Below are 57,671 nucleotides of genomic sequence, written 5' to 3'. Positions count from 1 at the left end.
AGGCTTGCAGTCATAATTAAAACAAAAAATAGCTGTAGAAACATGAATATCCTATGAGTAACGATATCTTGGCCAAAACGATTATTAAAGAGAGTCTGTCCTACCCACGCCCACCAGATTGGAATGAAGATTAAAACAAATTTGGTTAAGTATTCAATGGAAATAGTCCCATGATCGGCATGCAGCAAGACGTGGTTCGCTTTTGATACTGCTGCTACAAAAAGTAGATCGTAAAAAAGCTCCAACCAGGTTACTTTTTTCTCAACCATCATTTCACCTCCCTTTATTTGACTTCAGGTTCACTAAATAATAAGAGAAAGGACTATCATCAATGTTCGATAGCCCCACTTGTATAAAAAATTATATTTTCAATTTATTAGCAATTTCACTTATTTACTAGATAAGCCGCAACTTCAGCTAACCGTGAAGCGTAACCCCATTCATTATCGTACCATGTCGCGACAGATAGAAGTTCTCCCTGTATTTGAGTCAATGGAAGGTCAATGATAGAGGAATGGGAATCGCCTACGATACGAGAAGAGGCCCATTCGCCTTCTAAAATATCCAAAACTCCCTTCAGCTGACCATCTGTAGCGGCACTACGGAAAATATCGTTTACCTGTTGTGCCGTACACGGCTTTTCCGTAACAAGGTTTAATTCAGCAATACTTCCGGTACGAGTTGGAATTCGGTATGCCTTACCTGTAATCTGTAAATCGTTCCATATGAATTTAAGGGCTCTTGCAGCTCCAGATGAAGAAGGGATGATATTTTCCGCAGCGGCCCACGAATCCCTTCGATCCTTCATAGGCTGATCCGTAAGCGATTGCGTGTTTGTATAGGAATGGACGGTCGAGAATAGACCCACGCAAATAGAACGTGTATCTCTTAGAAAAGAAATACACGTCCTTCGTAGAAGCGGCACAGACTGTAGGATTCACTCCCTGTTCTTTTAGGCTTTGCTTAATTGTCTATACACGGCGGGCTTGTCGGACACACGTTTTTCAAACTCTTTGAGGAAATGATGATAGTTAGCGTATCCGATCTGCTCCGCGATCACGCGAATCGTTTCATCCGATTCATACAACTTTCGCTTCGCCTCATGAATGCGCAGGTCATGAATATACTCAATTATGCCTACGCCGCACCTCTTCATGAACGCTTGGCCTAAGTAAACCGGGTTCATAAAGAACCGTTCTCCGATATCTCTAATCGTTAGCGTTTCCCGATAATGTTCTTGGATATAACGCTCAATAACCCGAAGGGGATGGCCCGAGAATTTGTCTTTATGCTGCTTCAACTGGCTCAAATACTGCTGTATATATACCTGCAGGGATTCCTCCACTTCTTTTAAGGAACGATGCTCCCTTCTCAAAAAATCGCGAACACGAGGCAGTGCCTCTGAATCGATGCCCATTTCCCGCATGACGGCAGCGCTCTTCAGAACAATGCGGATGACCAACAAATGAACGACTTCCCGAGCCGTTTTGTTAGCAGACAGCATCAAAAACATTTGTTTAATCAGCTCCCCAACCCGTTTCTCCTGAAGCGCCTCGATCGCAATGTGAATGTCGTCTACGATAGGAACCGCATTGAGATCATAGCTAATTTGCTTGTGATGAATCGTTTCGTAATCGAGTGGACCCCCTGATACATGAAAGAAATGATGCACGGATGCCTCTAGAGCACCTGTATACGAATCTGCAATATGACGGAGGGAGTCCACCCGTGGTCCTATCGAAAGACAGCATTCGATACCCCGCTGACGAAGATCTTCATATACATGTTGAGCCCACTCCTTGATATCAGGGATTGACGGCATGACAAGCCCCTCCTGATTCCCAAACAAATCGATAGGATGAGCTTGTTGCGAAAGGAAGTAACGCGCATCCAGTTCCTGTTCTGTGCCAACAAGCCATTCGAAATGGATATACCTCCAGCCCTGATCTCCTAGTTTCAAAGGATCCAAAATCTCTCCTACGTTCTCGTCCGTTGCCGAAATTTCTCCCCGAAGTATCTGAGCAAGCATAGTCGGTACAAGACGATTAGCAACAAGATCATTTCGTACCTTTTGCTGCTCTCGGTGCTGCAGCTCCTGAATTACAAGTTGAATGATAGCATCCCATTCCCTATCTAAAGCCGGCTTAAGCAAATAATGCTTAACCCCGTACCTCAGGGCAGATCGAGCGTATTCGAAATCGTTGTACCCGCTTACAATAATGAATACCGGATCACTGCCTGCTTTTTGCACTCTTTCAATCAATTCTAAACCGTCAATCACCGGCATCCGAATATCTGTTACCACGAGATCGGGCTTGCAGGCTTCAATCCAGGCCAATGCTTCTTCGCCATTCTCGCACATTCCCACAATTTCAAAGCCAAGATCTTCCCACTCCATCATGAGCCTTATCCCTTCCAAGGCAAAAGGCTCGTCATCAGCAAAAATAACTTTATACATGTCCAATAGCCTCCTCCTGGTTCTTGATGAGACTCAAAGGGATTTGAATCGTAACGCTTGTCTTTTCGAAGGGGATACTTTCAATATGGAAGAGAGAACGTTCTGCGTAAAACAGATTTAAGCGGCGGTACACGTTGCGAAGTCCGATGTTCTTGCCGTTGTCTTCTCCCTTAAATAGACTCTGAACAATCTCATCCAGCTTCGCACTGTTCATACCTATTCCGTTATCTTCGACCTTCATGAGCAAGTTCATTCCTGCTCTCTCTACAGATATTCGAATCCTGCGATTCCCTTTAACCGATTGAAGACCATGTTTGCAAGAGTTCTCTACGAGCGATTGAATACTCATCTTTGGGATCCGATACGCGAGAACAGATTCGTCAACGGACAATTCATAGTGAAACCGATCTTGGAATCGGAATTTTTCGATCTGGAGGTACATTTCGATAAAGCTTAACTCTTCTTCTACGGTTACCAAGTCCTCTTTCCAGCTTAGCAGCCTTCTCAGAATTTGGGACAAGTTTTGTATGATTTCCGTCACATGCTCATAGCGATATTTCTTACAGACTACGAGAATCGCGTTTAACGTATTGAACAGGAAATGAGGATCTACCTGACTTTGCAAATATTTCAGCTCTGCCTGCACGCGTTCGAGCTCCAAATCTTTTTTTTGAATTTCGAGTTTGTATACGTCATTGATTAAATTGCGTATTTTCCCTGTCATCAGATTAAAGCTGCGAAGAAGATTGCCGATCTCATCTTTCCCTTCATACATCGTGATGGGTTCAAACCTCTCGTTTTTCACCAATTGCATATGTTTGGAGAGCTTTCTTACCCGGAAATTAAAGGAATGCATAATGACATAAATCAATATCGTCGGAATAATCGTAGAGATGAGTGTCAGCCATATAAAAAAGTGGATAACCCCTTTCCTCTCCTCCGCGATTCGACTTCCCTCCGGAATCCCGATCAGCCGCCAGTTAAGCACGTAACTGGCGGTACTGAGAGGACTGACGAAGCTATTCCCAGGTAAGCCTGCCAGCTGATTATCGCCAGATACAGGCAGGATCTGCAACAGAGGGTCAACACCTTTAAACGTACCTGCTGATTCCAGAACAAGCTGATTTTCCTCATCCACAAGCTTGATTTGCAAGTAATTGTGTTCTTTATCAAACAGCTCCAGCAGCTTATCCATCCGAATATCGATGCGCAGATATTTGGAGAATGCCATAAGGTCATGGAAATTGTCCAGCTTCCGACAAATGCTGACATATACCAATTTCTCCTCGGGATTCATGGGATTCGTATCCAAATAAGCGGTCACTGTCACCTTATCTTTCTTTTCGTTCATCTTCTGGTACCATTTACTCTGCAGATCACTGGGCTTAAGCATAAAGTAACTTCCACCATTGGATAGCGTTGGGTTAGAGGTATACACGCCAATCCAAGATATGTATGGGTAAATATTCGGATACTGACCCAATTTATCTCGGAGGTAACGATCGTATTCTTCGTAATAGGCGACATTATCAGAGTACGTATATTCAAGCATTTCATTAAAGACACGGTCAGCGGCAACGGCGTTGCCAATCACGACACCTTCGTTCACCATTTGCATGATTTCATTTCCGACCCGATCCAGAGAAATTCGCAAGTTGTCCATCTCTCTACGTTCCGTGTTTTTGCTATCCTGCATGTAAAATAAACCGTTTATACACAAAATGGGAAGCAGCACACACATCAAGTAAATGATCAGAAACTTGAATTTCAGCGGAATATCATTAACTATACTTAACAGCTTCCATCTCCGGCTCATATGCGATCTCCTTGTCAGTTGTAGGTCATCCCTTTTTGTAGGCAGAGGGTAACAGGCCGGTAAGTGCCTTGAACTTGGTTACGAACTGTTCAGAATCTGAGTAGCCGACACGATTAGCGACATCGGATATTTTTAGTTCTTCACGACGAAGTAATTTTTTGGCCTCGTCAATTCGTACGACATGTAAATATTCATTGAAGGTGAGGCCAACTTGTTTCTTGAACCTTTGGCCAAAGTAGGCCGGATTCAGCCGAAAATGCTCTGCGACATGCTGGAGTTGCAGCTTTTCACTGTAATGCGATTTGACGTAGTCTTCCGCTGCGGATATGACCGCATCTTGCCCTATGCCTTTCTTCTGGCCAATCCACTCTGCAGCTTGCAGGAATTCCTGCATGACCTTGCGTTCCAAGAGGCCAAGATCTGTTGGCACGTATGATGCAAACCAATTCGGCGCCAACACATGCTCACCTCCGGATTGGGTAACAACCTTAAGAATTTCAAGCTTAATGTTGCCTAAATAAGCGCTCACCCAAGATCCGGAGACGGACTGCCTCGAAAGAGCAATGAATAAGTGGTGCACGTGGGCTCGCACCGTTTCTGGACACCCACTCCCGACGGCAGCTAGGATGGATTCCGTCATTCCAGCAAAGGCAGGCAGCGTCTCTGCTGACCACTCTCCTTGATAGATGTAAATCCCTTCAGTTCCAGAAGGGAACTTGCACATTTCGGCCAAAAGTCCCTCACGGAATGCTTCTTTTAACGCATGTGGTCCCTTGTGTTCGCCGCTTACCGAAAACGAGAGCGCTTTGCCCCAGTTATTTCGTACACTGGCAATTAGATCTGTAATCATTGCGGGAGAAAGATCGCGCTCCTCTGGCCCCGAGACCAGCAAGAATCCATGTCGTTCTTTGCCTACTCCAAATGGAAGTAAATTCGCTTGAGGAAGCTTGATCCTATCCACAATAACCTGTATCAGGTCCGATTGGACATGAGCCTGAACGTCAGGTTCAAGTAAGATGCAGCGAAAGCTTGAACATTCATGAAGATCTAACAAGGCATTCGCTTGCTCAATCCATTTCTGCCTGATTTCTCCCTGCAATAACCTTGAAATCGTTTCCAATCGTAAGCAACCCAAGGCAGCGCTTTCGTACTGACTGTGAGCTTCACGCTCCTGGATCGTGTTCGCCACCGCTTCCACCGCAGCTATAAGCTCCGCTTCAATTAAAGGCTTCATCAAATAATTGGCCACACCATGTCGCATAGCTCTTTTGGCATATTCGAAATCCGCGTATCCGCTCAAAATAATAAATTTCATTTCAGGATACAGGCAGGAAGCTTGTTCAATCAATTCCAAACCATCTATGACAGGCATTCGAACATCCGTCAGCACCAAATGAGGCAGGGTCGACGCCATCATGGCTAATGCGTCTTCGCCATCCGACGCTTCCCCGCATATTTCAAAACCTAGCTTATTCCAATCCATCATTGACCGTAATCCCTCTAGCATGTAGGGCTCGTCATCGGCAAACATGACCCTTAACATGGGAAACACCTCATTTCAGGGAATAGATATGTCTATTATAAAGGAAGATCGACCTAAATAAAGCAAAAACCGTCCCAGCTCCGAGCTGAAACGGGAAATGATTATCATCATGGTTTATTATTTCTTACTCTTTGACGCTTCCAAGGTTCATGCCGACGATAAAATATTTTTGCAGGAAAGGATACACGAATAGAATCGGAACCGCCGCCACAATCGTGATCGCCGAACGTATGGAAGAAGGCGTAACCATGGCCTTCGTTTGATTTGTGTTTGCCCCTGCCATCAGACCGGGATCGTTGTTGCTGCTCATCGTTGATCCAAGCAGCTTCATCATTTCGTACTGAAGTGTACTCAGCTTCAAATCAGACGAAGCATACAGGAACGTATCGAACCAGGAATTCCAAGAGCCAACTGCAATAAACAAGGCGATGGTCGCTAGTACAGGCGTACACAGCGGGAATATGATGCGTATAAATATGGTGAAATCACCGGCTCCGTCCATTTTCGCAGACTCAACCAAGCCTGATGGAAGCGTTCGAATATACGTCCGAATGACAATGAGATTAAACGCATTCACCATTCCTGGGAGCACATACACCCAGAAGTTATTCAGAAGTCCCAGGCTTTTGATCAGAAAGTAGTTAGGAATAAGTCCTGCATTAAAATACATCGTCAACACAAAAATTAAACCGATGATTTTACGAAAAATATAGTGGGGCTGTGCTAGTGTATACGCTAACATGGTGGTAAGGAATACACCTATCACCGTCATGGTAATCGTACGAGCGACTGAAATCCACGCCGCATGGTAAATCGTACCGGAAAGGAAAATCGCCTTGTAATTTTGCAATGACCATGAACGAGGCCATATATAGATGCCTCCCCGAAGCGCATCATTGCCCTCATTGAATGAAATCGTTAGTGTATGAAGGAACGGATATAATGTTACTATAACAAGAACGAGCATGAAGATGCCGTTAATCGTATGGAACAGAATCGGCTCCATCCGAATTCTGCGCGCAGTCGTTGTTCCCATCGTCATCTCTCCTTTATATCAACCGCTCTTCACCAAGGCGCTTGGCGGTAGAATTTGCAATTAGAATAAGGATTATGCTTACAACTGTTTTGAAAATACCTGCCGCAGTGGCCAGCGAATAGTTGCCTTGAGCAATCCCGTACTTTAGAACGAAAATATCAATCGTTTGCGACCAGTCGACGACCAATCCATTGCCGAGCAGGTACTGAATTTCAAAGCCTGCATCCAGAATATGTCCGATGTTCATGATTAATAGAATGATAAATGTCGACTTGATCCCAGGCAGTGTGACGTAAAGGATCTTCTGGTAACGGTTCGCACCGTCGATCCCAGCGGACTCATACAGCGACGGATCAATCGAGGTGATAGCTGCAAGGTAAATGATGGTATTCCATCCCACCTCTTTCCACACATTAGACAAGCCCACAATCCCCCAAAAATATTTACCCTGACTAAGCCACATCACAGGTTCATTAATGAGGTGCAGCTTCATCAACAACTGATTAATGATACCATCGTCGACGGATAGCGAAGTCGATACAATACCCGCAGCAATGATCCATGACAGAAAATGAGGCAGATAAGAAATCGTTTGGATGGACCGTTTCCAGAAACGAACTTTAATTTCATTCAGTAATAGAGCTAAAATAATGGCTGTTGCAAAGCTAAGAACCAAATTGATCATACTCATAGCAAGCGTGTTGCGAAGCACGGTCAAGAACGTATCATCTTGAAAGAGAAATTTAAACTGCTTCAACCCCACCCACTGCTGTTTGGAAAATTTCAAAGCCGGACGATAATTCTGGAACGCCATCAACCAGCCCCAAATCGGTACATAATTGAAAATCAGAATATAAATCACGATGGGAAACGACATCAGCATTAACTGCTTCTGATTTTTGAGCGTCTTCCAACTTAAACCGACGCCGATTTCCGGATCAATTTTTTGCTTTTTCGTTGGTCTTTTGGTCAGTATGGTCTCGGCCATCGACATTCCCTCCTAGGAAGTAAAGCGGAGAAGACCCTGAGTCTCCCCCACTCTACTACATGTTCTATTTTCTTATTTGCTGCTCCAATTCTGAATACGCCAGTTAATTTGTTCATTGATACGATCTTCGTAGGCTTTGAAATTGCTTTTGGAAATCTGATCCACATATTCCTTCCATACACCTTCAAAATCATCCGGTTTGGCCATAATAGCTTTCGGCAAATATTTTATGGCAAGGTCGTTCAGCTTCGTATTGGCCACTTTGGCTGGTGAACCATCCACCAGATCAATGCTCCATGCTGGGTAGTATATGAAATTTTCCACAGGTGATTTGAAGAACTCTGCCCATGTCTTATGGTTGTATGCCTTCAGCACTTCCTGATCCTGCGGCTTCAAGCTGTCGAAGAATTCCTGTGGCTGTGATCCCGGATCTGTTGCATTTCCGTCACTATACGACCCTTGCATCTTAGGCAGGCCACCCAAGAACGCTTCCGCTTTATTCGCTAGCTTCCATGTATTATCGTCTGCTTTCGCGCGCTGTTCAGGCGTACGGTAGAACTTGCCATCCTTCACCTCATAATCCTCGCCTTGAATACCCCATTGGAGTGTCTTCTGCCAATCTTCGGTCATTAGTGTGTCAAGGAATTTGATGATTTGAACCGGATCCTTGGCTTTCGTCGAAATCCCGAATCCGCGGTTGATGTTCAAAACTGGACGGTCACGGTAGTGCTCTGTGGCGCCTGGATATAAGAGCGGGAACCCTACGTATGTGCTGCCGAATTTACCTTGTGATCTCAAAGAATTTTCTCCATCATTAAAGTTCCATTGCTGGTCGAACATCCCAATGACGCGGCCACTGGCAATTTTAGCTAAATACTGATCGTAGTTCTGTACCAGTGCTTCCCTATCCATCAAGCCTTGCGCATTGATCTCATTCAGCTTCTTGTAATAGGTCTTGGCAATATCCTTGTCCGCAAAAATTTGCGCTTTCCCGTTATCGACGATAACACCACCGTCATTTGGGTAACCAGCTAAATGCTCTGGCGGATTAAGCAGCGGGAAGTTTCTCCAGTCGAAGCTCAACGTCTCGAATCCGATCATATCCGGATGTTTCGCTTTGTATTTCGCAATGATATCGAAATAATCGTCCAACGTTTTAGGAGTTGGATAACCCATTTCCTTCAGGACATCCTTTTGCAGGTAAAAGCCTGGTCCTCCATACGCAGTATCGTTAACTTGACCACTGAACACGCCGTAAGCCGGCAGAGCATAAAGGTGACCGCTTGCAGGATCCTTGGCCTGATTCCACACGGAGGCATAGTGCTTCTTCAAATTCGGTGCGTACTTCTCAATCAGGTCCTCGAGGGGAATAAAAGCACCGGCCGCAATTAGTTTATCATCCCCGGACATAATATCCGCATAATCACCGCCGGCAATCATAACGCCCATCTTCTGCTGCAGGTCACCGACCAGAAACTCCATTTTTAGGCTAACGCCAGTTTTATCTTTAATCATCTTGTAGATCTTGTTGTCAGGAGTCGGCTGTTGACCAGGGCCACCAATGAACACAGATAATGTAACTGGCTTGATCGCGTCGTTTTTCGTTGCTGCCGGACTTGTCTGACTACCGCTAGGTGAAGCGGAGCTATTCGCAGCATCACCATCCTTCGAGTTGCTGCAGGCTGATAGTGTCAGTCCTAGTGCCAGAACGGGTACCAATGCTGCTAAAGCGTGCCGTTTTACTTGTTTAACCATTTTCTAGTCCTCCCTTATTGTCTCCATGAAGATGCATGATCCTTTAGGCCAAACACTTATTTACTTACACTATTTATTATACCTCTCAAGAATACGCTTACAATTCACAGAATATAGGTCTTACCCCTACGAATTACAGTCATGTAAATCTAATGTTCGACTAAATAAGTCAACCCATCTACTGGCTGTTTACTTCAAGTAAGGTTGTCCTTCTGCACCTAAACAAGGATCCGCATCCACACATTTTGAGCCTATTTAAATCATTCGTCAAGAAAGACAATGATTAAGCATTTCCCTTAGACTGACCCCAATAAAAGAAACAGCGACAGCCATGGACGAGAAAATAAAGTCCTAGACTATCGCTGTTTGAAGAGTGGAGGGCAGGCCCCCCTGTCCCCCCTCATCAAACCGTACGAACGGTTTTCCCGCATACGGCTTTCCGATGTTCTTCTTGTGAAAAATAGCTACCCCAACCCAGTAAGTAATGGTAGAAATTTTAAGCTGCTACAGCATTTGGTTAAACGATAATACCGAAATCTCAATTCGCGGGCTTGGATTCGGCCTTAGCAAGTACATGAACTGCAGTCCCTGCCTCCGCCTCAAACGAATAGGTTGATGCGTCGAGTTGCGTTGTCTCGTAAATCTCCCCTTCAATCCATAATTGGATGGGCAGATTGCAACGAAAACGATATACCCCTTTATAATCTGGCTTCAGTAAAGCATGCTGTAATTGACCGTCCTTCCATGCCATATCTACCGTTACCGCACCCCGGGCGCGAAGCCCCGTTACTTCACCATTGGACCATGCATTAGGGAGAGCTGGTAACAAATGAATGGCGTCAGCATGGCTTTGCAACAGCATTTCCGCGATACCCGCAGTCCCGCCAAAATTGCCGTCTATTTGAAACGGCGGATGGTTATCGAGAAGGTTGGGCAATGTGGAGTGCGTCAAAAGGGCAGTTACATTTTCGTATGCTTCTTCCGCATCTCCCAGCCGAGCCCAAAAATTCACAATCCAGGCGCGACTCCAGCCTGTATGTCCGCCTCCGTTTGTAAGTCGCCTCTCAAGTGTCCGGCGTGCAGCAGTACTTAGGCTTGGTGTCTTCTCTGGAGTGATCTGTGTTCCCGGGTGCAAAGCGAACAAGTGTGAGATATGACGATGTCCTGGCTCCACTTCCTCATAATCTTCAATCCACTCCTGTATTTGTCCATGACGCCCAATCTGGGGCTGTGGCAGCTTATCCATTGTAAGTTTAAGCGTTGTCAAGAAGTCCATATCCGTCTCTAACTGTTCACCTGCCGCTAGACATGCGAGAAACAATTCGCGAGCAATCTGGCTATCCATGGATGGCCCATAGCAAAGCACGCCCGTTTCCCCATTCGGCAATCTATATGTGTTTTCAGGTGAGACAGAGGGGCAAGTGACAAGCACTCCACCAGGAAGTTCGACCATATAACCAACAAGAAAAGCAGCCGCTTCTTTCATCATCGGGTAAGCACGTTTCAGAAATGCCTCATTCCGCTCGAATTGATAATGTTCCCAAAGATGCAGACATAACCATGCAAGACCAAGGGGCCAATATGTCGAGGGTAAATAAAGATCCTGCGGTGCGGTATCCGCCCAAATATCAGTATTATGATGGGCAGCACTGCCATCGCACCCATACATGACTTGAGCGGTTCGGCGACCGTTTGGAATCATCCGTTCGATCAATTCAAAGAGAGGCTCATGGCATTCGGGTAAATTGCAGATCTCAGCCGGCCAATAGTTCATTTGCGTATTAATGTTAATGGTAAATTTGCTGTCCCAGGCCGGCAACATATCCTTATTCCAGATCCCTTGCAAATTCGCAGGTAAAGATCCTGGTCTGCTTGAAGCAATAAGCAGATAACGGCCATACTGAAAATATAAAGCTAGAAGTCCGGGGTCTTCAGCTCCAGCTTTCATCTGTTCCAATCGTTTCGAGGTGTCTTGTTCCACAGCTTTGAATGCAGCATCAAGCCTTAACGACGTCCGCTCAAACAGTTTACAATAATCTTCAATGTGGGCCGTTAATAAATCGATATACGTCTGTGAAGCAGCACGCTTGGCATTTGCAAACGCTGAGGATTCAGGATCGGACTCTCGAAAATCCGTGGCGGTGGAAATGACCAATGTAACGGCATCGGCATTGGTCACGACCAAGTGCTCCCCAATCGTACGCATTTGGCCTCCCTCTGGTTTGCACATCAACACACCGCAATAGTTAACACCTCCGCCACTATTGCCGCTCATCATGATCGAATTACCTTCTTCTGTACGGATATGGTCTACGTATCGGAACCTTTCCCTTCCCATTCTTGCCGTAAAGGAAATTTGACCCGGCGTATCAGCCGTCAATCGAATCACAATCGCGCCGTCCGGATAGCTCGCAAAGATCTTGCGACGATAATGAACCTTACCCGCCTTAAAGGAAATACTGACCACTGCTTCTGATAAATCGAGCTCCCGTTCATAATCGATGACTTGGTTATCGTCTAATGTTTGGAAATGAAGAAACAGATCGCCGAGCGGCACATAATGACGCTGGGTTTCAGGGATCGCAGTTAAGGCAAGCGAAGCGAGGTACTCGGCTTCTTTGAGCTTTCCTTCAAAAATGAGGCGGCGAATTTCCGGAAGATATACCAAAGCATCCGGGTTATGCCGATCCCTCGGCCCTCCATACCATAAGGAATCTTCATTAAGCTGCAATCGTTCGGAGCATGGCCCTCCGAAAATCATAGCTCCCAGCCGTCCGTTGCCAATCGGAAATGCTTCGTCCCAATGCTTGGCTGGGGAGCGAAAAAATAGTCTTTCTTTGTACTCTAAACGTGCTTCACTCATAATGATTACCTCCTTCACTTTACAATCGCATTCTATTTTTAATCAGCAGGCTTATTCGAACCAATCAAATGCCGCAGGTACGATATGTTGCGGAGGCTTCGATTCGAAGCCGCACACATGCAGAGGTCCTAGCGATGGAGGAAGTTTCATCATGAATGGATCCCACTTGCTTGCGAAGAAATAATTCATTTCGGCCCTAACGTTTCAGCAAGCTATCAATTTTTTCAAAACAATGACCTATTCTCATTGATTATTGATCTATTCTCATATAGCTCGGTGAATCACGATGATGGCATCTATGAACAGTGGAGAAAAGAACAAATATCCATATACAAGCAACCACAAGCTATAGCATCGAAGCACGTTATGGTCAAAAAACGGTCGGACCCTATTACGTGTTTTGTACTCCATGTTTCTGCAGCCGCCCAGCTGCGATTTCGCCAGGTCTTTAATCGACACCCAGTTGTCTTGCATATCTCGCGTTGACCGGCACATGTGGGCACCCGATTCGCGGATCCATTGGTATACGTTGTCGGCTCCCCAATTGCAGGCGGAGAACAGGATGTCCCGCCCGCAGTTTTTAAGAGCCAAGGCCAAAATTTTTTTCGTTAATAAGGAGCGATCGTCCGAATCGTACCATCTTCGTTATAGTATAACTCCGTATATTTGACGCAACGCTTGTGGTTAACGCCTTCGGACAAAGAACTGTCGTGGTAAAATAAGTACCATTTGTCTTCGAACTGGACAATGGAGTGATGAGTTGTCCAGCCGATAACCGGAGTTAAGATCGTGCCCTTGAAGGTATACGGTCCCAACGGATTCCGGCTGACGGCGTATACTAATTTATGGGTGGTGCCCGTGGAGTAGGACAAGTAGTACCAGCCGTTATATTTGTGCACCCACGGTCCTTCAAAATAGCGCCTAGCCTCGTCTCCAGAGAGAATCGGGCCGCCGTTTTCGTCAACAATCGAAATTTCTAATGGAGCGGTTTGAAATGACAGCATGTCCTCGCTCAGCAGAGCGACCCGAGGGCCTATCGCAGGCGCCTCCGCCGCCGGCCCCACCGCTTCCGGCTCGAAAGTACTGGTCTGCCATTTTTCCAATTGGCCGCCCCAAAGACCGCCGAAATAAATATAAGCCCGATTGTCGTCATCAACAAACACGGCTGGGTCGATACTGAAGCTTTCCTCGATATAAGACGGATGAGGAAGAAAAGGACCGGCCGGCGATGAGCTGGTCGCCACACCGATTCGAAAAATCCCATCATGATCCCGGGCAGGAAAGTACAAGAAATAGGTGCCGGCCTTAAAAGCAGCATCAGGAGCCCATAGTTGTTTGGAAGCCCAGGGAATATCTTTTAGATGAAGGACCTGGCCATGGTCGATAACGGGGGAATCGAAGCCATCCATGGATAGAACATGATAATCTTCCATTGCATATTGATCCCCATTGTCATTATCAGTGCCGTCATGATCGAGATCATGTGACGGGTAGATGAAAATTTTCCCCTCAAATACGTGCGCCGAAGGATCGGCGGTAAAGATATGGGTGACAAGCGGGTGATGAGGTTTCGGTAGATTGTGCATACTTGCGCTCCTCTATTTTATTTATTATGGTTGTTCATTTACTTTTTGGTTGGTTAACATGCGGCTGATGCATGCGACATGGATCCTCACAACTTCTTTTTCGTGCCCACCCATTTTTGCTTCTCCTTATAGATTTGATTTTCTCTTACACCTTTATTATGAGACCTTGTATGCGATTACAAAATAAATAGATTAAAGATCTATCCCCCCATAAATAAAGAAAGATACGGGATAACGTCTCACGAGACGCTTGACTGATCACCTTGCCTAATACCGTTTCCCAGCAAGCCATGCTCAAAGACTGGTCAGATGCGATGTCGCGGAATACCTGAATTGCTGGAAGCAACGATGCAATTATTCCCGTTGGATCCTTATGTGAAAAAGCCTGTGGTCCTTATGCAAGTCGTGCCTGGAGATCCAGTAGAGACGCCAATCTGGGATACCTACAGGACAATTCTGAAGATGGCGACCCTATCTCCGACGGCAAGCCCTTCAACGTAATTGCCGATATGTTCAATTACACCTGACAGTTCATGCCCCAAGATTCGCGGATAATGGAAGGGGAAGGATAGGTATGATTTCGAAGCGAACCATCGACCCATCGAGATCTGAAGGCAAGCTTATTGCAGCACAAAACCCCACTCTACATACTAAATAAGAATGGGGTTTTATCTAGTCTAAATGCTTACAAAGGTTTTATGAAAAAAGCATACTGGAAAACATTTGGAGTAATTTGATACTCCGGATGAATGGTAGTACTCCAACCATTATCTCCACCGAGTCCGGTATGTGCATGATCAATCGATGGTTATCATATTACCCTTTATTCAACATGCGGGCTAAATTTCGACATATAAAGAAGGGGCAAAATCTTTGATCTGTTTTAATAGTTGCACCAAAATCCGACTTCCTGTCAATCTTGCTTATAACCGCCGGGAAAGCGGAGGGCTGTTCTCGAACTGGATAACCTGATCTAGCCCCAGCTTACTCCATCCTGTAAATCTGTATTTCAGAGAAAAGAGGCGTATACCTGTTTAGTATGCGCCTCCGATTCTACCTTGAACTATACGGCATATAGGGTTAACTCACCGTTCTCGCCGATGTATTCAATCATTGTCTTGCAAGTCTGCAGATCTATAAAGAGCCGGCACTCCTTATCGTCCTTGCGCCAAGCCAACCGAACTTCGTCTTGCGCCGAAGGAATAACAACAAACTCACCGCCAAAAGCATCATATTCATTTCTGAATCGAATGAGCGTAATCAATCTTTGGACAACTTCCTTCTCCAGCGACTGTTCAATTTCATCAAGGCTGAAGTTATGCCGGTTGATTTCTCTTCCTTCACCGGTCCTCATTACGCTCTCAAGATCGTTTTCTCCCGCCAGCAGTCCGACATAGTAGACTTGAGGGATTCCCGGCACAAAGAATTGGATAGCTCTTGCCGCTAAATAGGCATCGTCGTCACATCCGAGAACGGAGTAAAAAGAACATCTGATTTGATGAACATCGAAACCATCTTCTGCCTTATGCTGATCGGATACAATAAGACTAAGATTTGATCCTCTTTCCAAGCATAGATCCACCAATTTTCTTGCTTCTTTCGTATTAATCAAATCGTCCATGTCCGGTTTTACAGGTATACCATCGTGACAGTCAAGCATAGTAAACTGTTTATCAGGACGAGTCTTCAAATACTGATAGAGACGCTCGTTAGATTTATGTACCAAAGTATCGAGTACCGTATATGGCAGTATAAAATCGTAAATCCAGTAGCCATGTTCAGCAAGCTTGTACTGAATGGTGTAATGAGCGTGAACCTCAGGTAGTAATTCGATGTCCAGCGCTTTCGCAACTGCCATCATCCAATCAAGAAATTCGTAGATGTCTGGCTCAACAAAAAAGCAGCTTGTTCCCAGCTTTTTTATCATGTATCCGACTGCATCCAAGCGAACGATTTTGACATTCTGCTGCTTGAAATTATTGAAAATATCGACCAGCAACTGCTTTACACCATATGACCGGATATCTAGATCAATCTGTTCGGATGGATCCTGCTTGCCGAATGTCGTCCACACCTTCTCTTCCTCACCGGTTTCTTCAATGGTAAAAGTAGAATAAGGAACCGGTCTGCGCAGAAACATATTGTCAATATCTTCTTGAACAGGTTTGCCATCCTCCCATATTTTATCCAAGGTTAGAAAGAAGTCGGCATATTCCGATTGACGCCCCTTTCTGAGGAAATCCTGGAAATATTCGGACTGCCTTGAAATATGGTTAACCATCACATCGACCAATATATCGAACCGTTCTCCAATGGCTCTAATATCGTCCCATGTGCCGAAGCTCGGCTCAATTTCCAGGTAAGTGAGCGGAGCAAAGCCTCTGTCTCCGGAAGATGGGAAAGGAGGCAATATATGAACGCCGCCCTTAAACACATCGGAAAAATGTTGAAAGAGCACCTGTTTCAATGCCTTCAAATCACCTCCCAAGGAATCGGGATACGTGATCAGCTGCACTTGATTTTTTACTGGCATAAAATAATCCCCTATAGTCCGTATTTTTCTTTGATAAACTCCAGATGCGGTAAATCCACTATGGCTCCAGTGTACTTCAATTTATAGGCACTGACGGCAAATCCCAGGGAAAGAGCTTCTTTCAACAGATAACCTTTGACGAGCGCCGCATAAAATCCTGACCAAAATGCATCTCCGGCTCCCGTAGTATCAACAACCTGAGTAGCTAGAGAGTTGAATGCAAGCGTCTCTTTTCCATTTGAAACGAGGGCGCCATCCTTCCCTAATGTCAAAATAACCAGCTTTGCACCCAGTTCTAAGAAATAATCGAGATAACGCTCAGGTTCGGCTTTCCCAAGCAATCTCTCCGCATCATCCTCTGAAGGCTTGACAATATCAACTTTACCGAAGATAGATTTTACATAGTCAATCCCATTCTCGCCCTTTTGCCATATCATCGGATGATAGTTAGGGTCGAAACCGATCAAGCCTCCGTGCTTTCTAACCGTATCTATCACACTTTCGATCGTATCGCGGGACGGAACCCTCGAAATAGGCCAACAGGAGAAATGGACGATTTTGGAATTAATTATGGCTTCCTCCAGCCCGGATGTATAAGCTAATTGATAATCCGCCCCCCGATAAAATATCGGAATCGGCGTAGCTACACTCTTGGTGACGACAACCATGCTCGTTGAATCATCGACACACTGAATGAGATCCGTAGCGATACCCGCTTGCTGCAGTTGATCGACGAGAAATCTGCCCAACCCGTCATCTCCGACTGCAGAAGCTACAAGAGGGGTGATCCCTAATTTTTTTACATTTAATGCAATATTGGAAGGAGAACCCCCAAATAACTTTTGGTACGTATCACATGTATCGCTATCGTCATATTCCGTTGTCATCATATCGATAAGAAGCTCGCCAACAGTCAAAACATCGTGCTTCTTATCGCTTAACGGTATGCTAGCCTCGAATTCAAACACGTTTGCCATCTCCTGATTCTTTATTGAATCGCCCACAATATAGCTTTTTCAATGTATTCATTCCAAAAGTCCCAGGTATGTCCCCCCTGGCTTTCCACATATGTATGCTCAACCTGTTCCGAAACTAAAAAATCATGAAATCTCTGATTGACGTCCAGTAAAAAATCTTCTGTACCGCAAGCCATGTAGATCGCTGGAATCGCCGACTTCTTCTCTTTCAAGCCCAAGACCAGAGCCTCCGGGTCTTTATCGCTTCCTTGAAGCTGGTCCAAGTCGCCGAATACTCTCGTAAAATATTTATAGTCCGCTATGCCGTCCGTATAGTCGCTACTTGCGTTAGCAATCTTATAGGTAATAATGGCCGAAGACAAAGCGATAATCTGGCTAAAATGCTCTGCATATTTGAAGCCGTTCCGAATGGCTCCGTACCCGCCCATGGATAAACCGCCGATAAAGGTATCTTCTCTTTCGTGGGATAGCGGGAACATTTTCCGTGTAAACTCCACCAGTTCATTTCCAACGTATTCTCCGTATAACGACCCTTTATCTTCATCATCCACATAAAAGTTGTTTTCCCCGGCGGGCATAAAAACCGCAATACGGTGCTTATCGGATAACTCTCGAATTCTCGAGAAACTGATCCAATCGGAATAGCTGCCTGAGTATCCGTTCAACAAATAGAGCGCTTTAAGCGGCTTCTTCTCCGCTTTTGGCATCCCCGGAAATTCAAATTCATCCAACGGAACAAGCGCATTGAACGTGACTTCTCTCCGTAAAGCCTTTGAGTAAAAATTCACCTGCAGTGTCGCCATTGTATCCATTCTCCTTTTCTCTCGTTTAAGGGTACTATGCTCTCGTCTTACAAATACAGAAACGGCTCCTTCGCATCGACAAAAGTAACCGGGAGTCCATGGACCAACGGCTTCAGCCATTCGGCCATAAACTTCATTCCCCATTCCTCGCTCCGCTCATGACCTACGACGATCATAGCTTTACGAAGTCCGAGCATACGTGCATCGTTGACATAAGCGCAAAGCGTCCATTCCACGATTTCACCGCATACGATGACATCCAGGTCCTTATTTCGCATCAGTTCCATCGGCATTTGCTCTCTACCAAGACCCAAACTACCTCCACCTACCAAAATTCCGACTCTGGAACACTTCATCTCGAGATCGCCTACGATTTGTAGGACATTCATCCCCAATTTGTCTTTAAAGAAACCGGACAACTCTGTCAAAGTGACCTCGGCAATTTGGTACGTGTGCGGCGGATGCTTTTCCAGCAAATTGTCTTCCCAGCTGAGCTCCTTAATCAGTCCATCATAAATTCGGTCCGTCTTGGCCATGTGCATGTAATCATGGTAGCGCCAGACCGCAATCTGGTGATCCTCTAACAATTTTCGCTTTGCCTGATATACAGGGTCGTCTTGGAGCCAGTCCAATTCGTCTATCCCTGTATAGAAGGTAGGCTCGTGTGTAATAATCATATTAGCCCCGCAAGCGACAGCCTGATAAATCACATCGACGGTTGCCATAAACGTCGTTACAATACCGGTTACCTCTGTATCCGGACTTCCGGATACGAGTACATCTCCTGTTTTTTCCAGCCTGAAAGTGCCGCAAGAATCCGAAATAACCGCATCAATGACCTGTTGAACATTCATGCCATACCCCTCCTTCGTTTCATAAAGTGATTAACCTTTAACGGCACCGACAACGACGCCCTTGGTCAAATATTTCTGCAGAAAAGGCAGTATGATCAAAATTGGCAGGATTCCGATAATCCCCATTGCCATCCGTACCGCCGTGGTCGGAAGAACAGCTGTACCAGCTCCCAGCATGCTGCTTGCCTGGCTCGATTTTAAAAATTGAATATTATTCATCAGACGGATCAACAAATTCTGAATGCCATAATACTGAGGCTTCGTGACGAAGTATAAGGCATTAATCCAATCGTTCCAATAGGCAAGTCCCGTAAACAAACCGACTGTTGCCATAACCGGAACAGAAAGCGGCAGCATAATGCTGTAGAAAGTTCTTATTTCGCTAGCTCCGTCGATCTGAGCCGATTCGATAAGCGCAGCAGGCACATTATGCTTATAGAAATTCCTTACCAGCAAAACATTGAATCCATTCATTAGTAAATTCGGTACGATCAATGCGGCTAACGTATCCTTAATCGAAAACACTTTGGTCCACATCATGTAGGAAGGCACTATGCCTCCGTTAAACAACATGGTGAAAAATACGAGAAATGCAAGGACATTATGATACTTGAAATCTTTCCGCGACATTGGATAGGCAAGCATGGCCGTTATGGCGAGGCTGATGATGGTTCCTACAACAGTCACAAAAATCGAGACTCCGTATGCCCTCACAAAGGTCGACACGTTGCTGAACAAGTATACATAGGCATCGATGCTCATTTTATTTGGGAAATAGCTATATCCGTCTCTTATTAGCGTCTTTTCATCGGTAAACGATGCCAGCAGCATCAATATAAAAGGTAAAAAAGCAAAAACGGTCACCAAGGTCATAGCTGCTGCAGAGAATATCGTAAATGCCCGTTCTCCTCTTGATTGTAAACTCGTCATGATGAATCCCCCTTAAAACAGTGCATTGTCGGAATTTACTCTCCTTACAATACCATTGGCTACAATGACAAGAATAAGGCCTACTAGTGACTGATACAGACCAGCCGCCGCCGACATGCCAATATCGTTAACCTGCATGAGAGCACGATATACATAAGTATCGATCGTTTGTGTCGTGCTGTATAGAGCACCTGCATTTAAAGGTACTTGATAAAAGAGTCCGAAATCGGAATTGAATATTCTTCCTACAGACATTAAGCATAGTATGATAATAGTTGGCGTCAGCAAAGGCAAGGTGATCATAAAAATTTGTCTGAGTTTGCCTGCACCGTCAATTTTAGCGGCTTCATAAATACTTTTATCGATTCCTGCAATAAATCCGAAGTAAACGATTGAACCGTATCCCGCCGTCTTCCAAAGCTGTATGATAACAAGGATGAATGGCCAATATTTAGACTCCGAATACCAATTAATAGCCGGAATGCCAAGCGGCTCTAAAATCGAATGGTTGATAAACCCGCTATCGGCATTCAAGTAAGCAAATACGAGAAATGATACGATGACCATAGATACCAGGTTCGGAAGAACTAAACCAGACTGGAAAAACTTCGAATAAAACTTATTCAACAGCTCTGCCATCAGAATCGCGATGAATATAGAAACGATGGTACCGAGAATGATAAATGCGACGTTGTAAAGAATCGTATTTCTTGTCATTATCCACGCATCGGAAGTCCGGAATAAAAACTCGAAATTTTTCAACCCGACCCAATCGCTTCCGAATAGGCCTTTGGCAAAATCTACATCTTTGAAGGCGATAAATACCCCGAACATCGGAATGTAATTATTGATCAACAAGTATAACAAGCCGGGAGCCGCAATCAGTAAAAGCGGCAACGTATTGCTAACTTTCTTCCTGTATTTTTTTATTGGCTTCTCCATGCCACTCCCCCCCTAAGGAAGACAGAATGGAGCAGTTTCCGGCTCCATTCCTCACCATTTTTTTTATTATTTCTGCTCAGCAATCCATTTGTCCAGTTGCTCCTGCTTTTTCTGAATGATGGTTTGCGCCCCTGCATCATTCAATGCTTTTACAAATTTAGGAATGGTTGTTTCCGGATCCAATACGCCAGTGATCAAACCAGGAATGTATTGATTAACCACATTGTTTACTGCACTTAACTCCGTTTTTACGGAAGATTGGTCGAAGATAAATCCAAAGTATGGCGACCTCTTCGTTTCTTTGTTCTCTTTCAGTTTAAATTCGGTATCCTTCCAATCCGCGCCTTCAATTTGATACTGAAGCGACTCGGAGCCGAGAATACCGGAAGATAGCTGTGCCGTATACGGTACGGTTGCAGCATCTTTTCCATCCGGATATTTAACGTGGTGATCGTCCACCTTTACATAGTCCCGACCTTCGACTCCATAAAGCATCGTATTTAATAGATCCTTATCCGTATAGGTTAAATTCAAGAGTTTCATAGCAGCCTCAGGTACTTTGGTCGTACTTGACATCATCCATACAACGAAGTCTACAGCTTGCGTATCAAAATAAAATGGAGAAATCCGTTGCATAACAATATTTTTACCAGTCTGAGCGCTTAATGCTTTGCCGGCTTCCATACCGCTATAACCACCCAGAGTGGAAAATCCGCGTCCCGACGAAGCCAAGTCAGCAAAGTTTGTTGAGGTTGTGGCTGCATCTTTTTGCAAATAGCCTTTTTTGTACCAATCTCTCATCATGTTAACGCCGTTTTTAAAAATATCCGTTTCATAAAGATTGACTACTTTATTGCTATTTCCTACAACTACACCGATCCCTGATTCATCGGTTAACAGATCGATGTCATTTGTTCCTCTTAATAGTCTAACCAGATTGGTATCGCTTGGATTGACATTAATCGGAGCGAAAGGCACGACATCCGGGTGCTTTTTCATCAAAGCGTCGAATATTTTTGGCAAATCATTGACCGACTTAATATCGTCTGTTGTAAAACCCGTTTCTTTTAACAAATCGGCGTTATATACAAAGTTTAGCGGAACCGACATCCCTTTATTGGCGGGAATTCCATAAATATGCCCGTTCATCGTTGTTGCTTTCAGCAGTCCTTCACCGAAGTCTTTGTCCAGAATCGTTTTTGTTTCCTGGCCGTATTTGCTGATTAAATCCTCCAGCGGATAGAGCTGTTTTTTAGCAGCATAACTTGGGAATTGGCCTGGGCTGGTGAACAAATCTAATTGCTCGCCGCTTTGAAGCGCCAAATTTACTTTTTGCCCGTAGTCTGCAGGTCCGTACACTTTAAAGTCCACTTGCACATTAATCTTCTTTGTTGTAATTTTGTTGATCGCGTCGTTAATGTTGCTCATATCATCGGGAATTTTATTGAATGACGGCAAGGCTATAACAACTTTTTCCATCTTGCTGCTGGTCCCATCCGACTTAGAACCGGTTGTTTCGGTCGAATTTCCAGTTCCGGTCGTGCAAGCTGTCAGAACGGTGCCGAACAGTGCTACAGACATTACTGATGCTAAGATACCCCTTGTCCTTTTCATATTTTGAAGCCTCCTGAAGTAGTTTCTGAATACGATTTCATTTTAATCCTTATCGGTATGTTTATCTTTAAAAAATCAGCGCTATTTTTTTGAAAATCAGTGATGTCGCCAAAAGAAAAAGGCCCAATCGGCCTCTTTTGCATTATGGTTTATGTTTGGTTCTAAAAGCATTCGGAGTTTCACCCGTTATTTTTTTGAAAACCGTTGAGAAATAGGAGATGCTGTCAAAACCAATCTCGACGGCAATCGTTCCAATACTCTCATTTCCTTGGATGAGCCGTTCTTTTGCTATAAGGATACGATGCTCATTCAGGTAATCTTTCATCGATAATCCTGTCTTGTTTTTAAACATTTTCGCAAGATAATCGGGCGATAAATAGACGCTGGCCGCAACATCCTCGCGATTCAGTTCCAGATGGTAATTATTGTGTATAAACGTTTTCGCCTTCTCTACAACACTTTCGGACTGTTTCACTTCTCTTATATAATCGATTGTTTTATTGGTTACGAAAGCAGCCCATTTCATCATGTCCATGACACTATGTTCGGATTTCTGCAGCAAGATGCCGGAGATATGATCGGAAAACAACTTATGCGCAAGTATTTTATTTTTATACAGGATCGAATATACAAGCTGCATAAAATCCTGCTTGATCGAATGAAGGATGTTGGCGTCAAGTTTATTGCTTTTGGTGAGCGATTCGAGATCTTTTTTTAGCTTGTTCACGATTTGTACTTTTTCGCCTTCGATAAATAATGATTCGAATCCGTTCACATCCAGCGTATAGGATTCATTCGTTTCATAATCAAAGCGGTCTTCTTGGCAATGAACATTACCTTTATGAATAATGTTGTTCCTGTCCATGACCTCCAATATAGTTCTAGTTGCATTCAACAAATCAATCGATACTTTCTTACTGATATAACAGGTCGCCGTACACTGAAAATAATCCCGACAATAACGGATTTGCTGACGGCATCTCGTTGCAATCTCTTCCAGCGAACTAATGCCACTGATGATCGTCGCCATATAGTAACGATCGTCTTGCTGATAATTGATAACATGACTAAGATGCAGGTTATCAAGCATCGTTTCTGAAGTTAGATTGGAAAACGCATAGATGAAGGTGCTTTCATTCCAGCTATCCTCAATGTCCGATTTGCCGATGCTCGTTAGTACTAGAATGTACCCATGTTCCAACTCTAGAGATAGGTCTCTCTTCTGGATTTCGCCATGAATCAAATCTATGCGGGGGGAAATTTGGGCAAATAAAATCTCCCTCCAAAAGCTTTGCTCGACAAACGATTTATTTTTTAACCAACTGGCACCGAATTGGCTGTATACCTGCAGCCGATTTTTCGCCCTTAGCGTATTTATTGTTTTGGCTAGTGCCGCTTCGACCTTACTTTTATCAAAAGGCTTGATTAAGTAAGCATCCGTATTGTAAGAGATTGCCGTCGACGCGAATTCAAAATTTTCATGACAAGTAAAAAAAATAAATGCACAATCATGATGGTTATCCCTTACCCATTTGATCATGTCAAGTCCTGAACCCTTGGGCATTTCGATATCGCAAATGATGATATCTGGTTTACCTGCTTCCATAAGAAGTTTGGCATCCGCAATATTATGAGCAGTTAATATGGCTTCAATCCCCAATGAACTCCAGTTGATGAAGTCACGCATGACCTCAATAGTAGGAATATCATCATCAATCATGAGACACTTCAATACGTTCCCTCCTAAGTCTGATCCACGGATGACTGAATAGGAATCAAAATTTCCACCCTTGCCCCGGACGGTTCATTTTTGGAAATATTTAACAAATTATCCCTTTTATAAAGTAGACTCAGCGTTTTTTTGATATTGGAAATGCCGATTCTTTGCCCCGTTTCATTGACACGCGTACCTGCGGCATTCACTTCTTCTATGATTTCATCAGGAAACCCTTCCCCATTATCTTCTAAGGTAATTTTAATAAAGTCCTCGTGATGATAAGAATACGTTTCCACTTTAATAAATATCGACAAAATATCTCCGTAAACTAATGCATGCTTAAAAATATTCTCAATAAAGGTTTGTATCAGAAATTGCGGCAGTATATGCTGTTCCAAATTGGGTTCGATATCGATCATATGGAAAATGTGATTGGGGAATTTGATCTCTTGCATGTGAATGTAATTGGTCACGTGATCGATTTCTTCCCTTACCGTTACGTTTACCAAGCCTCCCTTGAACATATATCTGAGATGCTCCGACAAGTAGTTGATCAGTTTCCTGATTTCTTCGTTTTTATTTTGATACGTAAGGCTTGAGACGGTCGTAATGGCATTCAGGAAAAAATGGGGCTTTATTTGCATTTGAAGATACTTGAGCTCGGCTTTGTTTCGTTCCAGCTTCTCTTCATAGGAATGGATCTTTAACTGTTTGATTTCTTTCGTCATCGACGTAAATGAATGAAAGAGCTTGGCGAACTCGATGGACGCTTTATGCAGCGGCAACTGGTAGTCCCAGTTTCCCTTTTCCAGCTCTTTCGTCGCTTTGACAAGTTCAAGAACAGGCTTAATCATTTCGCGTGAAAGCGATGTTAATACAGCAGGCACAATAATTAAGGAAACGACGCCAAGAGAAACAATCACCCATTGGAAAAAATCCAGCCCAGATAAAACGCTCTTCCGTTCAATCAGATTCGAAAGTTTCCCGATCTCTGGAATGTCCTCTGAAATGATAAAATATTTGCCATCATCGAGCTTGTACGAAGTTTTACCAGTATCCGGCAGCGGGCTCAAATGATTAATGAATGGATCGGTCGCAGAAAGCAACTCTCCGTTTTTATCCGTCAATCCATAATGGTTTTGGGAATTTGACGTTTTTTTCACAACATTCATCAAGGTGTCCGCTTTTACAGCTGCGCCAATCATGATGTCCGACACCTTGAAGCTTTTTATTTCATAACTTATTCCATTCACTTGAATCGAGGACCATTCTCTTCCGATCGCCGTATTCCCCGCGAATTGTTCACTCTTTAAATAATCGGATAATGTTTGATTTTCATTAGAAAGTATGTTTTTGCCGAACTGAATCAAAAAGAGGTGTTCACTGGGCTCCAAAATAAATAATGCATCTAAGCTTTCGTTATTTGACACTTTCGAGAGCAATGCATTTTTTAATCGTAAGGCATCAAAGTATTTGTTGCTCTCATCTTTTTTCGGATACACAACGACATCGTCGATATGATTTTCAAATACTTCGTTTAAATCTTTGGAGACGCTGTTTAAACGATTTTGGATATTCGTAATGTGAATCCCCATGGTGTATTTGGAGTTATTCACGATATTCGTTTCGACCACATTGAAGGAATATACATTGCTGATGATCAGAACCGCGACAAGTATGGCCAATATCAACGTAATTTGAAGTGAAAATTTGTAAACGAACGAAACCGGCTTTGTACTCTTAAACATGTCACCCTTCCTCATTAAAAGAACATTTTTCGATTCCATTATATGATTTTTCAAAACATAATGCGACAAGGATAAACGACTCCGTCGTCCTTCAGGGACGAGCGCGTTTGTCAAGGTAGATGCGAAGCAAAAGTATAAAACTTATACTTTCTTATCTACAAATAAATGAAAAGAGGCATAAGCCTCCCTTCACCGATAAAACCTATAAAAATCATGATACAGCTTTATTAAATACCATCGAAAGTATACCAACCGGTTGACACAATTTCAAATAAAAATCAACGCTGAAAAGCTCTTGCCAAAGCATTCGCATAGCCGTTCCGGGTACGTTGGCTGACTTCCGCATCGGGTACAACGTGTTCGAAGGCATGATAACATCCGGGATAAAGTTGAAATTCCACGTCGACGCCGGTTTGGGCAAGCCGTGCAACATACTCAATTGTCTCGTCGCGGAACGGGTCAAGCTGGCCTACACATGTATATGTGGGAGGAAGACCGGTCAGGTCCTTCGCTCTAATTGGCGCCGCATACGGAGAAATGTCGCCATCGGCATGTTCGCCAAGGTACATCTTCCAAGCCGCCAGATTGTTGGCCCTGTTCCAAACGGCAAGATCCGTAATTTCATGGCTGGAAGGCGTAACATTCCGATCGTCGATCATCGGGTATAACGGCATTTGGAAACAGATAGGAGGTCCTCCCTTATCGCGAGCCATCAGCGCCAATGCTGCGGTCAACCCTCCACCCGCGCTTCCTCCCCCAATCGCAATCCTCGACAAATCGATATTCCATTCCTCCGCGGCACCAATTATCCACTTCAAAGCAGCGTAGCAGTCTTCAATTGCCGCCGGAAACGGGTGTTCAGGGGCAAGCCGGTAATCGGGGGAAATGACAATACAGTTGGCAGCCTTAACAAAACTTTCACAGAGACTTTGTTCACCGTTAGGGTGGCCTAACACATACCCTCCGCCATGAATCCAAAGTAAAACAGGCAGGTTCGTCTCATCCCTCTGAACCGGTTCGAATATTTTGATCAGCATCTCTTGATTGCCCGCACCGGTAATTTTACGGTCGATGATTCGAACAATTTCAGACTTCAACGCTTGAGGTAAAGGGCTTTGCCTTACAATTGCCAAATCATCTGGAAGCCGAAAAAGCGGGAGGGACGTCAAAGATTCCCTAATTTCCGGTAACACTCTGTTCTTAAAGTCCATTCTACAAGCCTCCGCTATTCTTACGTAGTACTTCGTTCAATTAATGTAACCGGTAAAGAATTGACCATCGGAACCTCTTCCCCTTCAATTTGTTTTGCAATTAATTCGATCGTTAACTCGCTCATCTTTTGAATAGGCTGCCTAATGGTTGTAAGACGCGGCACCACTAAAGATGCGATCTTCACATCATCATAACCGATGATTTTCATGTCTTCTGGAATCCTCTTTTTTAATTGATAACAGGCTTGCATAACCATAGTTGCGATCACATCGCTGCTGGCAAAAACGCCGTCTACTTCCGGATGCTCCAGAAGGAAACGAACAATTGTATCCTCACTTGCCCCAGTATCTAGGTCGTGTACCTCTAAATTCAAGTGAACATATTCAACCCCTGCATGTTGCAGTTCCTCAGCAAACCCTTGTAACCTTCCTCCAGCAAGCAGACCATGATGATGCGGCCCGCCAACTCCACCTTGAATATATGCCAGCTTTCGGCAACCTTTGCCCACAAGTAACAGCGCTGCAAGTTTGCCGCCCATCAGATTATCGGAGTTAATAACAGGAATCGTATCATCTACGACTCGATCGAAAGCTACGATAGGAAGGTTCAGATTCCGATAATGTTCGACATCCAAAACCATGCTGCCCATAATGATGGCGTCCACTTGATTCTTTTTCAGCATGTCGATGTATTTGCGTTCTTTCGTTACATCTCGATTCGAATTGCACAATAGAATTTTATACCCGCTTTGGTCAGCATAATATTCAAGATAGTGAGCTAATTCACTAAAAAAAGGATGAGAAACTGTAGGAATAATGAGGCCGATCATATTCGATTTTTTTCTGAACAAAGAACGAGCCATTTCATTGGGATGATAATTTAGCTCCTTCATAACCTGATATACCTTATCCCGTGTCGTCTGGCTGATATATCCCCGGTTATTGAGCACGCGGGACACCGTAGTAACAGAAACCCCGGCTTTTTCTGCTACATCATCAATTTTAGGCATGGTTTGACCACCTGACTTTTTTAAAGCAATTATACGCTTAATTTGCAATTTTTTCAGCCGAACTCCGTCCCATATTACAGGACCTTTATTTCAAGGCCCCTTCCGTTATCCCTTTGATGATTTGGTTTTGAACGAAAAGATACAACACTAGCACAGGAATAATCGTCATAATTAATCCTGCCATCAAGGGTGCGTAATCAACAGAGTACGACGAGAAGAAAGTAAACGTAGAAAGAGGCAATGTCCTTTGTTCCGGCGACAGTAAGACCAAACTGGGCAATAAATAATCATTCCAGATCCAGAGTACATCGAGTACGATGAGCGTTACGAAAACCGGTTTCAATAGAGGCAGTACAATCTGGAAAAAAGTTCGCAGCCTCGAGCTGCCCTCTATAAAAGCCGATTCTTCCAATTCGTAAGGAATTCCTTTGATAAACCCATGGAAAGTAAAAACGCCGAAGGGAACGCCAAACCCCAAATATAAAAACAGCAGTGTTCCCTTCATATTAAGCAGATCCATCTTTCCGTACAGCATGACCAAAGGAATCATGATGACTTGGAACGGAAGCGCCATGGAGCCAAGCATCATGAAAAATAGCACAGTATTCAGCTTCCATTTATAACGAACAAACAAATACCCGGTCATTGACGAGAAAATAACAATAATGAAAACTGCAGCAACTGTAATCAACAAAGAGTTGGAAAGTCCTTGCATGAATTTCATGTTGGTAAATGCAGCAGTATAGTTCTCGAAATGAACACTGCTGGGAATAGCTAATGGATTTTCAATGAATTGCTGCGTTTTTTTGAAAGAGTTCATGACGACCAGTAAAAAAGGAATTAAAAATACAAATAAAATTACATACAGGATTGCGGCTTTGATTCTTGATATGGACTGTCGAAAAGCCATCACGATTCGACCTCCAATTTTTTAAGTAAGTAAGATTGAGTAAGCGCAACCAAGGCTACGACAGCAAATAAGACAACTGCTTCCGCCTGTCCAACTCCATATTGATTGGACAAGAAAGCTTTTTGAACGATATGATAGGAAGCTAATTCGGTGGAATGAAAAGGTCCGCCTTTCGTTAGGGCAAGGTTGATATCGTAAGTTAAAAATGAGCGAGAGATGGAAATAAAAATACAGATGACGATAGCCGGGATCGAAAGCGGCAATATGATTCTGCGAAGTCTTGCATAACCGTTCGCCCCGTCTATGCTCGCAGCTTCCAACACATCACTAGGAACACCTGAGAATCCGGCGATATAAATGATCATGAGATAGCCGACTAATTGCCAAGCTGTTGCGATGACGAGTGCCCAAAATGCGGTATCCGTATCCGTTAACCACGACGATTTAAACAATGCCCAGCCGTATTTATTCCCTATATAGGGCATGATCTGCGAGAATAGCGTCTGCCACAAATACCCTAACACGATTCCGCCGATTAAGTTTGGAGTGAAAAAGCCCGTTCGAAGCCATTTCTCTCCTTTAACCCCGCTGGTCAACGCCAGTGCTATAAAGAAAGCCGCCACATTGGAGATCAATACCGTAAACACTACATACTTAATGGTAAACCACAATTGGGTAAAAAAAACTTTATCATGAAATACTTTGGTATAATTTGATAAGCCGACAAATGATATGTCGGCCGTTCGAACATCCCAATTCGTAAACGTCAAGTATAATCCAACCAGGAACGGGATCAAAACAACAGCAGCAAATGCCACTATGGAAGGAGCTCCAAAAAGAAGAAAAGTTCCCGTATTTCTTAAATAAATCTTACTCCTCATAGTACCGCACCCTTTACAACCAGTTTTTAACCTTAATCCCTATTTCCCGGCATTCGATTTCCAATAATCCTGAACCTCTGTCGTGAAAGCCTTTCGGTCAGTTTTTCCTACCATATATTTTTGCATGGAAGCTCCTGTCTTGGACCAATAGTCTTGCGGGAAATAATTAATGACTCCGATATTAAGGAACTTCCCTTGATCGACATATTTCGCAATGGCATCGGAAATCACATTTGTGCCTTTTGCCTTTACATCCTTATAGGGCAAGGACAGGCCCATTTTGGTCACAATCGCATTTTGCCCCTGCTCGCTTGTAACCATCCATTCGACGAATGCTTTAGCCGCTGCCTGCTGCTCCGGAGTAGATCCGGATTTATCGATAGCGAACAACTTCGGTTCCGTGTAAGCTACTTGAGAGTTGCCGTAATCGGCTGGGTTGTTGCTAATTGGTACCGGAATGATTCCAAATTCTTTATCTCTTCCTTCAAGCGTGCCAATGACAGACCAAGTCCAATCACCCATAAAATAGAATGCCGCATTGCCTTTTGCGAAATCTGTGCTGTCTTTATTGTAATCTGCGACGAGCGGATCATTTTTTCTGGCATTATATTGCTTTAATAAATCAAAAGTATCCATCAGACCGTTGAATGGCTGATTGTCCGCCAAATTGGTTTTGCCATTTTTCAAATCCTCTACAAACTTGCGGTTCTCTTCCACCTTTTGTGATTGCGAAGAATAGGCTAGTCCCAAATAGTGAGCGCCTAAGGACCAATCTGCCCCGTGAATTATCATTGGCGCCTTGCCGGCAGCTTCGATTTTTTTGAACAATGCTTCCAAATCATTGCGAGTTTTTACTGATGAAGGGTCAAAGGTCCCTCCGGTTGCTTCCTCAACTACGCGCTTGTTATACAACAAGCCATAGCCTTGGGCAGTCCATGGAATGCCAAGGAATTTGCCGTCCAGTAAAGCGCCGTCAACTGCCCCGGGCTTCGTTAATTTTTCATACTTCGCCTTCTCCGTCTCTAAGTCCATGAACTTATCTTTATATTGGAGAATCGTTCCCGGGTCAAGATTCGCTACCGTGGCCGGATTGCCGGATGCCAACAGGGATTGAAATTTCTCTAACTGTGCTCCTCCAATTGGTGTCGGAATCAATTCAATAGTAACGTTAGGATTCTGCTCGTGATAAGTTTTAAAAAGGTCCTCGAACACGCCGTTCACTTCAGCTGAAGTATTAAAGAAAGTAATCTTGACTCCCTTTGCCTGTTGAGTGGCTCCCGGCGAGGAGCTTGGGGCATTGTTTTGGGAACATGCCACCAATGAGGAAAGCAATATAATCGAACAAATTCCCGTAGTGGTGATACTCTTCATCTTTTTCAAACCCTTTTCCCCCTTACAAGTCTGTTTTGAATGCGCTATCAAATTTATTTTAATCGGTTTCCTCATCTTGTGTCAACCGGTTGACACAAATTTTATATTCTTTTGGCTCAGCATACAAACAAAATAAACCGGCACCCCCAAAATCGGAGTTCCGGTCTTATAAACACTATACAACTTCATTCAACCGCCCATCCCTAAACCGCACAATCCGCTTCGCCTGCTGCGCAATCAATAAGTCATGCGTAATCAAAATAATCGTCCGGCCTTGTGCATTTAATCTCTGTAAAATGTTTAAAATTTCCACACCTGTTTTTAAATCTAACGCTCCTGTAGGTTCATCCGCCAAAATGATGGCTGGATCTCCCGCCAACGTTCGCGCAATAGCAACACGCTGCTGCTGTCCACCAGATAACTCTGATGGAAAATGCTTCTTACGATCCAGCAAGTCCACCGATTCTAGTGCATGTAAAACGAGAGGCTCTCTTTCCTTTTTACTCATTCCCCGATAGATCAAAGGCAACTCCACATTCTCATAGGCACTTATTCTCGGCAGTAGGTTAAAACTCTGAAAAACAAATCCAATCTTCTGATTACGAATCTCAGCAAGCCCAGAATCCTTAAGTACGTTTATTGCTTGACCATCCAGGTCATAGATGCCTTTATCTACAACATCCAAACACCCTATGATGTTCATCAACGTCGATTTGCCGGAACCTGACGGGCCCATGATGGCCACGAACTCTCCATGATCAATATCTAACGAGACGTCATCTAACGCTTTAATTGTTTCCTCGCCCATCGTATAGTATTTACTAGCATTCTCGATATGGATTAACGACATAACCTTCACCTCCATTACTTGCACAGGGTCCAAATAAATGAAGTATCCGATTCGTAACCTTACCTCTTCGCTTATAAAACTCATGATACAGCTTCATCAGTGCCCGCTTCTCAATCCGCGACACGTACGACCGCGAAATCCCCAGCTCCTTCGCAATCTCCCGCTGCGTCCGCTCTTCCCCGCCTAGCTCCAGCCCAAACCGCCCGACGACAACTTCCTTCTCGCGATCGTCCAAGATTTCCAAGTACCGATAGATTTTGCTCTTCTCTATCTTGAGCTGCACCTTATCCACGACGTCATCGGCTTCCGTGCCGAGGATGTCGATCAACGTAATTTCATTCCCCTCTTTGTCCGTACCGATGGGATCATGCAAGGACACATCTTTGCGCGTTTTCTTCAATGAACGTAGATGCATCAAGATCTCGTTCTCGATACAGCGAGCCGCAAAAGTCGCGAGCTTGGTCCCTTTGTTCGGCGAGAACGACTCGATCGCTTTAATCAATCCGATAGTCCCAATCGAGATTAAATCCTCGAGATCTTCCCCTGTATTGTCGAATTTTTTGACATTGTGAACACGAAGCAACGTAAAAACAAACATAAGAAGCACCAATCCACACAAGTGGCTAGGTGCTTCTCGCCAAAACGCTATGGGGCTTCTCCACATGAGCCAAAGTCCATTTGGAGCCACTCGTTAACACCTGTTCCAGATTGCGGAGCCCACTTGGTATCTTTCGCATTATTCGGCGAATTTGAGAACTGTCGAACTGTCTTTACACCATACTCCGGTCTTTACTTGGATTAACTTTGTAATATCTCTTGTATAGTTTACTGAAATAAAATATATCTTGAACACCGATTCTATCGGCAATTTCACTAATGGCGAGTGGAGTTGTCCGTAAAAGCACCCTTGCTTGTTTCATGCGAACCCCTTCCACATATTCAATAACAGATACGCCCTGATGCTCTTTAAATAGTTTAGAGAAATGAGATCGACTTATGTTAACGTGATTACTGACATCATCCAAAGTGAATTTGTTTCGGTATTGTTCATGGATATAGTTTAATGCTTTGACAATTTCTATTCGATGTGTGCCCAAATAATGATATTCATTTAGCCATCGTTCAAATATGGATTTATAATCAGTTAACCGAAAGGCTTGTTTGTGGCTTATTTCCGATTTCAAATCCTCCGGGACAGCAAATCCCTTTTTCTCGATAAAAGTGATCAGGAATTTCAAATCTTCTTTAACCGTACTAGGCGGACGCTTTAAATAACGGATCAAATCAAAAAAGGACTCGATCCACATCGGTAAATTTGAAATTGCCGTGTAGTTGTTATCGTTTTCCATCTCCATGTTTTGAAAAAAAGAATACAAATCTATATCTTTGCTTGTAGATTCGCACTCATTTGGTGAAATGAGGCACGCTGGCGTGCAGTAAAATAATTGTCTCGTATCGTTGATCGAATGACGGACCATCTCAAATAATGAATCTAACGTCGTGAAATCATATCCCGTTATTAATGAAGATTCCAGTTTTAAAAATTGCTGCAACGCAAGCTGAACTTCTTCCATTTTCTCGGTGTGCTTCTCCCTATTGCTTTCACCGAAATCCAGAAGTATAAATCTTGCGTTTTCTAAATGAAATAATTCATTTTTAGGATGAAATTGTTTAATGACTTCTACGGCTACATTCATAAAAGCGTATATGGCAAGATCTGTCTTTTTGTTGAATTTTGCTTCACACCATTCAGAAAATCGGTCCACTTCAAGCAGTGTAAACATCGACTGGGGTTCCTCGAACTGGAAGACTTGGACATTTAATTTCAATGACCTCTTTATCAATTCTGCCGAATTAATACGCTGATGCTGCCATTCATAAAATAATGAGTTTTGAACCATTAACTGTTCATTTGAGTCCAAACGTCCTTTGTCCGAACCTTGATTTCGCGAATCTTCGTAAGCCTGATTTAATTCGGAGACCAGGCTTTCCTTATTGATGGTTGCTTTAAGCAAATAATTTTTCGCCCCATAACGCAATGCCATCTGAGCAAGGTCAAATTCTGCATAGTTGCTTATTACAATTGACCATAACCGGGGATAGAGAATCTTACACTGTTGTATCAACTCTATACCATCCACGATAGGCATGCGAATATCTGTCAGCATAATGTCCATTGCGTTATTCTTTAATACATCTAATGCATCTCTACCATTTTCCGATTCCCATATCTCAATGCCACTGTCCTCCAACATCCACTTTATGTGTTTACGGATAGGCGCCTCATCTTCTACTATCAAAAGCTTCATCCAAGCGTCAGCTCGTTTCATCTGGAATAAATACCCGAATGCAAGTCCCTATAGATGGAGAACTCTGAATATCAATATAAGCGGATCCCCCATAGTGAAGCAACAAACGATCTTTTACATTCGCTAACCCAATGGATTTTCTCGATTTTTGTGTCTCCCTATTTATAAATCCGTCTCCATTATCTTGAACGGTTATCTCCATTCCACCCTCTTTAAACTGTGCGAATATTTGAACCCATCCGGTTGGTTTACCAGCAAAAGCATGTTCAAAACAATTTTCTAAGAGTGGCTGTATAAGCATACGTAATACAACCTTTTCCATAGTCTCCTCTTGAAAATGAATATCGACTTTATATTCGTCACCAAATCTAGCATTTTGTATCTCGATATACCTAAGTAAATACTCTTTCTCTTCTTTCATCGTCCAATGAGAATTTTCCCTATATAATTGCTGTCTTAAAAGAAAAGAAAGAGATAGTATTAATGAACTTATCCTTTGCTGTGAGGTGGAGTCGGCAATAAATCGAATCGTACTTAATGTATTTAATAAAAAATGCGGATTCATTTGTTGCTGAAGCATTTGCATTTCCAATTTCCTTTTTTCAGTAGAAGCCAGTTCAAAGTTTTTACGAGAGGTCGTCAGATTATGGACCAATTGGCGAAGTATTTCTGATAATTCAACGATTTGGTAATCGGATTGAATGGATATCGTTAAATTGGGTGAATTCGATGTTAATTGCTTGGATAAGGATCGTATTTGATTAAATATTTTTCTAGTTGTCTGAAGTACCACTGCCATAATTCCAAAATAAATAATTAATATCACAACAATTGTCATAAACACAACAAAACTAAACAATTTCAACTGGTTGTTTAAAAAATCCGTACTTTCCAATTGATATAAGTACCAATTCGTTGGATTTAGCTGCTTCATGCTGTGAGTACTCGTGCTTTTCGATATTTTCTCTACGGTTTGATCACCATCTATTTGAGTTGAAAACAAACTTTCGTGATTTTCATTTTCAATTACATAATGTCCCCCATCGTTTTTTAGAATATTTTGTATATATGAAATAGGGATAACGATTGAGATCATCCCCTTTTTTGTAGCAGTTCCAGGGTTGAACAGCCAGCGTGTGAATACAATAAAGCTTGCGGAATCTCCATTTATTTGAGGACAGTCTATCATAGACCATTTGAAACTATAAAAAATATCAGCTTCTTCCCAGTCCATGATTGTTAGAACCCGTTCCTGCAATTGTTCCTTTCTTAAACCCAGCCGAGATGTATCTGATTGATAAATATTGCCGTTGTTGTCACGTAGAATGACCGCGTATTTTTCATTGAGAAAGAAAGCATATTGCAGCCTTTCTATCGCTTCTAAATAAATTTTATTTTTCTCAATATCGTAAGGATCCTTCACGTCAAGTGAACCTAAAAATTGCCTATCGTTAATAAATAGATTTGTAGCCATAAATATTCTTTGAAATAAATCTTGAACACGAGAAGATGTTTGTTCCATCCTGAATTGATTAACCTCGTTCACCTTGCTCACCAAAGTTTGCTCGGTAAATCGATAAACAAAAAAGAGTACCAACGATAAGGGAATGAAAACGGCCACTAGCAAAAAAATTAATCTGCGCTGAACCGATTTAGGACCTGAATACCGTTTGTGACCCCACAACATCATGCTTCTTCTCCTTGTAAAAGTTCTATGCCCGCCTCTAATCAGACGAGCATAGAAAGTTACTTATTTATTTTTTTGATCTTGAATCACTTTGTCGACTTTTTGCTTAATATTTTTCAAAGTATCATCCACCGATACTTTTCCAGTGTAATATTGTGTAAGTTGATCCAAGAAGGTTGCTTCATATTCAGATGGCGCGCCAAAAACCGGCTTTTCTGCGACATTAATCACTTCAGGATCACCGCCAAACAAATATTTGATTTGTTCCACAGTGATTCCGTCATCTTTTAACTTGTCAGCTAGCTCTTGGAAGTACTTGTTCGCATCGATCTTATTATACATTGGAAGCGTTCCCGTACTCAAGGTGTAATCCGCGACGTACTCCTTAGCGAATATCAACGCTTCTTTGGCATGCTTTGAATTTTTGGGAACCGCCAAAGAATCGATGCTTGACCAGTTCATATGCTTGCCAGCCATTTCTTTAGGCACCGGCATTGGTGCAATTCCAGCTTTCCATTCACGCGGGAATTTATCTTTTTTCGTCGCAGCTAACTGTGCATACCATTGGGCACCAACAACCATTCCGTAATTACCGTTCCAGTAGGATAAGAAATCTGTATTGTTGGAGATATATTCCGCTACTGGCATTGCTGCTTTCTTCACATTGATAACATCATTCATCCATTCTAAGCTACGTTTGAATTCCGGTGCATTAATATTGCTCAATCCATCTGAGGTATAGAACTTACCGTCAGTTAATTGACTGCCGAAACCATAGTAGTACATGCCCCAATTGTTATAAAACATACCGTATACTTTGTTTTTTCCACTTTCATTGTTCGTTAGTTTCTGAGCGGTGACGGCGTATTCGTCCCAAGTCATTGGCACTTTAGGATCGGGGTATGGAACTTTAGCATCATCGAATACTTTTTTATTATAAAAAAGCATCCAGTTATTTTGTTGAATAGGAAAACGATAATATTTCCCATCTTTATCCGGTTTGAAATTACCGAAATCTTTACTCATATCTACGCCAGCTTCTTTGGCTGCTTCATCAATTGACATGAGAAATCCCTTATTAATCGCATCAAACTGATCTACACCATTGCCCCAGATTAAATCAACGACAGAGCCGCTAGCCAGCATGACATTACGTTTATTAATATATTGTTCATGGGGGACTGAGATCGGATCAATCTTAATATTCGGGTACTTTTTGTGAAAACGATCGATAAAAGCTTTAAACTCAGGTGTATCCATATACTCAGAAATATTTAATACCTCAAGTGTCACGCTGGCCTTTGAGCTTGCATCTGTATTCTTAGTATCAACAGCACTTGTATTGCTTGGCGAACTGCCTTTGGAACTGCAGCCTGCTGCCATGAAAACCAGCATACAGGACGCTGCGATAACGGACAATTTTTTGATCATTTGTGTTGTTCCCCTTTATTTATTTTATTTTTGTACAATTTAATTATAGAGTGAAATGAATTCGATATTGAATGGAATAAACGCTTGGCTCATTTGTAGAATTGTCTGTTCTTTTATCCTTTTATTCCTGAAGAAGTCACACTCTCGATAAATTGTTTTTGTAGAATCAAAAATACAGTTAATACAGGTACAATGGCAAGGCATGCCAGCGCCATTTGTTGTGCATAGTCTTTACCAAATTGAGTTTGAAAACTTTGTAAGCCCATTGGTATTGTATAAAGATCTTTAGATTTCAAAAAAATCAGGGGCTGATAAAACTGATCCCAGATCATAAAAAAACTGAGTATGCCTAGCGTAATCAATGGAACTTTAGCTAAAGGTAGTGCTACTTTCCAAAAAGACCGTGTAATTCCGCTACCCTCCATGTAAGCAGCACTAATTAATTCACGAGGAAAACTCAAAAAAAATTGTCTCATCATGAAAATGGATAAAATATCCAAAATATTCGGGATGATTAATGCCCACCTTGTATCCAATAAATGAACAAAACGAAATGCAATAAACTGTGGTAATAAGGTAAGCTGATACGGTACAAATAATGTCATTAAGAACAGGAAAAATATGGATCCAGAATACTTGAATTTTAAAAAACCAAATGAATATCCACCAAATGCAGCAATAATTAAACGAAATACAACTGAGAAGACGACAACAAATATAGAATTGTATAACCAAGTTAAAAAAGGCGTGTTGAGCCAAATGTTTCTGTAATTCTCGAAATTCAATTGTCCCCAATGGAAGAAGACAAATGGCTTTTCAAAAACTTGGCTTTCAAATTTAAAAGAAGTCGATACCATCCAAAGAAGCGGAGTGATAAAGATTAGTCCGATTATGATAAATATAAGTGATCTTATACCTTGCCCAACATTAAATCCATTTTCCACAGTTATCCTCCTCCTAATATAGGGATCTTTGAGTGGAGCTCAAAGTCTCTCCGCTTATGTTATTGATAAAACACCCATTTCTTTTGTGCAATCCAATTGATCCAAATTAACAATAAGGTTATCAAGAAAAGAAACACACCGATTGCAGATGCATAGGAGAAATCAGAAAATTCAAAAGCGGAACGATAAATATAATAGGTAAGTGTGGTTGAGCTGAATGCAGGTCCACCTTTAGTCATTAAAGCCATTTGATAGAAAGCTTGAAGCCCACCGATAATTGTGATCAGTAGAAGAAAAAAGGTAGTTGGCGAGATTAATGGTAGCGTGATATGTCGGAATCTTTGCATGAGATTGGCCCCATCAATCGAAGAAGATTCATAGTAGTCGGTTGATACTGCTTGCAATGCGGCTAGAAATAAAATGCAATGATAACCAACGTCTTTCCATGCTCCGATGATAGCAAGAACAGGCAATGCCCAATGTGTATCCACCATGTATTGCGGAGGTGTAGAGACACCCAAGCTCATAAGTAAACTATTTAATGGTCCTTGCGTTGGGTGCAAAAACACATTCCAAACGACTAATGTTGCTACATAAGTGGTGATATAAGGAATAATGAAAAATGTTCGGACCAAACCTCTCATATAGAGTTTGGCATTAAGGATTAAAGCCATTGCAAGTCCAAGTACAAGGGTCAATGGGACATAAATCACCAAATAAATGCCTGTATTTTGAACTGATTTCCAAAAATCTTCTTCATGAATCATTTTGCTATAATATTTCAACCCCTCAAACGAAAAATCCCCTGACATGAGGTCTACTTTATAGAAGCTCAAGAAAAAAATTCCTAGTATCGGTAACAAAACAAACAGGAAAAATCCGATGATACTAGGGATTGCGAATATGAAACCCACTTGCTTTTCGCGTCTCTCTAATGAATAGCCATGGCGAAACTTCTTTTTTGCAGGATGAGTAAGTGTATTGATCTTCTCCACGGGTTGCCTCCTATTAAATTGATTGAATAGTTATATTATCTACTATTTCAGATGGACCCGGAATGGAGCAAATGCTTTACTCATTTGTATTATTGTCTTATTTGCCAGGGGTAGCAAGCCAAAACAAAAAGAACACGATAGCCCATATTGGGTTCCGTGTTCTTTGTTTGTGAACTACAAATTTTTCTCATAGGAAACTGACGATTCTCATCATTCATTCAACATGCTTACCAACTTGTTATCCCTGATTGTCGGATTGATCATGAGGTACTATGACGGTAACAGATTCAACCTTTTTGTTGCCAGCTTTATCGGTAGCTGTATACGTGATGGTATAGATGCACGACTTCTCCCCACGTAAGCTAAAGGAAGTGGCCGCTGTGCCGAAATTGGCCTGAATGTCGCTTTGGCCGCTATCTGGTTGATTGCTCGTTATGGACGTTAATACCACGGATTCAACGTCCGATGTAGCATCACTAGGATTCAGCGTGGCATTGATCGTAACCATTTTATGATTCGCTGGCCAAATCGACGTCTTATCTAACTGGACGGAAAGAGCTGGAGCTGTCTTGTCAACTTTAAATTCGACGGTTTTGAGATCTTCTACATTGCCTGCCTGATCCTTGCTGCGGTATCCGAGCTTATAAATTCCGTCACCGAAAGCTGGAATGGAGCCGGTGTAAACGACCCATTCACCGTCATTCACTTGGTATTCCGTTGTTACGGAGCCTCCGTAAACACTAGCGCTTACAGATAAGTTTACGGTCACATCCGTCGTGTACCAGCTGTTCTTGCCGTTAGGCGCAGCCGGACTTAACATTGCGGTGGTTACAGGAGGAACCCCCTTTAATACGTTAAGTACGAACGTCCTTGTGTCCGAAACAGTACCTTTTGTAATCGTTGCTAAAAGCCTAACAGTCGCATCTGATTCAAAAGATAACGGGCGGGTTACCGTACCGTTCGCGTCGATGACAGATGTAGCGTCACTGCTCCATGTAATTATTGTCCCGTTCGCACCGTTCGTTATCAAATGAACGTTTTTCGTTACACCTACTTCGCTGTCACCTTCCGCGAAGCCGATAGCAAGATTCGCTTTATCCAATGCGACGTCCATCTGATCGGATTCAATCTTAATCGATGTGGATCCTTGTACACCACTGCCGTCAGTGGCCGCTGCAACTACTTTTACTGTACCTCCTTTTATTGCCGTTAGTAATCCATTGGCATTTATAGTCGCTTTATCCGTTACTGTGATACCATCCGCCTCGAAGACGTTCCATGTTACTCTGCTGCTTGCATCTGCAGGGAGGACGTTGGCCTGCATTTGCAGCGTACCATTCACGGAGAGCGAATTTGCACCGCCTGCGCCATGTACAGAGATCGATGTAACTAATGACTGTCCATTAATGATCAATTCCGTTATGTTCGGTTCTTTTCCCCAACCATTTGAATCTATTTGAGTGGCAGTGATATAAAGCCTTATTTTTTGTGCAGTAATATTTACGAAAGAATGTGTGACCGACGAATTTATCGTTGTTCCAGTTACAATATCGACCCAACTTGATCCGTTATCATATTGCACTTTATACCCGGCTGTCCTGTTTAAATTTTCCTTGATTGTTACTTGATTAATCGTTTTATTTGTTCCGAAGTCCATTTGAAGCCACTCATTTACTCCGGTTCCGGACTGCGGCGACCATTGTGTGCTAGTGTTCCCATCTTTCGCTTTGCTGGGCGTAAAATCTGAATTATATTGACTCGATGCAGTTGCATCTGCACTTAAAGAAAGATTTTGGAAGTTTTGAGGCACACGTTCAATATTCAATTCGGCAGCAGACGCAAAGCCGCCATGTCCACGGGTAGCTGTCAGTTTCACATAAGTTGCTGATACTGAATTAAAAGTTGCGATCTTTTCCGCATTATCATCTGCCCACGTTCCGGATACTGCATCCGTGAACGTTACACCATCCGTGCTTGTAGAAATCGTGTAATCCGTAATATTACCATTGGATTCACCATTTTGCCTTGGCAGGTACCTTAATTTCGTAATGCTGTAGGTCCCCCCAAGATTCATCGTTATGGATTGAGGAAGATTGGCCATTGGAGACCATTCAGTATGCCAGATCGTTCCACTGTTCCCGTCAAGCGCTTTGCTTGCCTCATTACCGCTATGCTGGCTGGTTGCAGTGGCTGTCATTTGTGATTGAGGGATGTCATTAGGATTAGGAACTACAGGAACATAATTGTTGTTTCTTGTTACCGTAAAACCTTGAGAAGTGTCAATTGTGTCGGTATTCGTATACATATAGGACAAAGTTATACCTTTGGTTACCCCACTCTGTGCAAACGTATTTCCTGATATAGTTACATTTTTTGAACCTTTTGCATTGATCTGAACCCCCCCTTCCTGAGCGATGTTATTGGTAAAGTTGAATCCGTTGACGCTTCCTGCAAAGATCGAGGTGGTTCCTCCCGTCTTATAAAATGAATTACCGCTAATACTGATGTTGCTGTGCACGGTCTGATCAGGGTTCGTGGAAGGCGCGCTAGGCGAAATGTCTATGACAGAATTCCCATTGTTATTGAATGTATTATTGCTTATGGTTACGTTCCTGACCATACCGGATTCATACCAACTGCTGGCATCATCGGCAATCAAGATCGCACTCATTTCCATTCTATTGAATCTATTGTGATCAATTAGAACATTCCCGCGAGTCGTCACCAGGATGCCCCTTGTAGGAATGGATTCAAAAGTTGAATTGCTAATTGTGACATTCGGGTTCCACGTTGCATTTTCCACAAAGTAATCATTAACGGTTATCGAGCTTGGAACATTTTTATCAAGGGTAAGCAGGATATTATTGTCATCTACTCGAGTCACACCAGTTACGATAGCGCTGTCAGAGGATAGAAGTGTTGAACCCTTTATAAAATCGATACTGTCATTAACCGCAAAAGCATCAAATCCCCAGCTCTGCGAGTGCTTAAATCTAACCTTGATCTGGTTGGAGGCCGGTTTGTCGACAATTTGTAGATGAGTACCGTGAATATTGATCGGATCATCATGTGCTCCGAAGAAGTTGGAATTGTTTACCGTTATTTGGCCTTTGCAACCCGAAATTTGCATGAAATCGGCCATAGATGCGTTTGTCCGCCCACTTCCCGTTTTCGGTGCGAAATTTAATTGATCAAAGGTAAGGTTTTCACTATACTGCCCTACGATGCCTAGTCCAGGAGCAGCGTAAAAGTTTACCCCTGTCCAGGTTACATTCTTACTCCGGTAAATAAAAGCACCCTGTTCTTTGCGAACGTCGTTTCTAAGCTGAAAGACGTGTCCGATGGCTAAGCTCGGGGCGCTGGTGTAATTAAATCTTACTCTCCTGTCTCCTAAATCCTGCGCGCTAGAAGCGTTCGCAAAGGGATTGGATTTTCTCCACGTCTTTTTGGTATTTGGATCATATTCTTGCACTTGAGTGACGTTTGCGTACCCTCTCGCTACCCAACTGTCTGTCGCGTTGCCATTGCTGTCAACCTCACCTGTCCATTGAAGTCGATTATTTACAATCTTATACAAGGAATCCGGATGAACATTCATTTCAATATAATTGCTACCAACTGCTGCCACCGTCATTTCAGACATAACCGGCCGTTTGAAATCAAAGCTAATGTTATTCATGTTCACATTTACGGCATGATCAAATATAATGGGCGTCATCACGCCGTGGAACATCAGCGTCGAATCGTTTCCACGTATCGTCAAGTCGCTGATGTTATTAAACAAAAGTCCGACCTTTCTCCACCCTCCTGGCGATTGTGATGCAGTCGATGCATTGGAAATATAATATTGAGCATCCAAAGCAGACGAATCCTTAAAGTTATATGTGGCTGTCGGAAAATCCAAAATGACTGGTTTCGCGGCATTTTTGGCGGCTGCAATGGCTTCATTAACTGCGGGACCTGCATCATCCCCGGAATAAGTAACGGTGATGACCGAATAATTAACACCACCAATTGTTTCCGTGGTTTGGGTATAATTTGCAGAAGCAGCATTTGCCTTCGGTGTCTGAATAACGATTGTGAAAATAACTGCAAATACAGTGAGAATCAGATACGTAGAAATTGAAATCTTTTTCATTTGAAGCATGTTAAACATACTTTTTTCCACCCTTCTTTTTCCTGAAAATAATCTCAACTCGAATTTGCTGCATTTTCCATAGAGAAGCCTCTGGCTGAGTTTGTCCCCCCTTAGCTAAACAAGTTTATTGTAAGCATAAATAGATTATAATCCATTACTGGTAAAACGCTTTGTAATTTTAGCTGAAACTATTTGTAATTTGTTATCATCTTACAAACCCGAATAAATGCGCTTGCGTGAGAAATTTAATGTTTATTTTGATGAAGGCGGTCCATATGTCTTTTTTCTATACTCCGCCTCTAGATTGCATCACATGGTTTGATTTGTAAAATTGTCTGCACAATACTTCCTGATTGTTCACTGTCTCTTGGCCTTGCACTAAGAAGTGTGCAAAAAAACCGCCATATGAATAGCGGTAAATGTAACATACTCCTATAACAAAAACTTCGTTAGACGATACATATAATTTAATGCACCAATCTCCCATCCCGAAACCTCACAATCCGCTTGGCCTGCTCCGCAACCTGCCGATCATGAGTAATTACAATAATCGTCCTGCCCTGCTCATTCAGCCGCCTGAAAATATAGGTACTTAATCTCGGAAGCAAGTTGAAGCTTTGAAAAACGAAACCAATCTTCTGATTACGAATCTCAGCAAGCCCAGAATCCTTAAGTGCATTTATTGCTTGACCATCCAGGTCATAGATACCTTTATCTACAACATCCAAGCACCCGATGATGTTCATCAGCGTTGATTTGCCAGAACCTGACGGTCCCATAATAGCCACGAACTCTCCATGATCAATATCTAGCGAGACGTCATCTAATGCTTTAATCGTTTCCTCGCCCATCGTATAGTATTTACTAGCATTCTCGATATGGATTAACGTCATAACCTTCACCTCCATTACTTGCACTAAGTCCAAATAAATGAAGTATCTGATTCATTACCCTTACCGCTTCGCTTTATAAAACTCATGATACAGCTTCATCAGCGCCCGCTTCTCAATCCTCGACACATAGGAGCGACTGATGCCGAGCTCTTTCGCAATCTCCCGCTGCGTCCTCTCTTCCCCGCCAAGCTCCAAGCCGAAGCGTCCAACAACGACTTCCTTCTCGCGATCATCCAAAATCTCTAAGTTCCGATAGATTTTGCTCTTCTCTATCTTGAGCTGCACCTTATCCACGACATCGTCGGCCTCCGTGCCAAGGATGTCAATCAAAGTAATTTCATTCCCCTCTTTGTCCGTTCCGATGGGATCATGCAAGGACACATCTTTACGCGTTTTCTTCAATGAGCGAAGATGCATAAGTATTTCGTTCTCGATACAGCGAGCGGCGAATGTCGCGAGCTTGGTCCCTTTGTTCGGCGAGAACGACTCGATCGCCTTAATCAATCCGATCGTCCCAATCGAGATCAAATCCTCGAGATCTTCTCCTGTATTGTCGAATTTTAGAACACAAAGCAACGTAAATTCCCACTACACACCCGATAGATGAATAATGTTCAGTTGTTCACTTAACATAGGATTAAATAAATCAGACGATATGCGGAGCTTCCGGAGCGGCTCCGCCGGTTCCCGGCCATACCTGCTTCGCTTCGCCGATCAATTTGGAGCCGTCCTTCGCCATCTCATGAACCCATCCACCCCCGAATGCCAGATAGCGTTTGCCGTCATCGTCGTTGAAAATGGATGGATCAATGAAATGATGATTAAGCATGATAGCTTCGCTATATGGTCCTTCCGGGCGGTCTGCGACGAAAAGTAAATTCGTGCATCGTGGTTGACCGTGATAATAAGGTACAACCACCCAAAACTTTCCGTCATAATATGAGATGTCCGGAGCAAAAACGCCGAAGGAATCCGGCATTCCCGTCAAATCAAGCTGGCTCTTACGTGTAATGACATGACCGATAGCTTTCCAGTGGGCCAAATCCCTGGAATGGAGGACTTGAACGCCAGGGAAAAACTGAAACGTCGAGGTCACCATATAGTAATCTGCTCCAACGCGGACAATCGAAGGATCGGGGTTATCACCGGGTACAATCGGGTTTTCGATAATTCTGTTTAGCCCCTTCATTCCTTGGACTCCTCTCTCTGAAACCGATAAATCTCGTTTGCATCCTGCCAAAAACTCGAAAAACATACACCGGTCAATCGGCGCCATTCTTCTTCTAACTGCTGATCAACTATACGAGTCGGAATCTCTAGTGAGAGATCCGTTTCGACGATCATAAACAAGATCAGTCCTTCGCGAAAAATACGCATAGACATAATTCCTGCTTCCCGCATGTGTTTCTCGTTCCCTGCAGGAATGTCGCGATGAAGTTGTTCATAGCGTTCGACTTGATCCGCGTGAAGATGTGCCACTTTGATCGTTGTCATCCTGTTTGTCTCCATCTCTTCCTCACTCCTTCATCTCTTTCATATCCAATCGGTAAATCCGAGCGGCGTTCCCGGCAAAAATAGCATTGCGCTGCGATGGCGTTAGCGAAGATGGCAGCGCCTCACGTGCTATTTCTAAAATCTCTGTGAAGCTGCCGGCTTGCAAGCAGACGGGCCAGTCACTTCCGAATATGATTCTATCCGATCCAAACATCTTACAGATACGTTCAACATAGGGAGCAACATCTACAGCCTGCCAAGGCATTCCTCCAGCACCGGTAGCCAGCCCTGACAGCTTGCAAGCCGTATACTCAAACTGGGCGATCAGATTCAAGCCATCCGTCCAAGAGTCAATCCCTTTTCCCGAAATGTCTGGAAAAGCAAGATGATCAACGACAGCTGAAACCTTTGGAACGAGATCCAGCAGCTTCACGATCCTAGGCAGATCAGAGGGGCCAATGAGGAAGTCAATTGGAAATCCATCTTCAGCAAGCAATGCTAAATTGCAGAGCAGCTTTGGATAACGACTCCAATCTCCATCTTCGACAATTGGAAGGTTTGGACGGATGCCTACAAAGTGTGAATCAGCTCGAAAACGGAGGTAATGTTTTTCAAAATCAGCTCCTTCTAGATCAAGCCACCCGACCACGCCCAGCACCGTTTCCTCCTGCTTACAAATTTCAAGCATAAATTCAGTCTCTTCCATGGTAGCTGCCGCTTGTACAAGTACAGTACCGACCACGTTGTTCTGCTTTAGGTCAGGCTTTAACTGTTCCGGCATATAATCGCGATACAACACCGCTCCGGCCTGTGGAGACAACCATGCATAATCCCCACGCGCAAGCTTCCAATAATGCTGATGTGCGTCAATAATCATTTAACATCTCGCCCCCGAATGAATGTCTGCTTATCAGCATCCGGCCAAGGCATATCGTAAGTTGGAGTATGAACAAAACGCTCCATCGCAATACGTAATGTGATACCTGTTCCCGCAGGCAGCGATACGTGAAGCCACTTCTCTTCAACCGCCACAGTTCCGATCACATCGCCTTTGGTATTTATAATTTCTCCATGTAAAAAATGATGTTCACCGAATACGCCGGCCTGAACAACCAACGCTCTATCTTCAAACTGGTTCGTGTTAACCAAATGAAGTGTCACTGAATTCGAGGTTAACTTCTCTACCAACGCCGATACGCCTGAAGGAAGTCCCGGACGCTTCGCGTCAGCATCAAAATACCTGACTCGTCCATGCTGCAGCCCCCCGTGCGATATGTGCATTGGCCCACCAAGCGTCAGCTGCACAAGTCCCTCGAAATACAGCGGACACATTTCCTGCCAGATGTGAATAGCAGAGTAGATGCCCTCACTGTAATGCTCCGACCAATTTCGCGGATCACCATCGGGCGATCTCATTTTGGTCAGTTGTTTCCCGACCATTTCGTAGTTGGCATTTAGGATACGCTCTGGATAATCCGGATTAAGTCCGCGAATATATTGATACCAAGGCTGCGTGTTCCCAATATAATGCTTGGTCTCCCGACCAGTTTTGGGGTCCCTCCCGGAGAAAGCTGGTACAATCACTTCATTCCAGTCGTGATCTTTCGGAATACGCTCCACGCGTTCCAAATCCTCATCCGCCATCGACAACGACCATAGGTAGACCGGATATTTCGGCGTTGCTTCGCGATAATCCGTCCAACCGCTATCAAAATGCTTATATGGCACAACCCATTTACCATCCTGCTCTTGGCGTAGCTCCCAGTTTCTGTCCAACTGCTCTCTAACTAACTGCAAGCCGTTCAAGTCACCAGTAAGAAGCACCGTATTCATACACGCATTCGTCAGCGGCTCAAGTATCGTCATGAAGCCATGAGGCCAACGCCAACCATAATAGCCTCCCCACCATTTGCCGTCGTTGTACTCCCCTATTTGCCCGGATAGCCCTACATTGTCCGGAATAATACCACCGTTCTGATGTGTTCGTTCCTGCCAAGCATTCACATAATCGATCACCCAGTTCCGTAAGCTCTCATCTCCAGAATGTAAGAATGCATGTGTAATCAAGCCCGTCGCATTCAAATTCAGAGGCACATCCCCACGATTCATTCTCTCATTCATCATATTAATCAGGTTTTGATAAACCTCATCATTGGACCAAGGACATTTGAGGCTTTGAAAATCTACACCGGGAATATCTTCATACGGAGCCAGATAATCGTCCAAAATGCCTCGGTGCGTACTCCAATCCTCTTCGGATACCTCAAACCGTGGACCACGGCTGCCCGTCAATGGGGAACGGATCAACTTCAGTTCTTTATCGTAATTAAGAGCTTCTGGATCATCACCTGTATACATGCTCGCAAACTTCATTGCCCGATGTCGATCTTTGAGCGTTGATGGTCCGGCCAATCCTAGAAAATACAAATATAAGTAGCCCTCTCCATGATGCATCCAATCATAATACCCATCGAATTCACGATGGATTTGACCGTATTCCGTCCACTGCCATGTAATGCCATCCCATATTTTCCGGGAAATCTCGTGCAGCTCACTGCTGCCTCCGATCACATACAGGAGCGCCAAATTCATAAACCCTTCATATGGATCATCCGACCCATCCATCCCCGGCCAATGCTCAAACCAAATAAGCGTGCCATCAGGGTGCGTGTACCGATCAACGAATTCTTTGGCCGCTTTGTTCAGCGTTTCAAAAAGAGTCTGTTCTTGCAGAGCCCACTGAGGCGGAACGACGTGCTCCGATGCACGGACATATGCGGGCAATTCGTGACGATGAGATGAAATCATTGCACATTTCTCCTTCCGATTAATGCGATTACATCAGTTGAACAATTGCTGCCCTTGAAATAGCTCATACACTTTTTTCAACTCTTCAGACTCTAAGCCCTTTCCATCACAGAAAGACAAATTGGTGCGCAGCGAAGTAAGCGAAGCTGTTCCCGTTAACGTGACATGAATATCAGGGTTGCTTAAGCTAAACCTCATGGCAGGTTCTATCAGCCCTTTAGGCTCCGACTTCCGCAAGAAGCCTATCATTTCCATTCGATCTCTGGCCTTTGAAGACGTTTCATCGTCCAAAAAGTGAGCCGGTGCATCAGCTAAAATACCCATACCGAGCACACTGCCGTTGATCACGCCGACGCCCAACTCCTTGGCAAATGGCAGCACTTCGTCCTTAGCCGTATGATCCAGTAACATATAGCGGGCATAAAATTGGATTGTATCGAAGAGCCTCGTATCCATAAATCTCATAAGCAACGGCAAATCTCTCGTGGTTACGCCAATATAGCGAATTTTTCCGTCTTGTCTAAGTTTTTGCAACGCTGGAATGGTTTCATTCACGACAAGCTCATACGGCTGACTCTCCACATCGTGAATTTGCATAAGATCAATCCAATCCGTCTGCAGCCGCTGCAGGCTATCTTCCACAGATCGGATAGTGCTGTTGTAATCGTATGTCATGTCCGACCTGACTGCTTTGGAAGCTAGTACGATGCCCTCTCTGCGACTGATCAGCGCTTTACCAATGCGGCGCTCCGATTCGCCTCGTCCATATAAGGGGGCGGTATCAATGAAATTGATACCCGAATCAATCGTCTCATGAATCAAACGCTGTACTTCAGCTTCATCCGTCCTGCCAAAATCACCAGCAAGCGGAGCGCCGCCCAGGCCAAGTTTGGATACCTTCAATCCTGTTTTACCGAATATTGTATACTCCACGTTCATCGCTCCTTTTTTCAATAAAGGGAACTTTCCCTATCTCATTGCAATGAGTCTTGAGAAAATCCCCTTAACCGACTGATCTTATGAACTAATTAAGGCTTGCTTTTGTCTTCAATGGCGCTTCTTCGGTCGCCCGTACCCGGCTGATTGCGTCCGGGGTTGTCTGCAATGTGAAAATAGTTAATGCGGTCAATGTAACCGGTGGCGTTGCGAATGACATTGCCTTCTGTAACTTGTTGATGGTAAAGGACGCTATCCAATTCGTTGCCCGTTTGGGAAATGACCGACTTCACTTTTGGCTATTCTAACTCAGCGTAATCTTGAAGAAGAACTACTGGATTTTTCATCCCATGAAGTTCGAACAATACCAGCTCATTCTCCCCTTCCCGCAGCAACGGAGCCGGAATGTACAACGTTTTTTGCGGGCCAATATCCCAATAGCGACCAAGATTAAAGCCGTTAATAAAAGCGACACCCTTGATCCAACCATCCAACTTCAAAAATGTATCGCCTGCTTCATCAATTAGAAATACTCCTCTGTAAAATGTTGGGGTAATTGGGCTCGTCGCTTGCACATCGTTATATTTCAGAGCAGCCAAATCATGCAGCGGCAGCGTATGAATTGTCCAATTATATAGGAATTGCAGACCTAGACGAACACCTTCGGTAATTCCCTTCGGATCTTTCATGTTATAGCCGTAATTAATCCGCCCTTGATTTTCTACCAAAATGCTTAATATTGCACCCCCGGGCGGAATGTCCAGCACGATATCGTGGTCTAATATATTCGGTGTCACATCGTGTGTGTTTCGTTCGATAACGCCTTGAAACACGCCATCAAGGTATACGAGCGCGCGATCTCGTACCTCTTGGATCGCCAATTTGGTCTGCGATAATGGCCCTTGAACAGATGTTGTATATAAAATAAACCCATAGTTCTGACCAAGTCGTTCCATCGGCTCCGGACATACACTGTGAATCGGGTTAGTCAACAAAGCAAGCGAGTCAAACAACCGCGCTTGCTCCGTTAATCGCACTTCACCGTAATGTTTCTTCGGTAGAGGAAGTGGCAATTCTATAGCTTCAACTTCGGTATATTTTGAGATCACTTCGCGAATCGCGATATATTTGTCAGTAATATCACCGGATTCACTCAACAATACGTCATAATCATAGCTGGTCACCGTCGGTTCATATTTGCCCAAATCATTGGCACCGTTATAAAATCCGAAATTCGTTCCTCCATGGAACATATAAAAATTGACTGACGCTCCCATTTGCAGCATCCGATCCAGCACTTGCACTACATCTTCACTTTCTCGAACATGATGTTTTTTACCCCAATGATCAAACCAGCCGTTCCAAAATTCCATACAGACGAGCGGTTTACTCGGCTGATAGTCCAGCAGCTTTCCAAACGCCTCATCCGGCCGTGATCCAAAGTTGGTTGTAGCCAAAACATCCGGAAGAAGCGTGCCTCCTTGCAAGTTGCTGTCCGTATACCCATCCGATGTGAATAATAGAACGTCTATGCCACGACCAATCATAGCCTGCTTCACATACATCAAATAGTTCTTATCGTTGCCATAACTTCCGTACTCATTTTCGATTTGCATAGCAATAATCGGTCCGCCATTCGTACAAAGCAGCGGTACTAATTTGGCCAACAACACATCATAATAAGCATCAACTTTGTCCAAATATGGCCTATGAGCGCAGCGCAGCCGCATATTGTCTTCCTTTAGAAGCCATGCAGGCAACCCGCCGAATTCCCACTCCGCGCAAATATAAGGACTCGGTCTAATAATCACGTGCAGACCGAGTTCTCCAGCTAAATGAATGAATTGCTCGATATCGGCAATCCCCTCAAAGTTAAATTGGCCTTCTTTGGGTTCATGCAAATTCCATGGCACATACGTTTCAACCGTATTTAACCCGCAAGCTTTTAATTTGAGAAGACAATCTCGCCAATATTCTGGAACGATTCTAAAATAATGCAAAGCTCCCGATAAAATTCGGATCGGCTTGCCGTTAAATACAAATTTGTTACCTGAGATGCTTAGCATTTTCCGGTTCTCCTTATCTTCAATTCCTGCATATACTCGGCCATTTGGATCACCTTGCTTTCCAAACGCGACTTTTCAGCAGCGAACGCCATCAGATGGCTTTGTACGGAAGTCCTTGCACCAGTAAGTCCAGCCTCTTCTCCTCCATTGCTGACTAATCGGACGAAATCCCGCATAATGCCGTGATCGCCTCCACCGTGGCCTTCCAATGGCGAATCCAGAGAAATCTTTTCTTTTAACCCAGTTATGAAGCTGGTGACCTCGATTTCATTCCTATCCATATCTGCTCTAATCTGACCGCGAGCGCCCATCAACTTAAGCGAGCGCCCTCCTTCATGCGTGAAAGCGCACATTGTGAAGGCGACAGTGACCTCATTAGCGAATTCCAAATTAACGACTTGATGATCCACTACATTGTTGTCGCAATGGTAGACGCATCTGCCATAAGGTCCATCCTTCAAAGCATGCAGGACGCCTTCATCGCTTGGATCGTTACTGACGACGTTGCGCAGCACGGTACCAACCCAGTCGTCTCTCTCAAGGTACATTTTAGGCGCATAATATGGGCATTCATTTTGAACCGGACAGCCGTCCAAACAGCGTAATGGCGCTCCTTCCGGCGCACTTTCGGTGCGAAAATGCGTTAGTGATCCGAATGAGGAAACTTTCGTGCAGTCGGCATCCACCAACCATGACAAAATATCCATGTCATGACAGCTCTTTGCCAAAATCATAGGGCTGGAGGTTTCGGATTTCCGCCAGTTTCCTCTTACAAAACTATGCGCTTGATGCCTATGCTCTACATTTTCCGTATGTTGAATGGAAATAAGACGACCAATCGCCCCATCTACTAACAGCCGTTTAATCGTTACAAAAAAATCGGTATACCGAAGCACATGGCATATCGAAAATACCCGGTTATATTTCTCGGCGTATTCCCCCATCACAACGCACTCGGTCGGACTAGGCGACATCGGCTTTTCCAGCAGTACATGATACCCTTTCTCCAAAGCTCGGATGGCAGGCTCGTAATGCATTTGGTCCTGTGTGCAAATGAGGATCGCATCAGCTATCTTCGGTCCTGCAAGCAGCTGCTCCCAGCTCTCGAAAACATGGTCCTCCCTAACTGCATGAGACTGCTTGAAACGCTCTCTCCTCACGGGATCCATTTCGGCAACGGCCACAAATTTTACTTCATCCGGGTGATCCAACGCATAGGTTGCATAGGCATCGGCGCCTCGTTGTCCGGCTCCTATTAAAGCTGCTGTTATTTTCGTCATCTAGCGATTTCTCCTTCTAGGGGTAAATTTGATAAAAGGGAGCTTTCACACACTAACATATTGAAATGTCACTGCTTGAAAACTCCCTATTGCTAAAGATTAGTACGGCTTATTTCCCCTTCGTTTGCTTCCAAGCGTCGATTTGCTTCTGCTCTTCGGCGATAATTTTGTCGCTTCCGGCCTTTTTCAGTTTATCGATGAATTCTGGTAAAAATTGCGCTGTATCGGCAGAACCCGTTGTCAGCAACGGTATGTATTGCGCGGTCACTGTAGCTGTTTGTGCAATTTCCGCTTTTACCGGGTTTGGATCGAAAGTGAAGCCAAGAATAGGAGATCCCTTTGCAGATTGATTCATTTTGATAGATGCATCCGCTACAGTCGGACTCATAAAGAGAGAGTTGAACGAGTTGCCGATTTCCCAATCAAACTGTGGATTATAGGTACTGTCTTTCATGTCTACTTTTTTGTAGCCCTCTGGTTTTTGATAATGCTTGCCTTCGATACCGTTTGCGAAAATATTGTACAACTCTTTGTCTTTAAATAAGAGGTCAAGCAGCATAACCGCTCTTTCCGGATTTTTAGAGGTACTGCTAATCCCTGTCATCGTTGCGATAATCGAACTGGTCAACAGGTAGGGCTGTGTTATTCTTGAAACGTAAGAAGGGTAACTTGTACTACCAATATTCGGCGGATTATCAAGGTCATCTGGCCCCATGTTGCCCAAGCTAAGGCTTGCGGTTTTACCTGCTTTTCGATCGGCCTGTCCGTCGGCTAACGTTGCAGCGTCTTTACGAATATAACCTTTTTTATTCCAATCTCTCATTAAATTCACATACGATTTGAATTCGTCCGATTCGAATTGATTCACGATTTTCAAGGAGCTGTCAGTCAATTTGATCGCACCTGGAATGTTGCGACCAGCGACTTCATCAAAGCCATAAGCAACAAGATTTACACCGAACGTGCCGGCTTTATCCATTTCATATGGAACCATTTCCGGATTGTTTTGTTTGACTTGAGCTAGAAACGGCTCTAGATCCGCCAACGTTTTCACATTTTCCGATTTAAAGCCGTATTTGTCTGCCAAATCTTTTCGGAAACCAATGGCATTCGTCATCGTCCAAACTTGGTAGTTTGGAATCGCATAAATTTTCCCGTTCACTTTAGCAGCATCCCAGCCGATTTTCGGAATCGTTTGCAGAATAGTAGGTGCATATTTTTGCAGAAGATCATCCACAGGAATAAAGGTGCCTTTACTCACATTCTGATAATAATTGTTCGCCCAGTTCGCCGTGAAAGCAAGATCGTAGTTCTCGCCTGCAGCGTTGACCACTTGCATCTTCTGGTCATACGCGCCCCAATCGACGAATTTAAGATGAAGCGTCACCTTCAGCTTTTCTTGCAAAATTTTGTTCATTGCTGCTTCTACAGTAGCAACATCAGCTGGCGGCGTATTGTCTAAGTACCATGTCAATTCAACAGGCTCAAGCTTGGGTGCAGTGGTTGCTGCCGGTGATACCGCTGCTGAAGCTGATGGAGCTGCCGATGGGCTGCTCGAAGTTTCATTTTTCGAACTGCATCCTGCTAAAATACTGGACATTGCTAGGCCTAATGCAAGACCTACGCCCACTACTTTAAATGTTTTCTGCATAATTGATAAACCCTCCCTGTATTTGTTTTTCTATATTGTAACGGCTCTGCCGTCTACAACCAATAAAATAATGAAACTTAGCCTTTAACCGCACCTACCGTTAAACCTTTTACGAAATATTTCTGGAAAAACGGGAACACGATCAGAATCGGTCCTGCTGCCAAGATCGCAATGGCCATACGAGCCGTTTCATTCGGAAACTGGCTGATATCGATGTTGACAGTACCTGGTTTGATATGACTCGACAAATACTGAATGTTGTTCATAATCCTATACAACATATATTGCAGCGGAACCAACTTCTCATTATCGATATAAAGCAAGGCTAACCACCAGTCATTCCAATAAATAAAAGCGATGAATAATCCTACTGTGGCCATAGCTGGCTTGGCTAATGGCAATATAATTTGAAAAAAGATTCGCCACTCTTTCGCTCCATCTATTTTGGCTGACTCTATGAGTGCCGATGGAATTTCAGATAAAAACCCTCTCATCAACAGCACATGCCACGGCATAATCACATATGGTAAAATTAAAGCAAGTAAAGAATTATCGATGTGCAAATACTTTTTGATCAAAATGTACCAAGGGACGAGCCCTCCGTTAAATAAGAGTGTGAAAAATATGATAAAAGATAATGCATTAGCTCCCGAAAAATCTTTACGGGACAAAGCATACGCTAACATGGCAGTAATCAGCAAACTGATGGCCGTTCCGAGTACAGTCACCGAGATGGAAACGGAATAGCCGGTAATCAGTTGCTTGGGGCTTTGTAACAAGTAGTCATATGCAAAGGTTGTAAACGTTTTCGGAATAAGACTATATCCTTCTTTAGCAATGTCCGATTCTGTTGAGAACGAAATCGAAATGACATACAGCAGCGGAACCATGCAGAAGATAGAAAATATGATAAACCATCCATGAATAAGTCCTCTTGCCAGAGTCATGTTTCTCCGTAAACCCATACTCTCCACTTCCCTTTTTTTCTAAAAAATCGCATTTTCTTTGTTGATCTTTCGAACAATGAAGTTCACCGTCAGTACCAGCACAAACCCGACCAACGATTGATACAGTCCAATTGCAGTTGCCATACCGATATCCCCTGACACCCGTAAAGCACGATATACATACGTATCAATAACATCCGTTGTGGCATATAACGCCCCAGAATCGGCAGTTAGGAAATAGAACATACCGAAATCAGAGTAAAAAATTTTGCCTATTTGCAAAACGGAAATCAACGTAATAAGCGGGGTTAACAGCGGTATGGATATATTACGAACCTGCTGCCACTTGGAAGCGCCATCGATCGCCGCAGCCTCATAGTAACTTTTGTCGATGCCCATAAGGCCCGTATAAAAGATGAGCGTGGAATAGCCGATGTTTTTCCATAGAAAAGCAAGACTTAATATAAAGGGCCAATATTTAGATTCCATATACCAATTGATTTCAGCAAATCCTAGCTGTTTAAACAGATGATTGATTACACCCAATTGGGGATTAAGCAAGGCATACGTCACATAACTGACCACAACCCAGGATAGAAAGTAAGGGAAAAACAACGTCGTTTGATATAACTTTACCGCCTTGCGGCTCAGTTCAAAAAGCATGAGCGCAAAAGCAATGGAAACCAAATTTGTTAAGATAATAAAACTTAAGTTCAATAACAAGGTGTTTCGTGTTACTTGTAAAGCAGCATCCGAAGTAAAAAAGAATTTAAAATTGTTCAAACCCACCCAATCACTGCCCCAAATCCCTTTACCAAAGTTGAAATCTTTGAAGGCAAGCACTAAGCCAAACATAGGAAAATATTGGAAAACGATAACGAATATTAAACCTGGAAGCGCTAAACTAATTAAACCCCAATTGCGTTTGATTCCTCGCCAGAACGAGTTTCGTTTTCTAGCTTTTATAGTTGGGTGCGCCATCACATCTGGGTAAGCCATTATGTTCACCTCCTCTCTGTTGACCACATCTTACTTTAACCAGTTCAGGAATCCTAGTGTAAAAAAAGCGTTTTATTGCAATTTCGGGTGTAAAAAAGGCATTTTATTGTATTTGTCGTTCCAATACACTAAAGAGCCTGTCTAAAAATTTTTCAGTTCATTTGTCTCGTTCCCTGCACATGTTATGTCCAACAGGTTATCCGAGACTTTTAAGTTCAGTGTAATCAATTGGGCGTCCTCCAAAAATAGGAAAAAATCGTCAGTTTCTCAAAGGAAACTGACGATTTTCATTTGACCCTGATATCCCGATGATTGTTACTTACTCGCCAGATTGATCATGCGGTACTCTGACGGTTGCTGTTGTAACCCTTTTGTTGCCCGCTTTGTCAGTTGCCGTGTACGTGATGGTATAGATACGCGACTTCTCTGCACGCAAGCTAAAGGAAGTGGCGGCTGTACCGAAATTGGCCTGAATGTCGCTTGGATCGCTATTCGGTTGATTACTCGTGATGGACGTTAATACCACGGATTCAACGCCCGATGTAGCATCACTAGAATTCACCGTGGCATTGATCGTAACCATTTTATGATTCGCTGGCCAAATTGACGTCTTATCCAACTGGACGGAAAGCACTGGTGCTGTCTTGTCGACTTTAAATTCGACGGTTTTGAGTTGTTCTTCATTGCCTGCCTGATC

The 57,671-nt window shown here is 43.5% G+C and carries 46 protein-coding genes and 3 pseudogenes (1 of these 49 running past the window's edge); 1 reads left to right on the top strand and 48 read right to left on the bottom strand.

What is annotated here, in order from left to right:
• From GC102_RS21435 to GC102_RS21390, 10 genes are all read right to left on the bottom strand, one after another.
• On the bottom strand, positions 1 to 269 hold the 5' end (the start) of the coding sequence (locus tag GC102_RS21435) for a low temperature requirement protein A (RefSeq protein WP_171691301.1). 820 nt of this gene lie to the left of the window's left edge; the window shows 269 of its 1,089 coding nt (coding positions 1-269); its start codon is at positions 267 to 269; its stop codon lies off the left edge, out of view.
• Positions 270 to 385: 116 nt separating this feature from the next.
• Positions 386 to 925, bottom strand: coding sequence for a hypothetical protein (locus GC102_RS21430; RefSeq protein ID WP_312883344.1), 540 nt, complete (start codon positions 923 to 925; stop codon positions 386 to 388).
• A 27-nt stretch (positions 926 to 952) separates the two neighbouring features.
• Positions 953 to 2,458, bottom strand: coding sequence for a response regulator transcription factor (locus GC102_RS21425; RefSeq protein WP_171691297.1), 1,506 nt, complete (start codon positions 2,456 to 2,458; stop codon positions 953 to 955).
• A complete protein-coding gene (locus tag GC102_RS21420; RefSeq protein WP_171691296.1) occupies positions 2,451 to 4,274 on the bottom strand; it encodes a sensor histidine kinase in 1,824 nt (607 codons plus the stop codon). Before GC102_RS21420 ends, GC102_RS21425 begins: the two co-directional genes overlap by 8 nt.
• Before the next feature lie 25 nt (positions 4,275 to 4,299).
• The gene (locus tag GC102_RS21415) at positions 4,300 to 5,817 is read right to left on the bottom strand and encodes a response regulator transcription factor (RefSeq protein ID WP_171691295.1); all 1,518 of its coding nucleotides are present in this window, start codon (positions 5,815 to 5,817) and stop codon (positions 4,300 to 4,302) included.
• A 124-nt stretch (positions 5,818 to 5,941) separates the two neighbouring features.
• A complete protein-coding gene (locus GC102_RS21410; RefSeq protein ID WP_171691294.1) occupies positions 5,942 to 6,853 on the bottom strand; it encodes a carbohydrate ABC transporter permease in 912 nt (303 codons plus the stop codon).
• Positions 6,854 to 6,866: 13 nt separating this feature from the next.
• Positions 6,867 to 7,841 (bottom strand): ABC transporter permease, encoded by a 975-nt coding sequence (locus GC102_RS21405; protein ID WP_171691293.1) that lies wholly within the window; start codon positions 7,839 to 7,841, stop codon positions 6,867 to 6,869.
• Positions 7,842 to 7,913: 72 nt separating this feature from the next.
• Complete coding sequence (locus tag GC102_RS21400; RefSeq protein ID WP_171691292.1) at positions 7,914 to 9,596, bottom strand: ABC transporter substrate-binding protein; 1,683 nt, start codon at positions 9,594 to 9,596, stop codon at positions 7,914 to 7,916.
• Positions 9,597 to 10,134: 538 nt separating this feature from the next.
• Positions 10,135 to 12,459, bottom strand: a complete 2,325-nt coding sequence (locus GC102_RS21395) for a glycoside hydrolase family 95 protein (RefSeq protein ID WP_171691291.1) — start codon at positions 12,457 to 12,459, stop codon at positions 10,135 to 10,137.
• 608 nt (positions 12,460 to 13,067) lie between these two features.
• Complete coding sequence (locus GC102_RS21390; RefSeq protein WP_171691290.1) at positions 13,068 to 14,045, bottom strand: glycoside hydrolase family 43 protein; 978 nt, start codon at positions 14,043 to 14,045, stop codon at positions 13,068 to 13,070.
• A gap of 348 nt (positions 14,046 to 14,393) precedes the next feature.
• Here GC102_RS21390 and GC102_RS40655 point away from each other — a divergent pair, with 348 nt between their 5' ends.
• Positions 14,394 to 14,546 (top strand): RbsD/FucU family protein, encoded by a 153-nt coding sequence (locus tag GC102_RS40655; protein WP_171691262.1) that lies wholly within the window; start codon positions 14,394 to 14,396, stop codon positions 14,544 to 14,546.
• Here GC102_RS40655 and GC102_RS21380 read toward each other — a convergent pair.
• From GC102_RS21380 to GC102_RS21195, 38 genes and pseudogenes are all read right to left on the bottom strand, one after another.
• Complete coding sequence (locus GC102_RS21380) at positions 14,489 to 14,647, bottom strand: alcohol dehydrogenase catalytic domain-containing protein (RefSeq protein ID WP_171691289.1); 159 nt, start codon at positions 14,645 to 14,647, stop codon at positions 14,489 to 14,491. The genes GC102_RS40655 and GC102_RS21380 overlap by 58 nt on opposite strands.
• An 83-nt stretch (positions 14,648 to 14,730) precedes the next feature.
• The gene (locus GC102_RS40650; RefSeq protein WP_171691300.1) at positions 14,731 to 14,847 is read right to left on the bottom strand and encodes a beta-galactosidase small subunit-related protein; all 117 of its coding nucleotides are present in this window, start codon (positions 14,845 to 14,847) and stop codon (positions 14,731 to 14,733) included.
• 261 nt (positions 14,848 to 15,108) lie between these two features.
• Entirely contained in the window at positions 15,109 to 16,578 is a 1,470-nt protein-coding gene (gtfA, locus tag GC102_RS21370) for a sucrose phosphorylase (protein WP_171691288.1), read from the bottom strand.
• An 11-nt stretch (positions 16,579 to 16,589) separates the two neighbouring features.
• Positions 16,590 to 17,546 carry a carbohydrate kinase family protein gene (locus tag GC102_RS21365; protein WP_376769399.1) on the bottom strand — a complete coding sequence of 319 codons (957 nt, stop codon included), beginning with the start codon at positions 17,544 to 17,546 and terminating at the stop codon, positions 16,590 to 16,592.
• Positions 17,547 to 17,566: 20 nt separating this feature from the next.
• Positions 17,567 to 18,358 (bottom strand): alpha/beta hydrolase, encoded by a 792-nt coding sequence (locus tag GC102_RS21360; RefSeq protein ID WP_171691286.1) that lies wholly within the window; start codon positions 18,356 to 18,358, stop codon positions 17,567 to 17,569.
• A 47-nt stretch (positions 18,359 to 18,405) separates the two neighbouring features.
• Positions 18,406 to 19,212, bottom strand: a complete 807-nt coding sequence (locus tag GC102_RS21355; RefSeq protein ID WP_171691285.1) for a Nif3-like dinuclear metal center hexameric protein — start codon at positions 19,210 to 19,212, stop codon at positions 18,406 to 18,408.
• Between the two features lie 30 nt (positions 19,213 to 19,242).
• Positions 19,243 to 20,142, bottom strand: coding sequence for a carbohydrate ABC transporter permease (locus GC102_RS21350; protein WP_171691284.1), 900 nt, complete (start codon positions 20,140 to 20,142; stop codon positions 19,243 to 19,245).
• Positions 20,143 to 20,154: 12 nt separating this feature from the next.
• A complete protein-coding gene (locus GC102_RS21345) occupies positions 20,155 to 21,084 on the bottom strand; it encodes an ABC transporter permease (RefSeq protein WP_171691283.1) in 930 nt (309 codons plus the stop codon).
• Between the two features lie 66 nt (positions 21,085 to 21,150).
• The gene (locus GC102_RS21340; RefSeq protein WP_171691282.1) at positions 21,151 to 22,698 is read right to left on the bottom strand and encodes an ABC transporter substrate-binding protein; all 1,548 of its coding nucleotides are present in this window, start codon (positions 22,696 to 22,698) and stop codon (positions 21,151 to 21,153) included.
• A 142-nt stretch (positions 22,699 to 22,840) separates the two neighbouring features.
• Positions 22,841 to 24,430 carry a response regulator transcription factor gene (locus tag GC102_RS21335; RefSeq protein ID WP_171691281.1) on the bottom strand — a complete coding sequence of 530 codons (1,590 nt, stop codon included), beginning with the start codon at positions 24,428 to 24,430 and terminating at the stop codon, positions 22,841 to 22,843.
• Positions 24,431 to 24,441: 11 nt separating this feature from the next.
• Positions 24,442 to 26,163 carry a sensor histidine kinase gene (locus GC102_RS21330; RefSeq protein WP_171691280.1) on the bottom strand — a complete coding sequence of 574 codons (1,722 nt, stop codon included), beginning with the start codon at positions 26,161 to 26,163 and terminating at the stop codon, positions 24,442 to 24,444.
• Between the two features lie 278 nt (positions 26,164 to 26,441).
• Positions 26,442 to 27,374 (bottom strand): alpha/beta hydrolase, encoded by a 933-nt coding sequence (locus tag GC102_RS21325; protein WP_171691279.1) that lies wholly within the window; start codon positions 27,372 to 27,374, stop codon positions 26,442 to 26,444.
• A gap of 20 nt (positions 27,375 to 27,394) precedes the next feature.
• Positions 27,395 to 28,384 carry a LacI family DNA-binding transcriptional regulator gene (locus tag GC102_RS21320; protein ID WP_171691278.1) on the bottom strand — a complete coding sequence of 330 codons (990 nt, stop codon included), beginning with the start codon at positions 28,382 to 28,384 and terminating at the stop codon, positions 27,395 to 27,397.
• 85 nt (positions 28,385 to 28,469) lie between these two features.
• Positions 28,470 to 29,294 carry a carbohydrate ABC transporter permease gene (locus GC102_RS21315; protein ID WP_060648402.1) on the bottom strand — a complete coding sequence of 275 codons (825 nt, stop codon included), beginning with the start codon at positions 29,292 to 29,294 and terminating at the stop codon, positions 28,470 to 28,472.
• On the bottom strand, positions 29,294 to 30,175 hold the full coding sequence (locus GC102_RS21310; RefSeq protein WP_171691277.1) for a carbohydrate ABC transporter permease: 882 nt from the start codon (positions 30,173 to 30,175) through the stop codon (positions 29,294 to 29,296). The genes GC102_RS21315 and GC102_RS21310 overlap by 1 nt, the downstream gene beginning before the upstream one ends.
• A gap of 39 nt (positions 30,176 to 30,214) precedes the next feature.
• On the bottom strand, positions 30,215 to 31,546 hold the full coding sequence (locus GC102_RS21305) for an ABC transporter substrate-binding protein (RefSeq protein WP_171691299.1): 1,332 nt from the start codon (positions 31,544 to 31,546) through the stop codon (positions 30,215 to 30,217).
• Between the two features lie 175 nt (positions 31,547 to 31,721).
• Positions 31,722 to 32,396 (bottom strand): ABC transporter ATP-binding protein, encoded by a 675-nt coding sequence (locus GC102_RS21300; RefSeq protein ID WP_171691276.1) that lies wholly within the window; start codon positions 32,394 to 32,396, stop codon positions 31,722 to 31,724.
• Between the two features lie 61 nt (positions 32,397 to 32,457).
• A pseudogene (sigK, locus tag GC102_RS21295) lies at positions 32,458 to 32,976 on the bottom strand (RNA polymerase sporulation sigma factor SigK); the annotation flags it as partial.
• A gap of 190 nt (positions 32,977 to 33,166) precedes the next feature.
• The gene (locus tag GC102_RS21290) at positions 33,167 to 34,705 is read right to left on the bottom strand and encodes a response regulator transcription factor (protein WP_171691275.1); all 1,539 of its coding nucleotides are present in this window, start codon (positions 34,703 to 34,705) and stop codon (positions 33,167 to 33,169) included.
• Between the two features lie 7 nt (positions 34,706 to 34,712).
• A complete protein-coding gene (locus GC102_RS21285; RefSeq protein WP_171691274.1) occupies positions 34,713 to 36,395 on the bottom strand; it encodes a sensor histidine kinase in 1,683 nt (560 codons plus the stop codon).
• A gap of 60 nt (positions 36,396 to 36,455) precedes the next feature.
• On the bottom strand, positions 36,456 to 37,823 hold the full coding sequence (locus GC102_RS21280) for an ABC transporter substrate-binding protein (RefSeq protein WP_171691273.1): 1,368 nt from the start codon (positions 37,821 to 37,823) through the stop codon (positions 36,456 to 36,458).
• Positions 37,824 to 37,936: 113 nt separating this feature from the next.
• Positions 37,937 to 38,767 carry a carbohydrate ABC transporter permease gene (locus GC102_RS21275; protein WP_171646182.1) on the bottom strand — a complete coding sequence of 277 codons (831 nt, stop codon included), beginning with the start codon at positions 38,765 to 38,767 and terminating at the stop codon, positions 37,937 to 37,939.
• Positions 38,768 to 38,826: 59 nt separating this feature from the next.
• Entirely contained in the window at positions 38,827 to 39,762 is a 936-nt protein-coding gene (locus GC102_RS39565; protein WP_171646181.1) for a carbohydrate ABC transporter permease, read from the bottom strand.
• A 238-nt stretch (positions 39,763 to 40,000) separates the two neighbouring features.
• Complete coding sequence (locus GC102_RS21265) at positions 40,001 to 43,918, bottom strand: discoidin domain-containing protein (RefSeq protein ID WP_171691272.1); 3,918 nt, start codon at positions 43,916 to 43,918, stop codon at positions 40,001 to 40,003.
• Between the two features lie 449 nt (positions 43,919 to 44,367).
• A complete protein-coding gene (locus tag GC102_RS21260) occupies positions 44,368 to 44,793 on the bottom strand; it encodes an ABC transporter ATP-binding protein (protein WP_171691271.1) in 426 nt (141 codons plus the stop codon).
• Positions 44,794 to 44,853: 60 nt separating this feature from the next.
• Positions 44,854 to 45,360: pseudogene (gene sigK / locus GC102_RS21255) on the bottom strand (RNA polymerase sporulation sigma factor SigK); the annotation flags it as partial.
• 79 nt (positions 45,361 to 45,439) lie between these two features.
• Positions 45,440 to 45,982 (bottom strand): family 43 glycosylhydrolase, encoded by a 543-nt coding sequence (locus GC102_RS21250; RefSeq protein WP_171691270.1) that lies wholly within the window; start codon positions 45,980 to 45,982, stop codon positions 45,440 to 45,442.
• Complete coding sequence (locus GC102_RS21245; protein WP_171691269.1) at positions 45,979 to 46,302, bottom strand: L-rhamnose mutarotase; 324 nt, start codon at positions 46,300 to 46,302, stop codon at positions 45,979 to 45,981. The genes GC102_RS21250 and GC102_RS21245 overlap by 4 nt, the downstream gene beginning before the upstream one ends.
• Positions 46,303 to 46,309: 7 nt before the next feature.
• Positions 46,310 to 47,164, bottom strand: a complete 855-nt coding sequence (locus GC102_RS21240) for an amidohydrolase family protein (protein WP_171691268.1) — start codon at positions 47,162 to 47,164, stop codon at positions 46,310 to 46,312.
• Complete coding sequence (locus tag GC102_RS21235) at positions 47,161 to 49,095, bottom strand: DUF8034 domain-containing protein (protein WP_171691267.1); 1,935 nt, start codon at positions 49,093 to 49,095, stop codon at positions 47,161 to 47,163. Before GC102_RS21235 ends, GC102_RS21240 begins: the two co-directional genes overlap by 4 nt.
• Before the next feature lie 33 nt (positions 49,096 to 49,128).
• Positions 49,129 to 50,028, bottom strand: coding sequence for an aldo/keto reductase (locus GC102_RS21230; protein WP_171691266.1), 900 nt, complete (start codon positions 50,026 to 50,028; stop codon positions 49,129 to 49,131).
• A gap of 95 nt (positions 50,029 to 50,123) precedes the next feature.
• Positions 50,124 to 50,324, bottom strand: coding sequence for a hypothetical protein (locus GC102_RS39560; protein WP_246321037.1), 201 nt, complete (start codon positions 50,322 to 50,324; stop codon positions 50,124 to 50,126).
• Positions 50,325 to 50,330: 6 nt separating this feature from the next.
• The gene (locus tag GC102_RS21220) at positions 50,331 to 52,097 is read right to left on the bottom strand and encodes a glycoside hydrolase family 35 protein (RefSeq protein ID WP_171691265.1); all 1,767 of its coding nucleotides are present in this window, start codon (positions 52,095 to 52,097) and stop codon (positions 50,331 to 50,333) included.
• Positions 52,091 to 53,377 (bottom strand): Gfo/Idh/MocA family protein, encoded by a 1,287-nt coding sequence (locus GC102_RS21215; RefSeq protein WP_171691264.1) that lies wholly within the window; start codon positions 53,375 to 53,377, stop codon positions 52,091 to 52,093. Before GC102_RS21215 ends, GC102_RS21220 begins: the two co-directional genes overlap by 7 nt.
• A gap of 109 nt (positions 53,378 to 53,486) precedes the next feature.
• A complete protein-coding gene (locus GC102_RS21210) occupies positions 53,487 to 55,028 on the bottom strand; it encodes a DUF3502 domain-containing protein (protein WP_171646349.1) in 1,542 nt (513 codons plus the stop codon).
• Positions 55,029 to 55,105: 77 nt separating this feature from the next.
• Complete coding sequence (locus GC102_RS21205; RefSeq protein WP_171691263.1) at positions 55,106 to 55,993, bottom strand: carbohydrate ABC transporter permease; 888 nt, start codon at positions 55,991 to 55,993, stop codon at positions 55,106 to 55,108.
• A gap of 21 nt (positions 55,994 to 56,014) precedes the next feature.
• Positions 56,015 to 56,974, bottom strand: a complete 960-nt coding sequence (locus tag GC102_RS21200; protein WP_246321036.1) for an ABC transporter permease — start codon at positions 56,972 to 56,974, stop codon at positions 56,015 to 56,017.
• Positions 56,975 to 57,293: 319 nt separating this feature from the next.
• Positions 57,294 to 57,671, bottom strand: a pseudogene (locus GC102_RS21195) (rhamnogalacturonan lyase family protein); the annotation flags it as partial.

The organism is Paenibacillus germinis, assembly GCF_013141785.1.
In the GTDB taxonomy this organism is placed as follows: Bacteria; Bacillota; Bacilli; order Paenibacillales; family NBRC-103111; genus Paenibacillus_E; species Paenibacillus_E phytorum.
This window is presented reverse-complemented; position numbering and strand designations above follow the sequence as displayed.

Coding starts and splice junctions, on each gene's coding strand:
- GC102_RS21425 (WP_171691297.1), bottom strand. CDS start 2,458: ATGTATAAAGTTATTTTTGCTGATGACGAGCCTTTTGCCTTGGAAGGG.
- GC102_RS21420 (WP_171691296.1), bottom strand. CDS start 4,274: ATGAGCCGGAGATGGAAGCTGTTAAGTATAGTTAATGATATTCCGCTG.
- GC102_RS21415 (WP_171691295.1), bottom strand. CDS start 5,817: ATGTTAAGGGTCATGTTTGCCGATGACGAGCCCTACATGCTAGAGGGA.
- GC102_RS21410 (WP_171691294.1), bottom strand. CDS start 6,853: ATGGGAACAACGACTGCGCGCAGAATTCGGATGGAGCCGATTCTGTTC.
- GC102_RS21405 (WP_171691293.1), bottom strand. CDS start 7,841: ATGGCCGAGACCATACTGACCAAAAGACCAACGAAAAAGCAAAAAATT.
- GC102_RS21400 (WP_171691292.1), bottom strand. CDS start 9,596: ATGGTTAAACAAGTAAAACGGCACGCTTTAGCAGCATTGGTACCCGTT.
- GC102_RS21395 (WP_171691291.1), bottom strand. CDS start 12,459: ATGAGTGAAGCACGTTTAGAGTACAAAGAAAGACTATTTTTTCGCTCC.
- GC102_RS21390 (WP_171691290.1), bottom strand. CDS start 14,045: ATGCACAATCTACCGAAACCTCATCACCCGCTTGTCACCCATATCTTT.
- GC102_RS40655 (WP_171691262.1), top strand. CDS start 14,394: ATGCAATTATTCCCGTTGGATCCTTATGTGAAAAAGCCTGTGGTCCTT.
- GC102_RS21380 (WP_171691289.1), bottom strand. CDS start 14,647: ATGGGTCGATGGTTCGCTTCGAAATCATACCTATCCTTCCCCTTCCAT.
- gtfA (WP_171691288.1), bottom strand. CDS start 16,578: ATGCCAGTAAAAAATCAAGTGCAGCTGATCACGTATCCCGATTCCTTG.
- GC102_RS21360 (WP_171691286.1), bottom strand. CDS start 18,358: ATGGCGACACTGCAGGTGAATTTTTACTCAAAGGCTTTACGGAGAGAA.
- GC102_RS21355 (WP_171691285.1), bottom strand. CDS start 19,212: ATGAATGTTCAACAGGTCATTGATGCGGTTATTTCGGATTCTTGCGGC.
- GC102_RS21350 (WP_171691284.1), bottom strand. CDS start 20,142: ATGACGAGTTTACAATCAAGAGGAGAACGGGCATTTACGATATTCTCT.
- GC102_RS21345 (WP_171691283.1), bottom strand. CDS start 21,084: ATGGAGAAGCCAATAAAAAAATACAGGAAGAAAGTTAGCAATACGTTG.
- GC102_RS21340 (WP_171691282.1), bottom strand. CDS start 22,698: ATGAAAAGGACAAGGGGTATCTTAGCATCAGTAATGTCTGTAGCACTG.
- GC102_RS21330 (WP_171691280.1), bottom strand. CDS start 26,163: ATGTTTAAGAGTACAAAGCCGGTTTCGTTCGTTTACAAATTTTCACTT.
- GC102_RS21325 (WP_171691279.1), bottom strand. CDS start 27,374: ATGGACTTTAAGAACAGAGTGTTACCGGAAATTAGGGAATCTTTGACG.
- GC102_RS21320 (WP_171691278.1), bottom strand. CDS start 28,384: ATGCCTAAAATTGATGATGTAGCAGAAAAAGCCGGGGTTTCTGTTACT.
- GC102_RS21315 (WP_060648402.1), bottom strand. CDS start 29,294: ATGGCTTTTCGACAGTCCATATCAAGAATCAAAGCCGCAATCCTGTAT.
- GC102_RS21310 (WP_171691277.1), bottom strand. CDS start 30,175: ATGAGGAGTAAGATTTATTTAAGAAATACGGGAACTTTTCTTCTTTTT.
- GC102_RS21305 (WP_171691299.1), bottom strand. CDS start 31,546: ATGAAGAGTATCACCACTACGGGAATTTGTTCGATTATATTGCTTTCC.
- GC102_RS21300 (WP_171691276.1), bottom strand. CDS start 32,396: ATGTCGTTAATCCATATCGAGAATGCTAGTAAATACTATACGATGGGC.
- GC102_RS21290 (WP_171691275.1), bottom strand. CDS start 34,705: ATGAAGCTTTTGATAGTAGAAGATGAGGCGCCTATCCGTAAACACATA.
- GC102_RS21285 (WP_171691274.1), bottom strand. CDS start 36,395: ATGATGTTGTGGGGTCACAAACGGTATTCAGGTCCTAAATCGGTTCAG.
- GC102_RS21280 (WP_171691273.1), bottom strand. CDS start 37,823: ATGATCAAAAAATTGTCCGTTATCGCAGCGTCCTGTATGCTGGTTTTC.
- GC102_RS21265 (WP_171691272.1), bottom strand. CDS start 43,918: ATGTTTAACATGCTTCAAATGAAAAAGATTTCAATTTCTACGTATCTG.
- GC102_RS21260 (WP_171691271.1), bottom strand. CDS start 44,793: ATGACGTTAATCCATATCGAGAATGCTAGTAAATACTATACGATGGGC.
- GC102_RS21250 (WP_171691270.1), bottom strand. CDS start 45,982: ATGAAGGGGCTAAACAGAATTATCGAAAACCCGATTGTACCCGGTGAT.
- GC102_RS21245 (WP_171691269.1), bottom strand. CDS start 46,302: ATGGAGACAAACAGGATGACAACGATCAAAGTGGCACATCTTCACGCG.
- GC102_RS21240 (WP_171691268.1), bottom strand. CDS start 47,164: ATGATTATTGACGCACATCAGCATTATTGGAAGCTTGCGCGTGGGGAT.
- GC102_RS21235 (WP_171691267.1), bottom strand. CDS start 49,095: ATGATTTCATCTCATCGTCACGAATTGCCCGCATATGTCCGTGCATCG.
- GC102_RS21220 (WP_171691265.1), bottom strand. CDS start 52,097: ATGCTAAGCATCTCAGGTAACAAATTTGTATTTAACGGCAAGCCGATC.
- GC102_RS21215 (WP_171691264.1), bottom strand. CDS start 53,377: ATGACGAAAATAACAGCAGCTTTAATAGGAGCCGGACAACGAGGCGCC.
- GC102_RS21210 (WP_171646349.1), bottom strand. CDS start 55,028: ATGCAGAAAACATTTAAAGTAGTGGGCGTAGGTCTTGCATTAGGCCTA.
- GC102_RS21205 (WP_171691263.1), bottom strand. CDS start 55,993: ATGGGTTTACGGAGAAACATGACTCTGGCAAGAGGACTTATTCATGGA.
- GC102_RS21200 (WP_246321036.1), bottom strand. CDS start 56,974: ATGGCTTACCCAGATGTGATGGCGCACCCAACTATAAAAGCTAGAAAA.